The sequence below is a fragment of the Actinomadura sp. NPDC047616 genome (assembly GCF_040642915.1).
Lineage (GTDB): Bacteria > Actinomycetota > Actinomycetes > Streptosporangiales > Streptosporangiaceae > Spirillospora > Spirillospora miaoliensis.
Map to the genome: position 1 here is coordinate 115,096 of NZ_JBEYTB010000012.1, position 56,448 is coordinate 171,543.

Sequence of the window (56,448 nt, forward strand, 5' to 3'; positions counted from 1 at the left end):
CGCCTCCCGGAGTACACCCGGTACATGTAGTCGCCCAGCGGCCGGTAAACCAGCGCCAAGGCGAGCACGAGCGATCCCAGGAAAAGGATCCCCGCCGTCGTGGACCCCACTAGAAACGCTCCGGAAAAAGAAGGGCCGCCACCAGGAAGACGGTCAGCAGCACGGCCAGCACCAGACCGACCACGTTCTCCACGCTCACAGTCGCTCGACCGCCTTCACCACCAGCGCCAACAGCGCGAACACCGCCACCGTCAGCACAATGAACGCCAGATCAGACATCTCTCGATTCCTCGATCGCACATCCCGGGACCCTTTCCCGAGACACGCCCACAGGGAGGCGAGCATTTTCGGTGACACCTGCTTCCCGCGAGCGGGAGGTCCCATGTGCAACCCACGTCCGGAAGGGCCTTCCCGCCAGCGTCGAGACAACGCCGACACCGACCAGAATTGCGAGCCGCGGCGCGTCAGCCGCCCCGATATGCACCAGCTCGCCGTTCTTGTTGATGTCGAAGCCGAGATGGACCATCCACGCGATCACACCCAGGACGGCCCCGACGGCAGCGGGCGCGCGGAACGCCCACACCGCCACCGCACTCATCAGCACGACGAACGCGATCTGCCAGGACACCTGCTTCAACACGACCGCGACAACGAACACGCTGAAAGCACCGCGAGACAGCGCCCAAGCGGATGCTTCAAGGCGGTCCATCGTTATCTCCCAGGGGCTGTATCGCACCCCTACTTCCGGGGCACCCCAGGAGTAAAGCGCTACATCTGCGACAATGCGATGCACCTTGATGCGTTCTTAGCGCCCAACTCCGAAGCCTTAACACATCCTTAACACCGGCCGCCTGACCACGGGCCCACTCCGGCCCGCGGTTGCCACGGCACCACAGCCCCCTTGGAACAGGCGATCCCCGATGCCGGTTGCACACTCGGCCATGCGCGGATGGGCAGATGGGCAGGACCGTATCCCAGGCGGTGCCGCCCCGCACGGCCCGTGATCAAGCCGTTCCGCCCAGCCTGCCGAACGTGCGGCCGCGTCCTCAGTGAGTCAAGGTCCGCAAGGTGAGTGCGCTTCGTCGACCACCGGTCCGTCGCCGTACTCGCCCACCAGCTCCAGGCGTTCATCCCTGTGCTCCAGGAGGTCGGCTTCACCGTCCTCGGCCTGGCCGCCTGATGGCCCGCCGTTTCCATGATTCAGCAGGAACGGTGACTACTTCCGACAGTAGTTCGGCGATAGGACGTCAGGTCAGGTCGGGCAGCAGCAACCGTTATCGGGTGGTCACCCCCGACCTGCACAGGCTTCTCGGAGTCGCAGGAGCGGAGCGGCCGTCCTCCTGACGGCAGGAGGGGGTGGGCGCCAAGCGTGCCGGCGCCCACCTCTCTGCGATCTTCACGCGTCCGATCAGGGTTCATCGGAGGCTGTCGGAGAGATCGCGCTGGATGCGGCTGATGAACCTCAGTGCCACCTGATCGCGCTGAATCCCGGTGATAGGTGGGTGATAGATGATCAGTGGGGTGATCTACAGGCGCGCTCCGCAGGGCTCTGACCTGCGGGGACTTTGGAGCGGGCGACGGGAATCGAACCCGCGTAGCCAGTTTGGAAGACTGGGGCTCTACCATTGAGCTACGCCCGCGAGCGGACCGGTGAGGCAGGGCCTCGTGACCGCCATCCCGTAGCGTACAGGCTTTCCGGGGCGGTCGTGACCGGCGGCGGGCGGCCGGCGGCGGGGGGCCCATGGCTTTGGGACGAGCGCGCGAGGCTGATCGGCACTAGACTGCACGCGTCGCCGCCTGGAGCAGAGTCCTCCTCGGTGGTGGACGGGCTGTGGCGCAGTTTGGTAGCGCACCGGCTTTGGGTGCCGGGGGCCGTGGGTTCAAATCCCGCCAGCCCGACAAGTAGCGCGTCTGGGGCGAGCCTTCGCTCGCCCCGCAGGCCCCTGCGGCCTGAGCGCTTGTGCAGGGGCATTCGGGCAGAGCGATGCGAGGGACCGGGCGTCGACTGCTCGGTGGGAGTTGTGACGTGGGGATCCGGTCACGCCTGCAGAGTGATTCTGGTCATTTCGCGTTGCGATATGGCTTGTGAGATCAATCTGACCGGGGTCTCCAGCGCGCTGCACACTCGGCACGACTGCACGACCTGCGCTCCGGGCACATCGGCGGCTACAAGTCGGGCCAGAGGCTCTTGGGTCCTGTGGGTGCCGCTATAACTGCAGGGTGTTTTCCTGGGCTGGGCGTGTCGGGTTTCGGCTGTTTCCTTGCTGTGGTGGGGCGGTGAGGGGTTGGTCGATCGTTCTGCTGCTGCTGGTGGCGGTCCTTGCCGGGTGCTCGGCGTCGGAGGGGCCGGAGCGGGAGCGAGTGGCGCGGTGGGCGCCGTCACCGCGGACGGCGTGGGAGTGGCAGCTGAAGAGTCCCGTCGATACGAGCGTGGACGTGCCCGTTTACGACATCGACGGGTTTGAGAACAGCGCGGACGTTGTGCGGGGGCTGCACGACAAAGGGCGCCGGGTCATCTGCTACATCAACGTGGGGGCCGCCGAATCGTTTCGTCCCGACTACGGGCGCTTTCCGCGGGAGGTGCTGGGCAAGGGGAACGGCTGGGAAGGGGAACGCTGGCTGGACATCCGGCGTATCGACGTCCTCGGCCCCATCATGGCCCGGCGCTTCGACATGTGCCGCGCCAAGGGGTTCGACGCCGTGGAGCCCGACCTGGTGGACGGCTACGCGTCCGACACGGGGTTCCCGCTCACCGGTGCCGACCAGCTGCGTTACAACCGGTTCATCGCGAACCTGGCGCACGAGCGCAACCTGTCGGTCGGGCTGAAGAACGACCTGCCGCAGATCCCCGAACTGGTCGGCGACTTCGACTTCGCCGTGAACGAGCAGTGCGCGCAGTTCGAGGAATGCCATCGGCTGGCCCCGTTCGTCCGCGCGGGCAAGGCCGTCCTGCACGTCGAATATGAGCTGCCGCCGTCGGCGTTCTGCGAGCAGAGCCGCCGTCTCGGGCTCAGTTCGATGCGTAAGCGCCTCGATCTCGATCGGTGGCGTGCTCCCTGCGCCTAGCGGCATCCGGTGCCCGGCTCGCTGATCAGGTGAGGTGAAAGGCGGGCGTGAAACGGATGCGCATTGGCGGCGCGGCGTCCGACATGCGGGTATTGGCTTCATGGGTTTTCAGCCGGGGATGCGGGCTGCATAATCCTCTGATCGGCTGAGTGCTTTCGGCGAGGAGGGTTCATGGCTGGATCCCGCGGTGGGATGTCTCGCCGGAATGTGCTCGGGGCGGGGGCGGTCACGTCCGGGGGGCTGCTGGTGCCGGGCTCGCCGGCGCGGGCGGCGGCCGGGCGGGTCGTGCGGCCGCCGATGCTGCGGCCCGGGGATCGGGTGCGGGTGGTGTCGCCGGGGAGCACGCCCGATCCGGCGCAGGTCGAGCGGGGCGTGGAGATTCTGCGGGGCTGGGGGCTGACGGTCGAACTGGGGGGCCATGTGTTCGACCGGTACGGCTATCTGGCGGGGCGTGACGAACACCGGCTCGCCGACCTGCAGGAGGCGTTCGACGATCCGGGGGTGCGGGGGGTGTTCGCCGCGCGCGGCGGATACGGGACGCAGCGGATCGTCGACCGGCTCGATCTGCGGGCGGTGCGGCGTCACCCGAAGGTGGTGGTGGGGTTCAGCGACATCACCAGCCTGCAGGCGCGGCTGTGGCGGGCCGCCCGGCTGGTCACCTTCCAGGGGCCCATGGTGGCCTGGAACGACCGTCGCCTAGGGCCGGAGTCGGCGGAGTCGCTGCGGGCGGCGGTGATGACGACGCGGCCGGTGGTGCTCACCCGCGATCCGGCGGAGACGGCCGCGGCGGTCATGGTGCCGGGGCGGGCGCGGGGGCCGCTGCTCGGCGGGAACCTGTCGCTGGTCGACGCGGCGATCGGCGCGGGCGACCTGCCCGCGCTGCGCGGCGCGGTGTTCTTCTTCGAGGAGGTCGGCGAGGCGCCGTACCGGATCGACCGGATGCTGACGCATCTGCGCCGGGCGGGTGCGCTGAAGGGGGTGCGGGGCGTCGTGATCGGGCAGATCACCGACAGCGTCGCCGACCCGGGTGAGTGGGACGCCGTGGGCGTCCTGCGGGACCGGCTCGGCGACCTGGGCGTGCCGGTGCTGGGCGGGCTGCGGCTGGGGCACGGCCGCGGGCAGCTGACCGTGCCCCTGGGCGCGCGGGCGGCCGTCGACGCCGCGGCGGGCACGCTGACCGTGGAGCCCGGCGTCATCGATGACCGGTAGCGTCACTCCCCGGCATGCGCCCTGCGGACCGCGTCGATGTCGATCTTGGCCATGGTGTACATCGCCGCGGCGGCCCGCTGCGCCTTCTCCGGGTCCGGGTCGGCGAGCAGCTCGACGAGCCCGTCGGGGACGACCTGCCAGGACACGCCGAACCGGTCCTTCAGCCAGCCGCACTCCGACTCCTGGCCGCCGTCCTCGAGCAGGCGGTTCCAGTAGTGGTCCACCTCGGCCTGGTCGGCGCAGTGGATCTGGAACGAGACGGACTCGTTGAAGGTGAACTCCGGGCCGCCGTTCAGGCCGACGAAGCGCTGCCCGTTGATCTCGAACTCGACCGTCATCACGGATCCGGCCGGTCCCGGCCCGGCCTCGGTGAAGCGGCCGATCCGCCCGATCCGGCCGTCCTTGAAGATCGAGGTGTAGAAGTGGGCCGCCTCCTCGGCCTGCCCGTCGAACCACAGGCACGTGGTGAATCCCTCGGTGGCCATCGCGGTGCCTCCCTGCCGTCGTCGAGTGTCACAGGTACCGACCGGCCGCCGCCGGCGAACTCATCGCTCCCCACGCCGATTCCCGCGAACCGCACACAACTTCTCGACGAAACATCCCGATCACACCGTTTGGGTGGGATCAGATCGTCCGAGACGAGGAGCGTGCATGACCCCCATGGACGGCACGAAGGCTCAGGGCGCGGCGGGCCCGTTCGCGCGCTGGCGCGAGGGGTTCGAACAGGAGGCGCATCGGCGGCGACGGCGGCCCGACCCGCCCTGGGAGCGCGGGGCCCGGCTGCATCCGGCGGTGGTGCGCAGCGTCCAGCGGTTCCAGGTCGGCGAGGACGGTGACGGCGCCAACCTGATCGCCAAGGCGGGCGGCGGCGACTACGGCGCGGCGGTGCGGCTGTTCGTGGCGGAGGAGCGCGAGCACGCGCGGCTGCTGGCCGCGCTGCTGCGGGCGGCCGGTGCCACGACGATCTCCGGGCACTGGAGCGACACGGTGTTCGTGCGGGTGCGGCGCGCGTTCGGCCTGCGGCTGGAACTGCTGGTGCTGATGGTCGCCGAGGTCGTCGCGCTCGGCTACTACCGGGCGCTGCGTGACGGGACCACGGATCCGCTCACCACCGAGGTCGCCGGGCGGCTGCTGGACGACGAGCGCCGCCACGTCCCGTTCCACTGCGACCGGCTGCGCTCGGCCCTGCCGGTGACCGGGCGGCCGGCGCTGATCCTCGGCTGGCAGGCGGTCACCGCGGTGACCGCGGCGGTGGTGGCCGCCGACCACGGGCGGGCGCTGCGCGTCCTCGGCCTGACCCGCCGCCGCTTCGTCGGCGACGTGCTGGCCGAGGCCCGCGAGGCCGCCGCGACGCTCCGCCGTGGCTGACCTCCTGCCCGGCCGTCGGCGCGGAGCGGACGTCTCGTATGAGGTGAGCGGACAGTGGGGCGGACCGGCGCGGGGGACGTTCCCGGCGCCGGTCCGCCGCCGTTTCAGCGGTGGCCGCGGCTGGGGCGGGACGGGTCGGTGTCCTGCCGGCCGCGCGGTTCGGCGTCGTGGCCACGGCGGCGGGGGACGTGGGCGGGCGGACGGTCGGGCGCGTCCGCGGCGGTGCGGGACGGACGGTCGCCGGCGGCGCGTTCCGGCGGCCCCTCGACCAGGGCGGCGTCGGGCAGCAGGCCGGCGCTCTCCAGGTACTGGCGGCCGCGCGGGGTGAGGTCCCAGGCGTTGTGGCGCCACTCCTTGCGCCGCCACACCACGCCCGCCGACAGCAGGCGGCGGCCCACCCGGCTGATCTCGGTCTCGTCGGTGCCGAGCTCGGCGGCCAGCTGCTTGTTGGAGATGCCCTGGCGGCGGGCGACGGCGACCAGGAAGCGCGCCGCGTGCCCGTCGGGGTGTAGGCCCAACTGCAGCCCGGACGGCAGGCGGCGCAGCGCCCACTGCACACAGTCGATGAGGCCGAGGATGCGGCCGCGGCGTTCCCGCTGGTCGCCGTCCAGGTTGGGAACGTCCAGGTAGCCGCGGTGCAGCCACTGCAGGCCGTCCTGCACCTCGACAAGGGTCGCCTCGTCGGCGCTGAGCGACGCGTCGGTGATGATCATGCCGAGCGCGCTGAACTGGCCCTCGCTGATGATCTTGGCCTGCCCCATCGCGTCGAGCAGGTGCCTGGCCTGACTGCGGCGGTCACGCCCCGCTGCGGGGCCGCCGTCCGGAAAGTCCGCCATTGCTCCCCCAAGGTCGTCGACAGGACCGGACTCATTCCAGGGTGCGCCCATGCCAAGTGAATGTCAAGTGACACTTTTGACGCCTCCTCCTGCCCCCGCGTCACGGCGAACGCGCAGGTCGGACATGTTTCAACCGGAAGGGCCGACCACGGCGGCGAACATGGCGGCCACTTTCTGTATCAGATGCCACTGAAGGGCCGTGCACACTGGAGTTAGCATCGGGCGGACACCCGTAACCCTTCTTGTCAACCCCCGGGGGCGCGTATGACGGATCAGCCGGCGGCATCTGCCCAGCCGGCCCACCCCGCCGATCCTGCCGACCTCTTCGTCACGCTGTACGACGCGCTTCCCGACGGGCTGTTCGAGGGGTGGACGGTGACCGGATGGTCCAGCGATCCCGACGTCCTCCGCCAGGCCACCGAGCTCTCCGAGACCGTCCTGGAACTGGGCGAGCTGCCGCCCGAGACCACCGAGCGGTTCATCTCCCGGCACGGCCACCGCGGCCGGTTCACCCTGCTGCTCGGGCTCGACATCGCCCTGGCGCACGCCAACCCCTACGGCCCCTACCACGCCAGCCCCGCGATGACCGGGACGCTCGTCCGCTACCTGACCGAGGGGCGGTTCAACAGCGAGGCGACCGACGGGGCGCTGCTGCCGCGCTGCGCCTACCCGGGCAGGCCGCGCGGACGCCGCGCCAAGGACGAGTTCTTCGGCGTGCACCGCGTCCCGGCCGAGTACTGGGACGGCGTCGAGCACGAGGTGCTCCCGGCCGTCCACGACGCCCACTTCCCCAAGGACCGTCCGGTGACGGTCGGGTGCGCGCCGCTGCTGGAGACGTTCGACGACATCGAGCTGTCGTTCGAGAAGCGGTTCGGCATGACGGTCTACCGGCTGCGCCCGGCCGACTCCCCGGGGCTGCGCACCCGCATCAAGACGATCCTGCGGCGGCTGGACGAGGCGGGCGCGCAGATCGCGGTGCTGCCGGAGGCGTCCCTCAACGACGCGCTGCTGGAGCACTGGAAGGAGGCCGCGTTCGACACCGCCGGACGCGACCGCGACGCGCATCCGCTGCGTTACCTGCTGCTCGGCAGCGGCCCCCTGGGCTCGACCGAGCCGCCGCCCAACCGCGCCGTCCTGCTGGACCGCTGGACGGGGCGCGAACTGCTCGTCCAGGACAAGCTGTCGGGCTTCACCCTGGACGCGGGGCAGATGCGCGAGTGGCGGCTGCCGCACGCGCCCACCGAGGGCGTCGCCGACGAGTACATCACCCCCGGCTCCACGGTCCGGATGCTGGACTGCTCGCTGGGCAGGCTCGCCGTGCTGATCTGCGAGGACCTCAGCCGCTCCATCACCTGGGACCGCGAGCTGCGCGCCTGCGGCGTGTCCCACCTGTTCGTGCCGATCTTCTCCAAGCCGATCCTGCCGTACCGGTGGGAGCAGCAGGGCGCCGAACGCCAGATCACCCTGCTCGGCAGCTGGGTGACGGTGGCCAACAGCCTGGCGGTCGGCGCCGCCATCCCCGAGACCGAGATCCCCCGGCCGCGTTACACCTGCCTGGTGGCGGGGCCGCGCGGTCTGGCACGTGCCACCTACGGCATGGAGATCCAGTTCGGCAGCGCCGAGACGGGCGACGAGCTGGGCCTGGTGGCGCCCGACGACGGCGACGAGCCGGGCGAGGGCGTGCTGCCGAGGGTCTTCCCGGGCGCCGTCCACAACATGTGGCACGACCACTGGCCGCGCCGCAAACGCTGAGCCGGGGGCACCGCGCCCACGCCACGGTGACTCATTCGACGGTGAACTCGGCGGGGCTGACCGCCGACCCGCCCGGCGCGGTGACGACGAGCCGTCCGCTCGTCGCGCCGGGCGGGACGACGACGCGCAGCCCGGTGTCGGTCACGTCCGTCGCGGGGGCGTCCGCCGCGCCGAACCGCACCGACGAGGCCGCTCCCAGCCCGACGCCGCGGATGGTCACCAGGCGGCCGACCGCGCCCGAGGCCGGCTCGACCGCGTCGATCTGCGGGCGCAGCGCCTGGTCGCGGCCCGGTTGCGGGGGCGACAGCAGCGTGGCGAACACCGCGCGCAGCTTCTCGGCCGTCTCGCGGGAGAACAGGCCGACCAGCGCGGCCACGGCGGTGATGCCGTAGGGGTTGAGGTCGGCGGCGGTGCCCGCCGGGGCGGTCAGGCCGCCGCGCAGCACCAGGTACACCATCAGCCCGAACGCGGCGCCGATGAACGGCAGGAACAGGTACATCAGCAGCCAGCTGCGGCGCAGCGACCGGTTGCCGACGTACCAGTACAGCGAGCGCAGCGCGTGCACGGTGGCGCCGATCGCCCCGGCGGCCGCCACGATGACGAACAGGCTGGTCTCACGGGAGATCCGCGGGTCCCAGCCGAGCAGGTGGACGCGCACGGTCTCGGCGGGCGCCCGGGTGCCGCCGTCGGGCGCCGCCTCGGGCGCGGGCGGCCACGCCTGGACGAGCACCACGCCCAGCGCCGCCATCAGCAGCAGGAGGAACACCGCCATGACCGCGATGTCCCGCAGGCGCGCGTGCCCGGTTCCGACCGGCGACTGGCCACTCACCCCCGGCGCCCCCTTTCCGCGGACATATCGACACAGTGTGGCCGGGCGTTTCCGTGTGCGCACGGCATTTCGACGGGACGATCAACCCTCCGGCCGGCGGAATGGCGACGCGGCCCGAAACATGCGCTTCGCCCGAACGCTCCGCCAAACCACGATGAAGGGCACCGAACCTGGCGATCCATTACAAATTGGTAGAGGGTTCACACAGGGTTCTTCCGGGTCGTGACCTGCGTGCCTACGCTCGCGCGCATGCTCCGAACCCCCACAGCCCGCGTGGCCGCGGCGGCGGTGTCCGCCGCGCTCCTCGCCGGAGGCCTCGTCGCACTCGGTGCGACGAGCGCCCAGGCGGCCCCGGGCGACGTCGTGATCAGCACCGTCTACGGAGGCGGCGGCAACTCCGGCGCGCCCTTCACCCATGACTACGTGGAACTGTTCAACCGCGGTTCCGCGTCGGTCGAGCTGGGCGGATGGTCCGTCCAGTACGCCAGCGCCACCGGCACCGGCACCTTCGCCTCCAACAAGGTCGACGTCACCGGGACCCTGGCGCCGGGCCAGTACCTGCTGATCCGGATGTCCGGCGGCACCACCGGCTCGCCGCTGCCCGCGCCCGACGTCACCGGCTCGCCGGCGCTGTCGGCCACCGCCGGCAAGGTGGCGCTGGTGCGCTCCACCCAGGGCCTGGCCTGCAACGGCGGTTCGGCGCCGTGCGACGCGACCCAGCGGGCGCAGATCGCCGACCTGGTCGGGTACGGCAACGCCGGCTTCTACGAGGGCGGCGGCGCGGCCCCCGCGACCTCGAACACCACCGCGGCCGTCCGCGGGTCCGGCGGCTGCGCGGACACCGACGACAACGCCGCCGACTTCTCGGCCGCCGCTCCGACCCCGCGCAACAGCGCGACGCCCAAGGCGCCCTGCGGCTCCACGCCCGACCCGGACCCGGAGCCCCGGCCCGACTGCACGACCCCCGCCAGCCACAAGATCTCCCAGGTGCAGGGCTCCGGCGACAGCACCCCGCTGGCCGGTCGGACCGTGCGGGTGGAGGGCGTCGTCACCGGCGACTTCCAGCGCGGCGACCAGCTCGGCGGCTTCTACCTCCAGGACACGGCGCCCGACGGCGACCCCGCGACCTCCGAGGGCCTGTTCGCCTACGCGGGCACGTCCGTGACGGACGTGAAGGTCGGCGACCGGGTGTTCGTCACCGGCAGGGCCGTCGAGTTCAACGGGCTGACCGAGCTGTCGCCCGTGACCTCCGTGGACGTGTGCGGCACCGGGACCGTCGAGCCCACCGCCTACGACCTGGCGCGGGGCGACGGGACGAAGCTGGAGCACCTGGAGAACATGCTCGTCACGTTCCCCGAGAAGCTCACCGCCACCGAGCACTACCAGCTCGGACGCTATGGCGAGGTGACGGTCTCGGCGGGCGGGCGCCTGTACCAGCCGACCGACCGGCCGGGCGTGACACAGGCCGGCAACGACCGGCGGCGCCTGCTGATCGACGACGGCTCGAACGTCCAGAACCCCCCGGCGGTTCCGTTCACCTCGCCGGAGGCGCTGCGGCTCGGCGACACCGTCACCGGGCTGACCGGCGTGCTGACCTACGGTTTCAGCAAGTACCGGCTCCAGCCGACGCGGCCCGTGGCCTTCCGCCGCGACAACCCGCGCCCGGCCGCCCCGGCCCCGGTCGGCGCCGCCAACGTCAAGGTGGCCTCGTTCAACACCCTGAACTGGTTCACCACGCTCGACCAGCGCGGCGCCGACACCGCGCAGGAACAGGAGCGCCAGCTCACCAAGCTGGTCGCCGCGCTCAAGGGCCTGGACGCCGACGTGGTCGGGCTGATGGAGGTCGAGAACAACAGCGACACCGCCGTCAAGGCCCTGGTGGACCGGCTGAACGCGGCCGTCGGGGCGGGCACCTACGCCTGGGGCCGCAACCCCAACCCGGGCACCGACGCCATCCACGTGGCGCTGATCTACCGTCCGGCCAAGGTCCGGCCGGTGGGCCAGGCCGTCTCGTCCGAGGACGCGGTGTTCGAGCGGCCCCCGCTGGCGCAGACCTTCCGGCGCGTGGGGGGCGGCGAGCCGTTCACCGTGATCGTCAACCACTTCAAGTCCAAGAGCTGCGGTGACGCCACCGGGCCCGACGCCGACCAGGGCGACGGGCAGGGCTGCTGGAACGCCCGGCGCGTCCGGCAGGCGCAGGCGGTGGCCGCGCTGGCCGGATCCGTCCCGCACCCGCTGGTGATCGGCGACCTGAACTCCTACGGCGAAGAGGACCCGATCAAGACGCTGCGGGCCGCCGGGCTGGCGAGCCAGACCGAGCGCTTCGTCCCGGCGGCGGGCCGCTACAGCTACGTCTTCGACGGCCAGGCCGGCGAACTCGACCACGTGCTGGCGGCCAGGTCCCTGGCCAAGCGGGTCACCGGCGCCACGATCTGGCACATCAACTCCGACGAGCCGACCATCCTCGACTACAACACCGAGTACAACCCGCCGTCCCTCTACAGGCCGGACGCGTTCCGCGCGTCCGACCACGACCCCGTCCTGATCGGCCTGCGGATGCACTGATCGGCGTTCGCTCGGCCGGGGTCCCGTCGCCGCGACGGCGGGGCCTTGGCCGAGCGTTTGCTAGGGGCGTATGATCCCGGTCACATCCGCCTATGTGATCGGACGGTCGTCATGGCTACTGCCGCCTCCCCGCGGCTCGGGTTCGGAATCGGGCCGGACGGGACGTACACGCGCGGCGGGCAGGCCCTCGCGTTCGTGCTCGGCCTGTGGGCGATGCTGGCGTTCCTGCCGCTGCTGTTCGTCGGCGCCGTCCTCTACACGCGGGCCGAGGAGCGGTTCGCCGAGGACCCCGAGCGCGCACGCCACATGGTGACGTGGTCGTGGCTGAGCGTGTCGGTGCTGCCACTGGTGCCGGTCGTGATCGGGGCCGGGATCTACCTGGCGGTCGCCTGAGCGGACGCGGCGGGAAGAGGACGGGGCCCTCGTCGGTTAGCACCGATCATGAGTGTGCCTCCGTTCTCGGTCCTCGACCTGGCTCCCGTCGCCAGCGGCTCCACGTCCGCGCAGGCGCTGCGCAACACCCTCGACCTGGCCCGGCACGCCGAGGCGCTCGGCTACCGCCGGTACTGGCTGGCCGAGCACCACGCCATGCCCGGCATCGCCAGCTCGGCGACGGCGGTGCTGATCGGGCAGGTGGCGGCGGCGACCGAGCGGATGCGGGTCGGCTCGGGCGGGATCATGCTGCCCAACCACGCGCCGATGGTGGTCGCCGAGCAGTTCGGGACGCTCGAGGCCCTGTACCCGGGACGCATCGACCTGGGCCTCGGCCGGGCGCCCGGCACCGACCAGGCCACGGCCCGCGCGCTGCGCCGCTCCCCCGACGCCCTGTCGGTGGACGACTTCCCCGAGCAGGTCGCCGAGCTGCGCGGCTACTTCCACCCCGAGAGCACCGTCACCCCGGCGGCGGGCAACGAGCCGCCCGTGTGGCTGCTGGGTTCCAGCGGGTACAGCGCCCGGCTGGCGGGGCTGCTGGGGCTGCCGTTCGCGTTCGCCCACCACTTCAGCGCCGAGAACACGCTGCCCGCGCTGCACGTCTACCGCGAGTCGTTCCGCCCGTCGCCGGCGCTGGAGCGGCCGTACGCGATGATCGCGGTGTCGGTGACCGCCGCGGAGAGCGACGAGCGCGCCCGTGAGCTGGCCGCCCCGCAGGCGCTGTCGTTCCTGCGGCTGCGGCAGGGGCGTCCCGGGCCGCTGCCCACCCCGGCGGAGACGGCGGCGCACCCGTACACGCCGCTGGAGCGGGAGATCATCCAGGCGCGGATGGACTCGCAGGTCGTCGGCGGCCCGGACACGGTGCGCCGGCAGATGGACGCGCTGGTCGAGCAGACGGCGGCCGACGAGGTCATGGTCACCACGATGGTGTACGACCACGCCGACCGCCTGCGCTCCTACGAGCTGCTGGCCGGGCTGTACGGTCTGCGGCCGGAGGCCGTGGCGTCGGCGCGTTAGCCGCCGAACGCCCGCTCCAGGATGTCCAGGCCCTCCCGCAGCAGGTGCTCGGGGATCACCAGCGGGGGCAGGAACCGCAGCACGTTGCCGTAGGTGCCGCAGGTGAGGACGAGCAGCCCGGCGGCGTGGCAGCGGCGGGCGATCTCGGCGGTCAGCACGGGGTCGGGCTCGGTGGAGCCGCCGCCCTTCACCAGCTCGATCGCGATCATGGCGCCGCGTCCGCGCACGTCGCCGACGACGTCGTGCCGGGCGGCCAGCGCGCGCAGCCGGGGCAGCATGATCTCGCCGATCCGGCGGGCGCGGTCGACCAGGCCGCCGGTCCCGATCTCCTCCAGGACGGCCAGCGCCGCCTCGCACGCCAGCGGGTTGCCGCCGAAGGTGCCGCCGAGGCCGCCGCCGTGCACCCTGTCCATGATCTCGGCGCGTCCGGTGACGCCCGCCAGCGGCAACCCGCCCGCGATGCCCTTGGCCGTGGTGACCAGGTCGGGGACGACGCCTTCGTGCTCGCAGGCGAACATGGCGCCGGTGCGGGCGAACCCGGTCTGCACCTCGTCGGCGATCAGCAGGATGCCGTTGGCGCGGCAGAACTCGGCCAGCGCGGGCAGGAAACCGGGCGCGGGGACGATGAAGCCGCCCTCGCCCTGGATCGGCTCGATCACCACGGCCGCCACGTTGGACGCGCCGATCTGCGCGCTGATCTGGTCGGCGACCTGCGCCGCCGCCTCGGGCCCGCAGTTCTCCGGGCCGGTGGGCCAGCGGTAGGGGTAGGCCAGCGGCATCCGGTAGACCTCCGGCGCGTACGGCCCGAAGCCCTGCTTGTAGGGCATGTTCTTGGCCGTCAGCGTCATCGTCAGCAGGGTGCGGCCGTGGTAGCCGTGGTCGAACACCACCACCGCCTGCCGCCCGGTGGCGTACCGGGCGATCTTCACGGCGTTCTCCACGGCCTCGGCGCCGCTGTTGACCAGGAACGAGCGTTTGTCGTGGTCGCCGGGGGTCAGCCGGTTGAGGGCCTCGCACACCGCGACGTACGACTCGTACGGCGTGACCATGAAGCAGGTGTGGGTGAAGCGCTCCGCCTGGGCGCGCACCCGCTCGGCCACGCGCGGGTTGGCGTTGCCGACGCCGGTGACCGCGATGCCCGAGCCGAAGTCGATCAGCGAGTTGCCGTCGGCGTCGACCACGACCCCGCCGCCGGCGTCGGTGACGTACACCGGCAGGACGCTGCCGACGCCCGGCGGCACGGCGGCGGCGCGGCGCGCCTGCAGCTCCCGCGAGCGCGGGCCGGGGATCTCGGTGACGACACGGCGTTCCTGCGGCAGGCGGGCGGCGGCCACGTCCGGCAGGGCGACCGCCGGAGCGTCGGTGATGTGGCTGGTCATGGGGTGAACATAAGCCGCCCGGCCCCTACGCTGAACAGTACGCGGCGGCGAAAATGGCCCGCCCCGCTGGACATCTCGGAGCCGCCCATGCCACCCACGCTCGGCGCCGTGGCGGCGCTGCCGCACATCGGGCTGCGGCCGCTGACCGGCGGGCCGCTGGACGCGCGGGTCCGGTGGGTGGCGGTCAGCGAGCTGGAGGACCCGACGCCGTTCCTGGAGGGCGGCGAGCTGCTGCTGACCACGGGCATGCGCGTCACCGCCGAGAACGCCGCCCCGTACGTGGCGCGGCTGGTCGCGCGCGGTGTCGCGGGGCTGGGCTTCGGCGTCGGCGTCAGCCACCCGCGCACTCCGCCGGAGCTGGTCGACGCGGCCCGCGAGCAGGGGCTGACGTTGCTGGAGGTACCGCGCCCGGTGCCGTTCATCGCCGTCGGCAAGGCGGTGTCGCGGATGCTGGCCGCCGAGTGGTACGAGGACGTCACCCGCGCGTTCCAGGCCCAGCGCGAGCTGACGCGCGCCGCGCTCAGGGGGCCGGGGCCGCTGATCGCGACGCTGGCGCGCACGCTCGGCGGGTGGGCGCTGCTGCTGGACGCCGACGGCACCGTCCGGCACGCCGAACCGGCCCGCGCCCGGCGCCGCGCCGCCGGCCTCGTCCCCGACCTGGACCGCCTGCGGCACGCACGCGCCGCGCCCGCGGTCAGCGTCGCCTCGTCCGGGCAGGACGGGCACGTGGTCGTGCAGGGCGTCGGCGGGCTGGGACGGAGCAGGCCGCGCGCGTTCCTGGCCGTCGGCACGGAGGCGCCGCTGCCGCACGTCGCGCACACGATCGTCGGGGCGGCCGTGGCGCTGCTGACGCTGCAGTCGGAGACGCCGCGCGCCGGGCGCGAGCTGCGCGCCGCGCTGGGCGCGCTGCTGCTGGGCCTGCCGCCGCAGGGGCGGGCGGTGCCCGATCCGCCGCTGCGGGTGCTGGCCTGCGCGGGCGGCACGGCGGTGCTCGACGCGCTGGAGGCCGACCCGGCCGCCGGCCGCTGCCTGGCCGTCCCGCGTCCCGGCGGCGCCTGCGCGGTGATCGTCCCGGAGGCGCTGGCCGAGCAGGTCATGGTGCTGGCGCAGGCGGGCGGCCCGGTCGGCGCCAGCGACGCCGTCGGCGTGGACGACCTGCGGCGGGCGCTCCGGCAGGCCGAACGCGCCCTCGCCGCCGCCCGCCGCGCCGGTCCCTCGGCCGCGCTGCGGCACCGCGACCTGCCGGGGCAGGGCCTGCTCGGCCTGCTCGACCCGGACGTCGCGCGCGGCTTCGCGGAGGCGCTGCTGGCTCCCCTGCGCGAGGCCGACCCGGCGCTCGTCCCGTCGCTGCGCGCCTACCTGGAGGCGAACGGGCAGGGCGAGGCGGCGGCGCGCGCGCTCGGCGTCCACCGGCACACCCTGCGCAGCCGCATGCGCAGGGCGGCCGAGCTGATCGGCCGCGACCTGGACGACCCGGCCGTCCGCGCCGAGCTGTGGGTCGCCCTGGCCGTCACGGCCGACGCGTCGCGTCCCCCGGAGGACGTCTCGCCAGGACGGCCAGCGCGGCGGCCCTGATTGGACGCGCCGGAGACTGCCCGGCAGAGCCCGCGCGGATAGCGTGAGGACATGAACGTGACCCCATTCTGGCTGGCCGGTCGGCCCGCGACCGGTGACGACGAGCTGACCGTTACCCACCCCTATGACGGGCGCGTGGTGGGCACCGCCGCCGTCCCGACGCCGGCGCAGGTCGAGGAGGCGGTCGCCGCGGCCGACGCGGTGCGGGCGGCGGCCGCGGCGCTGCCGCTGCACGTGCGGGCCGAGGCCCTGGCGCACGTGTCGCGGCGGCTGGCCGAGCGTGCCGACGAGATCGCCCGGCTGATCACCGGCGAGAACGGCAAGCCGCTGATGTGGGCGCGGACCGAGGTGGCGCGGGCGGTGTCGACGTTCCGGTTCGCCGCCGAGGAGACCCGCCGCTGGAGCGGCACCGCCCAGCGGCTGGACACCGACCCCGCCGCGGCCGGCCGGATGGCCTACATCTCCCGGGTGCCGCGCGGGCCCGTGCTGGGCATCGCGCCGTTCAACTTCCCCCTCAACCTGACCGCGCACAAGATCGCCCCGGCGATCGCGGTGGGCGCGCCGATCGTGGTCAAGCCCGCCCCGGCCACCCCGCTGTCGGCGCTGCTGCTCGGCGAGCTGCTGGCCGAGACCGACCTGCCCGCCGGAATGTTCTCCGTACTGCCGGTGCCCAACGACCGCGCCGGCGACCTGGTCGACGACCCGCGGCTGCCGATCGTGTCGTTCACCGGGTCGGTTCCGGTCGGCTGGTCGATCCGCGACCGGGTGCCGCGCAAGCACGTCACGCTCGAACTCGGCGGCAACGGCGCCGCGGTGGTGCTGCCGGACGCCGACCTGGACTGGGCCGCGTCCCGCATCGCCCTGTTCTCCAACTACCAGGCGGGGCAGAGCTGCATAGCCGTCCAGCGCGTGTACGTCGACCGGTCGGTGGAGGAGGCGTTCCTGCCCAGGCTGGTGGCCGCCGTCGACGGCCTGGTCACCGGCGACCCGTGGGACGACGGAACCCAGGTCGGGCCGCTGGTCAGCGAGGACGCCGCGCGGCGCGTGGAGGGCTGGGTGGACGAGGCGGTCGCCGCGGGCGCCCGCGTGCTGGCCGGCGGTACCCGGGAGGGCGCCTCCTACGCCCCCACCGTGCTGGCCGACGTGCCCGCGGACGCCAAGGTGGCCCGCGAGGAGGTGTTCGGGCCGGTGCTGCTGGTGCAGGCCGTGGACGGGGTCGACGAGGCGTTCAAGCTGGTGAACGACTCGGCGTTCGGGCTGCAGGCGGGCGTGTTCACCCGCAACCTGGACATCGCCTTCCGCGCGCACCGCGAGCTGGAGGTCGGCGGCGTGGTCATCGGCGACGTGCCGTCCTACCGGGCCGACCAGATGCCGTACGGGGGCGTCAAGGACTCGGGGGTGGGCCGCGAGGGCCTGCGGTCGGCCATGGCCGACTACACCGAAGAGAAGGTCATGGTGCTGACCGGCCTGCCGCTGTGACCGTGCCCGGCGGGCGGCCCGCCGTCGGTGCCGCCCGCCGCGTCAGCGTGAGCCGGCGGCCTCGGCGTGGTCGGCGGGCGCGGCGCCCCGCCGGTAGGCGCTGGGGCTCGTTCCGTAGGTGCGTTTGAACGCCGAGCTGAAACCGAAGGCGTCGGAGTAGCCGACGCGCCGCGCCACGGACGCGACCGTCGCGGCGGGGTCGGCGAGCATGTCGGCGGCCAGCGCCATGCGCCACGACGTCAGGTACGCCAGCGGCGGCTCGGCCACCAGGTCGGTGAACCGGCGGGCCAGCGTGCTGCGCGAGACGCCCGCCACGGCGGCCAGCGACGCCAGCGTCCACGGCCGGGACGGCTCGTCGTGGATCGCGCGCAGCGCCGGGCCCACCGCGTCGTCGCCCAGTGCCGCGTACCAGCCCGGCAGCGTCACGCCGGGCTGGTCGAACCAGTCGCGCAGCGTGCACACCAGCAGCCAGTCGAGCAGGCGGTCCAGGACGATCTGGCGGCCCGGACGGCCGGGCGCGAGCTGTGCCGTCAGGTAGTCGCGCATGGGGGTGCAGTCCTCGGCGTCCGCCACCACCAGCAGCGGCGGCAGCAGCCGCACCAGGCGCCGCGCCACCTCGCCCTTGGCCTGGTAGGCCCCCACCATCAGCACGGTGTCGCCGGACAGGTCGCCCAGGGGGCCGCCGCAGGTGACGTCGCGGGTCGCGCGGGGCGTGGCGGTGTCGGCGAACACGAACGGCTCGGTGCCGCGCACGACTGCCGCCTCGCCGACCCGAAGGGGACGCGCCCGGTTGCCCTGCACCAGCCAGCCTTGGCCGCGCAGCGGAGCGCACAGGGTCAGCGACGGGCAGTCGGGAAAGCGCAGCCCCCACGGCGGTGTCAGCGCGGACGCGCCGAACACGACCCCTTCCCCGCGCACGCCTCGCAACAGGTCGTCGAACGGATCCACGCCGCCACGATAGCCAGCGCGGCGGCCGAGGCGGCGGGCGGCATCGGCGGGGCGGCCCTCGCCGAACCGGCCGCCCGCGAGCCCCGCGCCACCCGTGACCTTTCCGCAGACGATTCTTTGGGCGGAATTTGCCTCCGCAGCCCGAAAACGGAATGTGTCTAATTCTGTACGTGAAGTTGTTGTTTCGCCCTATATGTCGGGGGTAGTGCGGGCACAAGCCGGTGTTTAGGCGAGGTGCAGGACGCATGAAGTTTCGGACGGGACTGGTCGCGGGGGTCGCGGCCTACCTCGGCGCCCGCGCCGCCGCGGCGGCGATCCGCCGGGTGGAGCCGGGACGGCGGCTGACGCGGGCGCTGACCACGCGGCTGGACGCCCAGGTCGACCGCACCGTGCGGAAACTCACGGCGAGGGCCGAGCAGGGCGGCCCGGTGCTGAAGGGCGCGCTGGCCGGTGCGCGGGCGCTGGCCGAGGGCAAGTCACCGGCGCGCGCCGTGATGAGCGCGGTGTGGACCGTGTTCAAGGAGACGCTCAAGGGGATCTTCGGCGGCGGCCGAAAGGGGAAGACGATCAACATCGTCGAGCACATCGACATCGGTGCGCCCCGCCGGATGGTCTACGACCAGTGGACCCAGTTCCAGGACTTCCCCTCCTTCATGAAGAAGGTCATCAGCGTCAACCAGGAGACCGACGAGAAACTCAACTGGACCGCCCAGATCTTCTGGTCCACCCGAAGCTGGGAATCCACCATCACCCAGCAGATCCCCGACGAACAGATCGTCTGGCAGTCCAAAGGCGCCAAAGGCCACGTCGACGGCAGCGTCTCCTTCCACGAACTCACACCCGACATGACCCGCGTCCTGCTCTCCCTCGAATACCACCCCAAAGGATTCTTCGAGAAGACCGCCAACATCTGGCGCGCCCAGGGACGCCGCGTACGACTCGAACTCAAACACTTCCGGCGCCACCTCATGACCCACGTCATCACCCACCCCGAAGAACTCCACGGATGGCGCGGCGAGATCCGCGGCGGCCAGGTCGTCGGCGAGCGCCGGAGCGGCGCACAGAGAATCCCGCAGGCATCGAGTTAGGCGGAGGTCTACGCATCATGAAACTGCCCAAGGGGACGAGCCGGCTGGTGATGGGACGGCTCGCCAAACGGCTACCGGTCGGCGGCAAGCAGTCGCCGGTCGACCGGGTCACCGACATCCTGACCGCGGGCGGGAAAAAGATCCCGATCCCCATCAACCGCACCACGGGCGCGGCCGGCGGGGCGCTGCTCGGGGTCGGTGCCGCGATCGCGGCCGCGCGGGTGATCGGCCGCCTCAGCCAGCGCGAGAAGGAGGAGAGCCCGGCGGGCGCGGCCGGTTCCGTGGCGAAGTCGGCGGTGTCCGCGGCCAAGTCCGCGGTCTCCGGGGCCACGACCGAGGCCCCGGCCGAGACCGAGAAGGCGGCGGAGGGCGAGCCGGAGGCGGCCCGCGGCGAGAAGAAGGAGGGCAAGGGCCCCGGCCGGCTCAAGGGCCTGCTCGGCAAGGTCATGGGACGCGGCGGACGCGGCGGCGGCAAGAAGATCAAGGTCACCAACATCGTCGAGCACATCGACATCGGCGCGCCCCGCCGGATGGTCTACGACCAGTGGACCCAGTTCCAGGACTTCCCCTCCTTCATGAAGAAGGTCATCAGCGTCAACCAGGAGACCGACGAGAAACTCAACTGGACCGCCCAGATCTTCTGGTCCACCCGAAGCTGGGAATCCACCATCACCCAGCAGATCCCCGACGAACAGATCGTCTGGCAGTCCAAAGGCGCCAAAGGCCACGTCGACGGCAGCGTCTCCTTCCACGAACTCACACCCGACATGACCCGCGTCCTGCTCTCCCTCGAATACCACCCCAAAGGATTCTTCGAGAAGACCGCCAACATCTGGCGCGCCCAGGGACGCCGCGTACGACTCGAACTCAAACACTTCCGGCGCCACCTCATGACCCACGTCATCACCCACCCCGAAGAACTCCACGGATGGCGCGGCGAGATCCGCGACAGCGAGGTCGTCGTGAGTCACGAGGACGCGGTCGCCGAAGAGGGCGGCGAGGAGAAGCCGGCCCCCGAGGAGCCGCGCCGCGAGGGTGAGCGCGCCGAGGAGCGCGAGTACGAGGAGGTCTGAGCACCGCGACGCGGTCCGCGGCGGTCAGCCCGTCCGGCCGAGCCGGCGGTGACGGGCCGCGCGGGCGGAGTGGTCGACGGCGGGCAGGCTCGCCAGCTCGTGTTCGAGGACGACGGCGAGGCGGGCGCAGAACGCGCCGGGTTCGTCGGCGGCGTCGGGACGCTCGGCGATGACCGCGTCGACGACACCGTCGCGCAGCAGGTCGCCGGAACGCACGCCCTGGGCCGTGGCCATCTCGGCTGCCCGGGCGGTGGTGCGGTGCACGATCGCCGAGGCGCCCTCGGGCGGCAGCGGCGACAGCCAGGCGTGCCGGGCGCACAGCACCCGGTCGGCGGGCAGCAGCGCCAGCGCCGCTCCCCCGGTGCCCTCGCCGAGCAGCAGGCACAGCGTCGGCGCGGCGAGCGTGATCAGCTCGGCCAGGCAGCGGGCGATCTCCCCGGCCAGGCCGCGTTCCTCCGCCTCGGCCGACAGCACCGCGCCGGGCGTGTCCACCACGGTCAGCAGCGGCAGGCCCAGCTCGGCGGCCAGCCGCATGCCGCGCCGGGCGACGCGCAGCCCGGCGGGCCCGAGCGGATGGCCGGAGCGCTGGCTGAGCCGGTCCTGGCCCACGACCACGCACGGCGCCGAGCCGAAGCGGGCGAGCGCGAGCAGCAGCCCGGGATCGGCCTCGCCCGCGCCCGTCCCGGACAGCGGCGTCACGTCGGACGCGCCGTGGCGCAGCAGGTCGCGGACGCCGGGCCGCTCCGGACGCCGCGACCGGGAGATCGACTCCCAGGCGGGCACGTCCGGCGGTTCCTCGAAGAACGTCGCCAGGGACTCCGCGGCGGGCGGCGGTGTGCGCGGCGCGGGGGCGCCGCACAGCACGTTCAGCGCGCGGGAGGTGCTCTCGGCCAGCTCGTCGACGCCGACGACGGCGTCCACCACGCCCTTGGCGGCCAGGTTCTCGGCGACCTGCACGCCGTCCGGGAACGGCTCGCCGCGCAGCGCCTCGTGGACGCGCGGCCCGAGGAAGCCGATCAGCGCCCCCGGCTCGGCCGCGGTGACGTGCCCGAGCGACCCCCAGGACGCCAGCACCCCGCCGGTGGTGGGATGCCGCAGGTAGACCAGGTAGGGCAGCCCGGCCGCGCGGTGCGCCATGACGGCGGCGGCGATCCGGGCCATCTGCACGAACGCGACCGTGCCCTCCTGCATGCGGGTGCCGCCGGACGACGGCGCGGCCAGCAGCGGCAGCCGTTCGCGGGTCGCGCGTTCCACGGCGGCGACGATCCGGTCGGCGGTGGCCACGCCGATCGACCCGGCGAGGAAGGCGAACTCCGACACCACGAACGCCACGCGCCGTCCGCGCAGCCGTCCCTCGCCGGTGATGACGGCCTCGTCGCAGCCGCTGCGCTCGCGGGCCGCCGCCAGCTCCCGCGCGTAGGGCGAGCCGGGTTCGGCGACGGCGGCCGGCGGCCGGTCCCAGGAGACCCAGCTGCCGGGATCGAGGACGTGGGCGACCAGCGCCGCGGCCCGCACGCCGCGCCGAGCGCCGCCGAAGGACCGCTCGGCCGGGGCCGCGCCGGAGGAACGGGACGGTCGTGATCGCGGCCCGCCGTTCATGTCCCGAAGCGTAGCGGGACGGTCAACCCCCGCCCCCACCCGGCCACCCGTCATGCGCCGCAGGGATCGGTGTGTCCAGCGAATGATCAGCGTGTGAGGCGAGGGGGTGGCGTGTGCCGTGGGGGCGTCCGCGCAGGGGCGGGATGGGACGGGTCAGCGGTCGGGGGGACGGGCCAGGGGAAGGCGGAGGAGGAGGCGGGCGCCCTGCTCGCTGTCGACCACGTGCAGGCTGCCGCCGTGCACGATGGCGATGTCGCGTGAGATCGGCAGGCCGAGGCCGGTGCCGCCGTGCTCGCGCCGCCGGGTCCCGCCGAGCCGCTGGAAGCGCAGGAACACCCGCTCGCGGTCCTCGGGGGCGATGCCGGGGCCGTCGTCGAGGACCTCCAGCTCGGCGGCCCGCGGCTCGGGGGCGCGGACCCGCACCCACACCCGGGAGCGGGCGTAGTGCTCGGCGTTGTCCAGCAGGTTGACCAGCAGCCGGCGCAGGTGGTCGGGGCTGCCCAGCACCACCACGCCCGGCTCCGCCGACAGCTCGATGGGCACCTCGCCGCGCCGCCGCGCCAGCTCCTCGCGGGCCAGCTCGCCCAGGTCCACCGGGCGCCGCTCGATCTGCACGCCCGCCTCCAGGCGGGCCATGAGCAGCAGGTCGGCGACGATGCGCTGCAGCCGGTCGGCGTCGTCCAGGGCGGCGCGCGCCACCACGGGCCACTGCTCGTCCTCGGGATGCTCCAGGGCGTCCTCCAGCTGTGCCCGCAGGCCGGTCAGCGGGCTGCGCAGCTCGTGCGAGACGTCGGCGGTGAACGCGCGCTGCCGCTCCACCGTCCGCTGCAGCCGCATCAGCGCCAGGTTGATCTCCTCGCCCAGCTGGGCGATCTCGTCGTGCCCGCCCGGCACCGACACCCGCCCGTACGGCTCGCCCCCGCTGATCGCGGCGAGCTCGGAGCTCATCGTCCGCATCGGCGCCAGCGCCCGCCGCACCGCGGTCCACACGAGCCAGGCCATCACCAGCATGGACAGCGGGACGCCCGCGCCCAGGGACGCCGCGAGCAGCCGCTGGACGGGGGTGTAGCTGTACTCGGGCGCCCCGGCGTAGACGGTGCGCCATCCGGCGCGCGCCCGCACCCGCGTGGCCGAGACGTAGATCTTGTTGCGGACCCCGCGGACGGTCAGGTGCTCGCTCACGATCTCCCCGGGGCGGGACGGACGGAGCTGGGAGATCGGCGGGTACCCGGCCAGCGGCGCGCTGGCGGCCAGCACCCGGTCCTGGTCGTCCACCGACTGCAGCAGGATGAACCCGTCCACCTGCGTCCGCAGCACGTCCTCGCCCCGGGGGTCGTGCAGGCGGACGATGGCGGCCAGGTCGTAGAGGGCCTCGCGCCCGCGCTGGCTCACCTGGTCCTGCAGGGTCCAGTGCAGGACCAGGTAGAAGCCGACCAGGCCGAGCGACAGCAGGCAGCCCATGATGACGGTCGCCGCGACCGTCACCCGCATCCGCAGCGACCACTCCGACGGGGGCGGGCAGCGCAGTCGGCGACGTGGCATGCGCGGCGCCCTCCCGTCCCCGACCGCCTACGACTGGATGCGTCGACGGGTTCCCGAGGGCCGGGGGCCTGCCGAAACGGGAAAACCGAACGATCAGCAGGTCCGGTTATAACCGAGGGACAGCGGGGCGAAACCTGACCGCACGGCATCCTCTGCGCGGCCTGCGGATGCGCCGTGACCTGCGGGGACGTCGCCGGTGACCGGGACGGGCCGTGCCAACACCGCCCCGGTCACCGGACAGTCCCCGCCGCTGGAGCGCCCCGGACGGCGGGGACGACCTGCCCGGCCCACTCCGCCAGCACGGCGTCGGGAGCGACGAGCCGTTCCTCCGGCAGCGCCAGCCCCGGTGTCGGGACCGTCGCGCCCAGCTCGACGAGCAGGGGTCGAAGGTGGACCTCCACGGCCAGCGCGTGCTGCGGCGCGCCGACCACCAGCAGCGGCAGCGCCACCTTGCCGGACAGCGCCCGGTGCGGCAGCAGGTCGAGGAAGACCTTGAGCAGCCCGGTGTAGGTGCCCTTGTAGGTGGGGCTGGCGACCAGCAGCAGGTCGGACGCGCGGACGCGGTCGAGCGCGTCGGTCACGGCCGGCGGCGCGGGATGGTCCAGCAGCGCGGGCCCGAGCGCCGACAGGTCGACGACGTCGGGGGCGTCGGGGAGCCCGGCCGCCTCGGCCACGGCGCGGGCGGCGGCGGCCGCCGCGGTCGCGGTCCGGGAGGCGGGACGGGGGTTGCCGACGATGACCGTGAAGCTCACGTCCGTCATCCTGGCGCCGATTTCCTACAAAGTCAATGGGTATTGCATGATTTGCGCCCCGGCGTTCCCCGTCCGGCATCTGAGCTGGGAGAACACGGGAGAAACGGATCGATGTCCGCGCGAACGATACCTCCCACCCCTGGGGTGCCGTCCGCGCGGACATCGCCTTCGGTGCCGCCAACCGGCGCCTCGCGCGCCGAGGAGGATCCGGCGAGGCCGGCCGGTTGCCGATCCACGAACCACTGTGCCCGATGTTCATGCACTCAGTGCTACATCGAGGTGACGATCACGTTTCCTCCCACGTTTGCGCGTACGTCCCCCCTCGATCGGGGATGCGGCACCATACTTGGACGCGATCGGGGAAGGCCGGAATGCAGGTGTCGAAAGGGGTCACGAGGTACGGCATGGAAGCGCACGCAACCGGCTCCCCGCACGCGACCGGCTCCCCGCCCGACGACGTACGCCCCCTGGAGCCCGCCGACCCCCGAGCGGTGGGCGGCTATCCGCTGCTCGGCCGGATCGGCGCGGGCGGCATGGGGACCGTCTACCTGGGCTGCGATCCGGACTCCAACCGGCGGGTAGCGGTCAAGACCATCCATCCCCATCTGTCCGCGCAGCCGTCCTACCGGCGCCGGTTCCGCGACGAGGCCGTCCTGGCCGGACGGGTCGCCTCGTTCTGCACCGCGCGGGTGCTGGCGCACGGCGAGGAGGAGGGCCGCCCGTACATCGTCAGCGAGTACGTCGGCGGCATGTCGCTGCAGCACCGCATCACCACCGGCGGCCCGCTGCCGCCCGACGACCTGCACGGCGTGGCCGTGGGCGTGGCGTCGGCGCTGGCCGCCATCCACTCGGCGGGCCTGGTGCACCGCGATCTCAAGCCCGCCAACGTGATGCTCACCCTGTCCGGCTGCCGGGTCATCGACTTCGGCATCGCCCGCGCGCAGGACTCCCCGTCCACGGTCACCACCGGCGGCACCGTGCTCGGCACGCCCGGCTGGATGGCGCCCGAGGTGCTGTCCGGCGGCGCCGCCACGCCGGCCGCCGACGTGTTCGCCTGGGGCTGCCTGATCGTTTACGCGGGGACGGGCCGGCTGCCGTTCGGCGAGGGCCAGCCGACCGAGGTCGCCCTGCGCGTGATGCGCGAGGAGCCCGACCTGTCGGAACTGCCCCCGGCCCTGGAGCCGGTGGTGCGCGCCGCGCTGGCCAAGGACCCGGCCGTGCGGCCGCCAACGGCCGACCTGATGCTCACGCTCGTCCGCCAGCCCGGCACGCCCGTCTCCCCCGTCGCCGACAAACCGGGTCCGGGCAGGGCGTCCTCCCCGGTGCCGCCGCCGCGTCGCGCGGTGAACGGGGCGGCCGTGGCAGCGCCGCGGCCGCGTCCGGCCCAGGACGACGAGGGCCCCGACACCGAGGCGTTCGGCCTGATCCGGCACGTCGGCGCGCGGTCGACCGCCCGCGTCCGCGTCCTCGCCGGGGCGGGGGCCGCCGTCGCGGCGGTGCTGGTCGGCGGGCTGATCATGGGCCTGGGCGGCCAGGACCGCGACGTCACCCCCGCCCGCGCCCCCGGCGCGCCGTTGACCGGCAGGCCCGCGCCCGCCGACCCGCCCGCGACCGGACGGCAGGTCGCGCGGACGCCCACGCAGCGCCCGCACAAAGCGCTCAGGACCGCCCGGCCGGCGAAGCCGCCCCGAAAGATCGCCGAGCGCGACCAGGACACGCGCGTCACGGACACGGACGTCACGGACGGGAACGTCAAGGGCAAGGGCCTCAAGGCCAAGGGCACCGGCGCGGGCCGGGGTGCGGCCGAACGCGACCAGCGCCGCCCCTGACCAGCGGGAACGCCGGGAACGGCTTGGGGGAACGGAGGCGTGAAAGGCTCGGACGCCCGCGACTCGAGGGTCGCCTGGGACCCGCGTGCGCGGACGCGGACGCCTCGGGGCTCAGTTGCGCCAGATGAGGACGAGCGCGCAGTCGTCGTCCCGCGCGGCGGCCATCGTCTGCACCAGCTCTCTGGCCCCCTTGCGGAAGCCCTGCGGGACCAGGCGCTCGGCCTCGCCCAGCAGCCGGTCGATGCCCGCGTCGAGATCGCGACCCGGCGACTCGACCAGGCCGTCGGTGTAGAGCAGCAGCGCGTCGCCGGGGCGCAGCGTGCCCTGCTCCGGCTCGCAGCGCAGGTCCGGGACGACGCCCAGCACCACGCCCTTGGCGGCGTTGACCTGCCAGGTGCCGGTGCCGGAGTCGAACTGGACGGCCGGGGGATGCCCGGCCGACTCCACGGTGTACTCGCCGGTGGACAGGTCGAGGACCAGATGGACGGCCGTGACGAACCCCTCGTCCCAGCGCTGGCGGTGCAGGTAGTCGTTGCACGCGGGCAGGAACCGGTCCGGCTGGACCGATCCAAGAAGTCCCCCGAAGGCCCCGGACAGCATCAGCGCCCGTGTGCCCGCGTCGGTGCCCTTGCCCGACACGTCCACCAACGCCACCTCCAGGGTGTCGCCGGTGCGGGCGGACACCACGAAGTCGCCGCCGAAGGAAGAGCCGCCGGCCTGCAGCATCACGACCTGCGCCTCCCAGCCGCCCGGAAGCTCGGGCAGCTCGCCCTGGCGGCGCAGCCGGTCGCGCAGCTCCAGCAGCATCGAGTCGCCGCGCAGCCCCTGCACGCCGAGCTGCTGGCGGGTGCGGGCCAGGGTGAGCGCCAGCACCGCCGTGATCAGCAGGGTGGCGATCGTGCCGGGACCGACCTCCGCCGGGTCGTCCACGGCGTTGTAGGCGGTCATGGCCACGACCACCGCGAGCAGCGCGACCAGGGTGCGCACCTTGAGCAGCAGCCCGCCGGCGACCACGGTCAGGACCAGGGCGGCGGGCGGTGCCCAGGCCCTTGACTCGGTGGCCGCGAGGCCGAGCCCGACCGCCAGCACGGCCAGGGCCGTGAACACGTAGCGTTCACGGACGGCCTTGCCCCGCCGCAGCCACCCGTAGATCCGCACGAGCAGCGGAATCCGCCGCAGGAAGGCGCGGACTCCCGGCGGAAGCAGGTGGACCAGACGTTGAAGCATCTCCGGCACTGTATCTGGCATCAGGCGGTGCCGACGGACATCCGCGCCATGGACGACCTGTTACAACGGTCCAGACTGGCACTTGACAGCCCCGACATGTCGGCCTGTAACGCTCGGTGATCATCAGGCCCGGAGTCTTGCCGAGCGCCCCGCCGCATGGTGTCCAATGGTGTCCACCTCGAACCGCTTTGTGTGGGGGACGCCCCCCACGCCCCCCGCGGCGCGGAAGAGACGGCTCCGCCGCGTCGCGCGACCCCCAGGAGGTGGACGTGGGCCAGCCCAGCATGCGGATCACGGTCGACGCGGCGATGCGGGCACGCGACGTGTCCCGGTCCGTGCCGGACGACGAGGACCCGCCCAACCCGCCGAACCAGGCGTCGCCCCCGGGGGGCGCGGCCGACGCCGCGGACGCCTCCAAGCGGTCGCGAGCGTCGAAGAACGAACGCCGCCGCCTCGGTAAACGCGGCGGCGGCGTGCGCAGGCCCCAATGAGCGCCCTGGCCGTGCGGGGCGGCGATGCCGCCCGCTGGCCGGGTCAGCTCTCCACGGAGATCGGCGGCAGCTCGCCGGTGCGCTCGTAGTCGCTCATCATCCGGATCCGGCGGGTGTGCCGCTCCTCCTGCGAGTACGGCGTCTCCAGGAACAGGCGCACGAACCGGGTGGCCGTTTCCGGGTCGTGCTGGCGGGCGCCGATGCTGATCACGTTGGCGTCGTTGTGCTCGCGGGCGAGCCGGGCGGTGTCGTCGTTCCAGACCAGGGCCGCCCGCACGCCCTTGACCTTGTTGGCGGCCATCTGCTCGCCGTTGCCCGAGCCGCCGATGACGATGCCCAGCGTCCCCGGCTCCGCCGCGGTGCGCTCGGCGGCCCTCAGCACGAACGGCGGATAGTCGTCGACGGCGTCGTAGACGAACGCCCCGCAGTCGACGGGCTCGTGACCGTTGGCCGAAAGCCAGGCGACCAGGTGCTCCTTCAGCTCGAAGCCGGCGTGGTCGCATCCAAGAAACACGCGCATGGGCCCGATTCTCGCAGGCCCGCGCGGCACCGCGGACCCCGCCCCCGAGCAAGGTCGGCCGCCCCGGAGGGGACGACGGCGGGCTAGCGGGCGGGCGCCAGGCGGAAGCCCGGGTCGACCTGGGCCTCCAGGTCCTCGCCCACGGCGCGGTTGGCCCAGCTGCGGGCGTTCTTGACGTGGAACTCGACGGCCTGGCGCTGGTACTTGTCCCAGTCCTTGTCCCGGGCGTCGACGGCGGCGAGCATGCGGGCGAGGGCCCGCTCGTTGCCGACCTCCAGCGGCACGCCGTGGCGGCCCTGCTCCAGCGCGCGCACGGCGGCGGACTGGCCGAGCCAGGTGAGCAGGTCGTCGCCGACGTGCTCGCGCAGGTAGGCGACGTCGTCGTCGCCCTGCACCTTGTTGCCGACGACCGCGATGGCGACGTCATAGTCGCGGGCGTACTCGGTGTACTGGCGGTAGACGCCCACGCCCTTGCGGGTGGGCTCGGCGACCAGGAACATCAGGTCGAAGCGGGTGAACAGCCCGGAGGCGAAGGTGTCGGCGCCCGCGGTCATGTCGACGACCACGTACTCGCCGGGCCCGTCGACCAGGTGGTTGAGGTAGAGCTCGACCGCCCCGGTCTTGGAGTGGTAGCACGCCACGCCGAGATCGTCGTCGTTGAACGGCCCGGTGGCCAGCAGCGTGACGCCGTCGACGTCCTCGCCCAGCGCGTGGATCGGGTCGTCGCCGCGCAGCCGCAGCAGCCGTGAGCCGGCGCCGGGCGGGGTCGTCTTGACCATCGCCGCCGCCGAGGAGATCCGCGGGTTGGCGCCCCGCAGGTACTCCTTGATCCGCGGCAGGTGGTCGCCCATCGCCGGGATCTTGGCCGCCCGGCCCTCGTCCAGGCCCAGCGCCACGCCCAGGTGCTGGTTGATGTCGGCGTCGACGGCCACCACGGGCAGTCCGCGGTCGGCCAGGAACCGCACGAACAGCGAGGACAGGGTGGTCTTGCCGCTGCCGCCCTTGCCGACGAAGGCTACCTTCACGAAAACCCCCGAATCGGAATGAAAACCGTTGCCACTTTCAGGTGACACCGAGTCTACGACGCGTCGCCGTGCGTTCAAGCGGAAAACGCCGAAATGGACCGCCGGCGCGCGGCGGCGGTCCGTGGGGCGGGCGTCCCGGGGGGGGCGTCAGCGGGGAATGGCGGCGGGATCGAACCCGAACGGCAGTTCCAGGCGGTGGGCGGCCAGCAGGCCCGCGTCGGACAGCAGGTCCGGGGTGGGGCCGTCGGCGGCGATGATCCCGCCGGACAGGATCAGCGAACGCGGGCACAGCTCGGCCGCGTACGGAAGGTCGTGGGTGACCATCAGCACCGTCACGTCCAGCGACAGCAGGATCTCCGCCAGCTCGCGGCGGCTCGCCGGGTCGAGGTTGGAGGACGGCTCGTCCAGCACCAGGATCTCCGGCTCCATCGCCAGGACGGTCGCCACCGCGACCCGGCGGCGCTGCCCGAACGACAGGTGCTGCGGCGGCCGGTCGGCGGCCGCCAGCATGCCGACGCGTTCCAGCGCGTCCCGGACGCGGCGGTCCAGCTCGTCGCCGCGCAGGCCCATGTTGGCGGGGCCGAACGCCACGTCCTCGCGGACGGTCGGCATGAACAGCTGGTCGTCGGGGTCCTGGAAGACGATGCCGACCCGGCGGCGGACCTCCCGCAGCGTCCGTTTGTCCTTGGCGTCCACCTCCAGGCCCGCGACGCGCACCGACCCCAGGCCGCCGTGCAGGATCCCGTTGAGGTGCAGGACGAGCGTGGTCTTGCCCGCGCCGTTGGGGCCCAGCAGGGCCACGCGTTCGCCGCGCCGGATGGTGACGTCGACGCCGTAGAGGGCCTGCGTGCCGTCGGGGTAGGCGTACGCCAGGCCCCGTACCTCCAGCGAGGGGGGCGCCGCGTCGTCCTGCTCAGCGGCGGGATCCGTCGCCGCCGTCCGCTCGTCCGAGGTGGTCATGGAACGCTCCGAGGTCATGGGGTGATCCAGGCGGCCGTGGCGATCAGGGCGGCGGCGACCGGCAGCGCGGCGGCGGCCGTCCACTGGACGGCGGTGGCGCCGACGTCCTGCGGCGCCGGCATGCGGCCGTCGTAGCCGCGGCTGACCATGGCCAGGTGGACGCGTTCCCCGCGCTCGTACGACCGCAGGAACAGCGCCCCCAGGGACCGCGCCAGCACGCCCGCGTCCCGCAGGTCGCGCGCCTCGAATCCGCGGGAGGCCCGCGCGATCCGCATCCGGCGCAGCTCCCCCGTGACCACGTCGGCGTACCGCAGCATGAACGCGGCGATCTGGACGATCAGTTGCGGCATGCGCAGCCGCTCGACGCCGAGCAGCAGCAGGCGCGGTTCGGTGGTGGCGGCCAGCAGGATGGACGCGACCACCCCGAGGGTGCCCTTGGCGAGGATGTTCCAGGCGCCCCACAGCCCCGCCTCGCTCACCGAGAGCCCGAGCCAGGAGATCCGCTCCCCGCTCGCCACGAACGGCATGAGCAGGGCGAACGCCACGAACGGCAACTCGATCAGGGTCCGCCGCAGCACCAGCCCGTACGGCACCCGCGCCACCGCCGCGACCGCCGCCAGCAGCAGCGCGTACCCGGCGAACGCCCAGATCCGCTCGCGCGGCGTGGCGACCACGGCCAGCACGAAGACCAGCACCGCCACGAGCTTGCACTGCGGCGGCAGCCGGTGCACGGGCGAGGCCCCGGGCAGGTAGAGGCGGTGCGCGTGGCCGGCGCCCATCTAGGCGTCCGCGTCCGCGTGGGCCCGGCGGCGCCGCACCGCCCAGAACAGCCCGCCGGACACGACCAGCACGGCGCCCACGCCGATCACCCCGGCCAGCCCGCCCGACAGCCGGGCGTTGTCCACGCCCTTGACGCCGTAGTCGCCCAGCGGGGAGTCCTTGAGCGCGTGGTCCTTCTCCCCCGCGTCGAAGCCCTTGTCGGCGGCGACCTTCTCCAGGCCGTCGGGCTGGCTGCTGGCGTAGTAGCTGACACCCCCGGCCAGCACGAGCGACACCAGCAGGGCGACGACGAAGAAACGCTTGGTGGTCATGATCTCCCCGCCTCTCAGGCTCCGGCGCCCGACGCGGCGCGCGTGCGCAGTTCCGGCCTGCGCAGCAGGCCGCGCGCCCCGTACACCAGGTCCGGACGGACCGCCAGCACGCTGGACACGGTCAGCGAGGTGATCAGCGCCTCGCCGATGCCGATGAGCACGTGCACGCCGACCATGGCGCCCGCGACCGTGCCGAGCGGCACCTCGGTGGTGCCGCCGAGCGCGTAGACCAGGGTGAACGCGGCGGCCGAGGCGGGCACCGAGACCAGCGCGGACCCGAACGCGGCGCCGGTCACCGCCGGACGGGTGGCGGGCAGCACCCGCAGCAGCAGCCGGAACGTGCCGTACCCGACGACGACCGTGACCAGCCCCATGATCGTGATGTTGACGCCGAGCGCGCTGAGCCCGCCGTCGGCGAACAGCAGCGCCTGCATCCCCAGCACCACCGCCATGCACAGCACCGCCGTGTAGGGGCCGGCCAGTATCGCCGCCAGCGTCCCGCCGAGCAGATGCCCGCTGGTGCCCGAGGCGACCGGGAAGTTGAGCATCTGCGCGGCGAACACGAAGGCGGCCGTCAGCCCGGCCAGCGGCGCGGTGCGGTCGTCCAGCTCACGCCGGGCGCCGCGCAGCGCCACCGCCACCCCGCCGACGGCCACCACTCCCGCCGCCACGGACACCGGGGCGTTGATGAACCCGTCCGGTACGTGCATGTCACCACCTACCTGTACGAATCAGCAGGAACAGTGTGATGCACGTTCCTGGTAGCTGCAAGATGCTTGCAATTACCTGGGCGCCGCCGGTGAGTGACGGGTGACGGCGGCCGCGGCGTGCGCTCAGTCGAAGATCGGGTCCCGGGTCCGGGTGCGCTTCAACTCGAAGAAGCCGTCGACGGAGGCGGCGAGGCGCACCCCGTCCCACAGCCTGACGGCGTCCTCCCCGCGCGGAATCGGCGTGACGACCGGGCCGAAGAAGGCCGAGCCCTCGACCTCGATCACCGGTGTGCCGACCTCCTGGCCGACGCGGTCGATGCCGTCCTTGTGGGAGGCGCGCAGGGCCTCGTCGTACTCGGTGGACTCGGCCGCGGCCGCCAGGGCGGGGTCGAGGCCGGCCGCGGCCAGGGCCTCCTCCATCATCTCCCGGTCGAACTTGCGCCGATCGTGGTGGCGGCGCGTGCCCATCTCGGTGTAGAGACGGCCGAGGACCTCGCCGCCGTACTTCTGCTCGGCGGCGATGCACACGCGCACCGGGCCCCAGGCGTCCTTCAGCATCCGCCGGTAGTCGTCGGGGATGTCCTTGTCCTCGTTGAGCACGGACAGGCTCATCACGTGCCAGCGCGGCTCGATCGGGCGGTGCTTCGCCACCTCCAGCACCCAGCGGGACGTGATCCACGCCCACGGGCACAGCGGGTCGAACCAGAAGTCGACCGGGGTACGGGCGGATTCCGACAAAGCGGGCCTCCTCTGCCTGCGAGGTTCAGGGGTCATTCGGGCCAACCCGGCGGCCCGTGCGGCCATTCCCCGGCGAACCCGGGGAAACCGATGACCGTGCTGCGGGGACCCGGGACCCGGCCGGTTGGTAGACATGGACTAACCACATACAAAGACGTCCAAGGAGTGCACGTGGCAGGCAACCTCACGCGCGATGAGGCGCGGGAACGGGCCCGGCTGCTCAGCGTCGACTCGTACACGGTCGAGCTGGACCTCACCAGGGATGAGCAGCGGTTCGGGTCCACCACCGTCATATCGTTCGGGTGCGCCGAGCCGGGCGCCTCGACCTTCGTCGACCTGCACGGCGCCGTCGTGCGGGAGGCGACGCTCAACGGACGGTCTCTCGACCCCGCGACGTACGACGCCGACAAGGGCCGGCTGCCGCTGCCGTCGCTGGCCGAGCGCAACGAGCTGCGCGTGGTGGCCGACTGCGCCTACTCGCGCTCGGGCGAGGGCCTGCACCGGTTCGTCGACCCGGTCGACCAGAGCGTGTACCTGTACACGCAGTTCGAGACGGCCGACGCGCACCGCATGTACACCTGCTTCGACCAGCCGGACCTGAAGGCGACCTTCGAGCTGACGGTGATCGCTCCGGAGGGCTGGCAGGTCATCACCAACGAGGCCCCCGACGGCCAGGAGGGCGGCCGCTGGCACTTCCCGCCGACGCCGCGCGTGTCGACCTACATCACCGCGCTGGTGGCGGGGCCGTACCACGTGGTGCGCGACGAGTACCGGCGCGAGGACGGCAGCGTGATCCCGCTGGGGGTGTTCTGCCGGGCGTCGCTGGCCGAGCACCTGGACGCGGACGCGATCATCGACGTCACCCGGCAGGGCTTCGCCTTCTTCGAGAAGGTGTTCGACCAGCGGTACCCGTTCGCCAAGTACGACCAGCTGTTCGTGCCCGAGTTCAACGCCGGCGCCATGGAGAACGCGGGCTGCGTGACCTTCCTGGAGGACTACGTCTTCCGGTCGCGGGTGACCGACGCGGCCTACGAGCGGCGCGCCGAGACGATCCTGCACGAGATGGCCCACATGTGGTTCGGCGACCTGGTCACCATGCGCTGGTGGGACGACCTGTGGCTGAACGAGTCGTTCGCCACGTACATGAGCGTCCTGTGCCAGGCCGAGGCCACCAAGTGGACGGGGTCCTGGACGACGTTCGCCAACCTGATGAAGGCGTGGGCGTACCGGCAGGACCAGCTCCCGTCCACCCACCCGATCTCCGCCGACATCCCCGACATCCGCGCGGTGGAGGTCAACTTCGACGGGATCACCTACGCCAAGGGCGCCAGCGTCCTCAAGCAGCTCGTGGCGTACGTGGGGCGCGACAACTTCCTGGAGGGCGTGCGGCGCTACTTCCAGCGGCACGCGTGGGGCAACACCGTCCTGGGCGACCTGCTGGACGCCCTGGAGGAGACCTCGGGCCGCGACCTGAAGTCGTGGTCGAAGGAGTGGCTGGAGACGGCGGGGGTCAACACGCTGCGTCCGGTCTACGAGGTGGACGGCGAGGGCGACTTCACCGCGTTCAGCGTCCGGCAGGAGGCCAAGGCCGAGTACCCGACCCTGCGGTCGCACCGCGTGGCGATCGGCCTGTACGACCGCACACCCGACGGGATCGTCCGGCGCAGGCGGGTGGAGCTGGACGTGGTCGGCGACCGCACCGACGTGCCGGAGCTGGTCGGCGAGCGGCGGCCCGATCTGGTGCTGGTCAACGACGACGACCTCACCTACGCCAAGATCCGGCTGGACGAGACCTCGCAGCGCACGCTGATCGAGGCCATCGGGGAGATCAGGGACGGCCTGCCGCGGGCGCTGTGCTGGTCGGCGGCCTGGGACATGACCCGGGACGCCGAGATGGCCACCCGCGACTACGTCCGACTCGTCCTGTCGGGGATCCGCGGCGTGACGGACATCTCGGTGACGCAGACGCTGCTGCGGCAGGCGCGCACGGCGCTGCAGCAGTACGCCGGCCCGGCGTGGCGGCCGGAGGGGCGGCGGCTGATGGCCGACGCGCTGTACGACCTGGCCCGCGAGGCCGAGGCGGGCTCGGACTTCCAGCTCGCCTACATCCAGGCGTTCAGCGGCGTCGCCGAGACCGACGAGCACCTGGCGTTCGTCACCGGCCTGCTGGACGGCTCGCAGTCGCTGGAGGGCCTGACGGTCGACACCGACCTGCGCTGGGCGCTGCTGCGCCGCCTGGTGGTCACGGGCCGGGCGGGCGAGGCCGAGATCGACGCCGAGCTGAAGCGGGACCCGACCGCGGCGGGCGAGCGGAACGCCGCCGCCTGCCGGGCCGCGCTGCCGACCGCCGAGGCCAAGGCCGCCGCCTGGGAGCGGATCATCTCCGGGAAGCTGCCGAACGCGGTGTACCGGGCCACGCTGGGCGGTTTCGTCGAGCCGGACCAGGCCGAGCTGCTGCGCCCGTACGTGGACCGGTACTTCGCCGAGGTCGGCCGGATCTGGCAGGAGTGGAGCAGCGACATGGCGCAGACGTTCGCCGAGGTCGCCTACCCGTTCCTGATCATCGAGCAGGCGACGATCGACCGCACCGAGTCCTACATCGCCGAGCACCGGCCGCCCGCGGCGCTGGTGCGGCTGCTGTCGGAGGGCCGTGACGGCGTGGCCCGGGCCCTGCGCGCCCAGGCCAGGGACGCCGCCGCGTCCTGATCCTCAGGTGGACGCGGGCGTGGTCACGGCGGTGGTCACGCCCGCGTCCGCGTCGCGGCCCTGACCGGGGCCACGGCGGCGGCGACGCGCGGGTCGGCGGGCAGGTCGTCGAGCGGGACGGGACGGCCGTCGGCGCCGGCGAGGGGGACGCGCCAGTTGGGGTACTCGTCGCTGGTGCCGGGCTGGTTCTGGGTGCGGCGCTCGCCCACCGCGTCGGCGAGGGACACGCCGATGAGACGGGCCGGGGTGCGGGCCAGCAGGGCGTGCAGGGCGGCCGCCGCGGCCTCGTCGTGGTCGTGCGCGCCCCGGGCCACGGCGCTCAGCAGGGCGTCGGGCGGGTCGGCCAGCAGGCCCTCGGCGTGCAGGAGGGCCAGCCAGCCGGCCAGCAGCCGCCGGTGGTCGGCGGCCTCGTCGGCGGCGGGGCGGGTGAGCAGCCCGAGGCGGTCGCGCAGGGCGACGTGGTCGCCGTGCAGGAACCCGGTGATCGGCGGCATGTCGTGGGTGCCGACGGTGGCCAGCGACAGTTCCCGCCACTGCCCGGGGGGTTTGGGCCTGCCGGCGCGGTCGCGTTCGAACCACAGCAGGGACGTGCCCAGGACGCCGCGTTCGGCGAGGTCCTCGCGTACCTGGGGTTCGACGGTGCCCAGGTCCTCGCCGACGATGACGGCGTCGGCGCGGGCGGCCTCCCAGGTGAGGCAGGACAGCAGCGCGTTGCGGTCGTAACCGACGTACGTGCCGTCCGCGGGTGAGCCGCCTTCGGGCACCCACCACAGGCGCGACACCTGCATGGCGTGGTCGATGCGCAGCCCTCCCCCACGCCGCAGGGAGGCCGCCAGCATGTCCCTGTAGCGGGCGTACTCGGCCTGGGCGAGGCGCTGGGGGTGCCATGGGGGCTGGCCCCAGTCCTGGCCGCGCTGGTTGAACTCGTCGGGGGGCGCCCCCACGCTCATGCCCTCCGCGAAGACGTCCCGGTACACCCAGGCGTCCGCGCTGGAGTGGGTCACGCCCACCGCCAGGTCATGCATGATGCCGATGGGCATCCCTGAGGCGGTCGCGGTTCGCTGGACGGCGGTGAGCTGTTCGTCGAGCTGCCATTGGAGCCATGCGTGGAAGTCGACGCAGGGTGCCAGGCGTTCGGCTTCGCGTGCCACGGCGGGACTGTCGGCGTCCCGCAGGGCGGACGGCCAGCGGCGCCAGTCGTTGCCGTGCTCCTCGGCCAGGGCGCACCAGGTGGCGAACGCGGTCAGCGCCGTGCCCTCACGTTGGCGGAACGACTCGTAGGCCTGCTGCCTGGCCGGGGTGCGAGGGACGCGGTACAGGGTTTCCAGGGCTTGGCGTTTGGCCGTCCAGACCGCGTCGCGGTCGATGAGGCGTTCGTCTTGGCGCAGGGGGGCGGCCAGGGCGGCGATGCGCTCCCGGTCGTCCGCGGACAGTTCCCGATACTCGGGCACGTCCTCCACTCGCAGGTAGAGGGGGCTGGCGAAGCGGCGGCTCATCGGCGAATAGGGGGACGGGTTGATCGGCGGCGTGGGTTCGGTCGCGTGCAGGGGGTTGACCAGGACGAAGCCCGCGTCCAGCTCCCGGCCGCTCCAGGCCGCCAGTTGCGCCAGGTCGTGCAGGTCGCCCATCCCCCAGGACGCCCGGGACCGTACGGAGTAGAGCTGGGCGGTGAACCCCCACACCCGTTCGGGGGTCCGCAGCCGGTCTGGGGCGACGAGCAACGCGGCGTCCTGCTCATGCGAACCCCTGCGTGCGCGCACACGATGCCACCCCAGCGGCGTCTCAGACGGCAGTGCGTAGGCGAGGTGGCCTTCGGCCGTTGGGGACGCCGAGGGCGGCGTCAGGGTCGTGCCGTCGGCCAGTTCCACCGACACCTCGGTCTGCGAGGGCACGCGGATCTGGTCGGCGCCGGGTACGCGACGGCACGCCACGACGGGAGGCAGCAGCCGTTGACGCCGCTGTTCCTCCAGCCGTGCCAGCTCATCGCGTACCGCGCCGGGGGTGGAGGCGTCCACGCCCAAGGCGGCCAGCACCGCCACGAGGGTCTCCCGGGGAACGGGGGTTTCCCGTTCTCGCCAGTCCTTGTAGCTGCTGGCGACGCAGTGGGCCTGGGCCAGCCTGTGCAGTTGCTCGTCGACCGCGCGCTCGTTCACCTGCTCGTTCACCACAGGGGGGAACATGCCCCCTGGGCCGGGACGCAGTCAGGCGTTCCAGATGGGCGGCTTGCGGTCGATCCAGGGGCGGGCCTCCTCCAGCTGCGCCGACAGCGAGATGAGGGTGCCCTCGCCGCCCAGGCGCCCGGCGAGCATCACCCCGATGGGCAGGCCGTCGGCGTTCCAGTGCAGCGGCACGTTGACGGCGGGCTGCCCCGACACGTTGTACACGGCGCAGAACGGGGTGAACGCCTTCTGCCGCGCGAAGTTCTCCTCGGGCTCCTGGTCGTGGAAGTAACCCAGGGGACGGGGCGGCTGGGCCAGGGTCGGATGCAGGATCGCGTCGAACTCGTTCATCACGGGGAACGCCTGGCGCAGCGCCGACTGCAGCATGGCGTGCGCGTGGAACAGCTGGGGCGCGCCGGTGGCGTTGCCGCGTTCGCGCAGCCAGCGGGTCAGCGGCTGCAGCAGGTGCTCCTTGTCGGGCTCGACGGGCGTGAGGGTGGCCATGACGCTCCACAGCGTCTCGAAGATCGGCACCAGGTCGGCGCCGAGCACCCGGGGCAGCTCGACCACCTCGTGCCCCAGCTCCTCCAGCAGCGCCGACGCCTCCTCGTAGGCGGCCAGGCAGTCGGGGTGCACCTCGGTGCCGGGGACGGCCGGCTCGGCGCTGCGCGCGATGCGCAGCCGGCCCGGCGGGCGGCCGGCGTAGCCGAGGAAGGTCTCCCCCGCCGGCAGCGGCGGCGCCATGTACAGGTCGCCGGGCATGTGCCGGGCCATCGCGTCCAGCAGCGCGGCCGCGTCGCGGACGCTCCGGGCGATCGGCCCGTTGGTCGACAGCCCGAACAGGTCGGGGACGACCGGGCCCTGGGAGACGCGGCCCCGGGTCGGCTTGATGCCGAACAGGCCGCACACGCTGCTGGGGATGCGGATCGAGCCGCCGCCGTCGCTGCCCTGCGCGGCGGGGGCGAGGCCGGCGGCGACCGCCGCGGCGGCGCCGCCGCTGGAGCCGCCCGCGGACCGTTCCAGGTCCCACGGGGTGCGGGCGGGGGGCGCGACGGCACTTTCCGTATAGCAGGGCAGGCCGAATTCGGGTGTTGTGGTCTTGCCGAGAAGGACACATCCGGCCTGCCTCAGGAGTGTCACGACACTGTCGTCGGCAAACCCCACCAGATCGGAAAAAACCTGCGATCCCAGGGTGACCCGGACATCCTTCACCATGTTCAGGTCCTTGATCGGGATCGGCACCCCGTGCAGCGGCGGCAGCTCCTCGGGGCCCGCGACCTCCAGCACCTGCTTCTCGGCCGCCCGCGCCTGCTCGCGCACGTACTCGGCGTCCACCGTCACATAGGCGCCCACCTGGGCGTTCAGCCGCTCGATACGGTCCAGATAGTGGTCGGCCAGCTCCAGCGGGGACAGCTCGCGGGTCCGGATCGCCGCCGCCTGGCGCAGCACGGTGAGGTCATGGGGAAGTGTCACACCGTCGAACGGTAGACGGCGTGGCCGCCGGCATCAAAGATGACAAGGACGGCACGCCGCGAAGAGGGGGTGAAAGTTGTCCTACCCGAGTGACGCACCGGCGAATCGCCCTGAAGCGGCGACAAAAGTATTAACCCGGCATGACTAGTCGCGGAACGGCGACAATGATTACTCTGCGCACGGAGGATCATGCTTCCGACGCGAAGGGAATACGGAGCGTCACCTATGGCGATCATGGAGCGGGGCGACGACGGCCAGGAGGCGCGCGGCCGGCCCTCCCCGGAGCCCGACAAGAAGCCGGGCCGGCTGCCGCCGAGGCCCGAGACCTACGGTGAGCTGCTGAACGACCCCACGATCCGGCGCTGGGCGGTGCGCGCGGGCGTGGCGGTCGTGGTGGGCATCGTCTTCACGGTGGTGTTCGACCTGCGCATCGGGCTCACCGCCGCGATCCTGGCGGTCATCGCCGACGTCGTCCGCCGGGCCCGCACCTCGTCCAGCGTGGCGGCCTGGCAGAAGTCGTCGGCGGCCGAGCGCCGCACCGAGCGGCAGCTGCGCGCCCTGGAGAAGAAGGGCTACCTGGTGCTGCACGCCCGGGCGGTGCCGCGCGACACCGACGGCGTCAGCGACGGCCGCATCGACCACCTGGTCATCGGCCCGAGCGGCGTCTACGCCATCGACTCGGAGAAGTGGGACAAGCGGCTGCCCGTCCGGACCATGTCGCACCTCAAGCTGTTCCACGGCCCCTTCAACAAGAAGGACCGCCTGGACGAGGCGCGCTGGGAGGCCGAGCAGGCCAGCCGGATGCTGTCCGAACGGGTGGGCTTCGAGGTGCCCGTGCAGCCCTCGGTGGCCATCTACGGGCCGTCGATCCCGTGGAAGGTCATGCGGGTGCGCGACGTCGACGTCTACGCGGGCAACCAGGCGCGCGGCTACCTGCGCCGCCGCCCCAAGATCCTCACCGAGACCGACGTGCGGCGCATCTACAAGGTCGCCAGCGAGACGCTGCCGCCGATCTACCGCGAGGAGGAGGACGAGCGGCAGGAGACGGCCTGACCGGACACGTCCGGCCGGACGGCTCGGCCGCGGGCCCGCCGCCGGGCTCCGGCTCCGAGGGCGCCCCGATTCCAGGGGCGCCCTCGCCGTGTTCTCGTCCGTCCTCCTCGGCGCCCCTGGGCAGGCCCGCACACCAGCGGCGTTGATAGCATCGAGAGGCCGACCCCCCAGGGGACCTCTGCCGGGCCGGCGGGCCGCCTCCCCGAAGGGACGGGAGGCACGGACCCCCAGGCAGGGCGCGATCCGCCGCTGCGACGTAAGATCACCACCACAGAACGTCAGCACGCCGAGGAGCATCATGCCCCCGCTCAGGTCACGAACGGTCACCCACGGACGCAACATGGCGGGCGCCCGCGCGCTCCTGCGCGCCACCGGCGTGGCCAGGGAGGACTTCGGCAAACCGATCGTCGCGGTGGCCAACAGCTTCACCCAGTTCGTGCCCGGCCACGTCCATCTGCGCGAGGTCGGCGACATCGTCGCCGGCGCCGTCCGCGAGGCCGGGGGCGTGCCGCGCGAGTTCAACACGATCGCGGTGGACGACGGCATCGCCATGGGCCACGGCGGCATGCTGTACTCGCTGCCGTCCCGCGAGCTGATCGCCGACGCGGTCGAGTACATGGTCAACGCGCACTGCGCCGACGCGCTGATCTGCGTCTCCAACTGCGACAAGATCACCCCGGGGATGCTGATCGCGGCGATGCGGCTGAACATCCCCACCGTGTTCGTCTCCGGCGGGCCGATGGAGGCGGGCAAGCCGGTCGAGGGCGTCATGGGCGGCCACAAGCTCGACCTGATCGACCCGATGATCGCCTCCGCCGACTCCTCGGTCTCCGACGACGCGCTGGCCCGCATGGAGGAGAGCGCCTGCCCGACCTGCGGGTCGTGCTCGGGCATGTTCACCGCCAACTCCATGAACTGCCTCACCGAGGCGATCGGCCTGGCGCTGCCCGGCAACGGCACCGTCCTGGCCACCCACACCGAGCGCCGCCGCCTGTACGAGGACGCCGGGCGCACCGTCGTGGAGATCGCCCGCCGCTACTACGACGGCGACGACGACTCCGTCCTGCCCCGCAACATCGCCACGCGCGACGCGTTCGAGAACGCCATGGCCCTCGACATCGCCATGGGCGGGTCGACCAACACGATCCTGCACCTGCTGGCCGCCGCCCGCGAGGGGCGGGTCGACTTCGGCCTCAAGGAGATCGACGAGCTGTCGCGCCGGGTGCCGTGCCTGTGCAAGCTGGCCCCCGCGACCGCCAGGTACCACGTCGAGGACTGCCACCGCGCGGGCGGCATCCCCGCGCTGCTGGGCGAGCTCGACCGCGCCGGGCTGCTCAACCGCACCGTCCACAGCGTCCACTCGGCGTCGCTGACCGAGTTCCTGGCCCAGTGGGACATCCGCTCCCCCGACGTGCTGCCCGAGGCCGTGGAGATGTACCACGCCGCGCCCGGCGGCGAGCGCACCACCCGGGCCTCCGGCCAGAGCGCGCGCTGGGAGTCCCTCGACCTGGACCGCGCCGAGGGCTGCATCCGCGACGCCGAGCACCCCTACACCACCGACGGCGGACTGGCCGTCCTGTACGGCAACATCGCCCCCGACGGCGCGATCGTGAAGACCGCCGGGGTCGAGGAGGAGCTGTGGACCTTCTCCGGCCCGGCCGTGGTGTTCGAGAGCCAGGAGGACGCCGTCGAGGGCATCCTCGGCGACAAGGTCAAGCCCGGGGACGTGGTCGTCATCCGCTACGAGGGCCCCAAGGGCGGTCCCGGCATGCAGGAGATGCTCTACCCGACCAGCTTCCTCAAGGGACGCGGCCTCGGCAAGGCGTGCGCGCTGATCACCGACGGCCGGTTCTCCGGCGGCACCAGCGGCCTGTCCATCGGCCACGCCTCCCCCGAGGCCGCCGCGGGCGGCGACATCGCGCTGATCGAGGACGGCGACCGCGTCGTCATCGACATCCCGCGCCGCACGCTGGAGCTGGACGTCCCCGCCGAGGTGCTGGCCGCCCGCCGCGAGAAGCTGCTGGCCGACCTCGGCGGCTTCCGGCCCCGCGACCGCCGGCGCCCGGTCAGCGCCGCCCTCCAGGCGTACGCCGCCATGACCACCTCCGCCTCCACCGGCGCTGCCCGCGACATCACCCAGCTGGGCGGCAACTGACCGCTTCACCGCGCGGCGGCCCCGGGGCTCGGCCCCGGGGCCGCCGCGCGTCTTTCCCGCCCCCCGGTGCAGGGGCGCCGGACGGCAGTGCGGCGGCGATGCGTCGTGCCCGTCCGCGACAAAGTCCTGCCAGCGTCTCCCCGCGTCACGTGTGGCGAGGTGAACGCGCAGGTGATCTTCGGTAGAAGGGACTCGTTGACCAGCTGGTCTTCCACACAGGGGGGTGGGGCATGAACATGGTCATCGGGGGAGGCCGCGCGCCGACGCGCGCGGCTCTGGGCACCGTCGGAGCCGCCATGGCCGGCGCGTGGCTGACGGCGGGCCTGCCCGCGCGCGCCGAGGTGCGGTCGGTGCCGACGCGCCCGGCCGTCGCCGAGAGCAAGGTCGAGATCACCTACTCCGTGCCGCGGATCTCCACGGACGGGAACAAGGTCACCTGGCGGTGGCGGCTGCACAACCGCACCGGCCGCCCGGCGTACAGGGTCGTCGTCACGCACACCGTCAGGCCGGCGGTGCCGGTCAACTCGCCCGACCGGGCGTGCCGGAGGGGCGACGAGGGGACGGTGCGCTGCGCCTATCCGTCGCTGCGGGCGAAGCAGTCGCGTTCCGGCACGCTGGTGGCCCGGCTGCCGGAGGACCTGGAGGGCGGGGTGAACCTCGCCGGCCATGTCGACTGGCGCCGCACCACGCGGCCGAAGGACGATCCCGGCCAGCCCGCCGGACGGCCCACCCTGCCGACGGACGGCCAGTCCCAGCCGGAGACGCGGCCCGCATCGGCCCCGCAGGACGACCAGACGACGCCGCCTGGCCCGAGCACGCCGCGAGAGCACAAGCCGCCGAGGGACGAGACGTCCCCCCGAGGCAAGAAGCCCCCCCGAGGCAAGAAGCCCCCACGCGGCAAGGCCTCACCACGGGGCAAGGCGTCCGCGCACGGCAAGACGCCTCGGGGCAAGGCGAAGCCCCGCCACAAGGGCCGGCATGGCAAGCCCGCTCCGCACGCCCCGCGCGACAAGGCGGTCCCGCGCGACAAGGCCGCCGTGAGCAGCAAGGCGCCTCGCAGCAAGGCGGTTCCGCGCGGCAAGACCCAGCACGGCAAGCCCCAGCACGGCAAGAGGCCGCACGGCAAGGTGCCGCCCCGCCACAAGGGGCCGCGTGAGAAGGCGGATCCGCCCGCCAAGGTGCCGCCGCGCGACGCGGACAAGGGCAAGCCGCGCGCCCAGGTGGGCAGCATGCACTATCTGACCGTGCCGTACCGCGGCGACGTCCCCGCCGAGGACGCCTGAGACCGGGGGGCGGGGACCGGGACGTCCAGGAGCGGAGCGGCACGTTCCGCCCCGCCCTCCCGGACGCGCCGCCCCGTCCACGGGCGCGCGTCCATGGCGGCCCCCGGGGTCATCGCGATGATCCCGGGGGCCGCCGCGCGTTCAGTACGGCCAGTTTGCGGGGTATTAATGGGGTAGCGGACGACCTTCTCAGGCGCCACACTGATTTCGGGTCGGCCGTGGCGGTCGGCGAGCGCTGGTTCGGCCAGCTATGCCCCTGGGGAGGTCCTCATGGTGGGTGCGCAGGTGCCGGAGACAATACTCGGGCCTCGGTGCGAGGCGCGCGCGGGCGCGTCCACCGAGGCGGAAGAGATCTATGACCCTGCGAGGGCCGTCTGATGAGACAGGTCCTTCTCCTGAACGCGACGTACGAACCACTCACCACGCTTCCCCTCCGGCGGGCGGTCTGCCTCGTGCTCAGGGAGAAGGCCGTGGTCGTGCACAACGACTCCTCGGGGGCGGTGCTGCACTCGGCGACCATGTCGATCGAGGTCCCGTCGGTGATAAGGCTCCGCCGGTACGTGCGCATCCCGTTCCGCACCCGGGTTCCCCTGACCCGCGCCGCGCTGATGCGGCGCGACAACTACCGCTGCGCCTACTGCGGCCGCCGCGCCGAGACCATCGACCACGTCCTGCCGCGCAGCCGGGGCGGCAAGCACGTGTGGGAGAACTGCGTGGCCTCCTGCATGGCGTGCAACCATCGCAAGGCCGATCGGCTTCTGGAGGAACTCGGGTGGACGCTCAACGTCACGCCCGGTGTGCCACGCGGCGCCCACTGGAGGCTCATCGGCGTCATCCACGACGGCGACCCGCAGTGGGCGCCCTACGTCCCCGAATCGGCGGCCTGACCCTCCGGCCGGAGCGCCGTATCCTTGGGGGCGTGCCACGTTATGACTACCGCTGCCGCGCCTGCGGATCGACGTTCGAGGTGTCCCGGCCGATGAGCGAGGCGTCCGCGCCCGCCTCCTGCCCGTCCGGGCACGACGACACGGTGAAGCTGCTGTCCACGGTGGCCGTCACCGGGACGGGCCGCGCCGCCGCTCCCGCCCCGCGTCCGGCGGGCGGCGGAGGCGGCTGCTGCGGCGGAGGCTGCTGCTCCTGAGGCCGTCCTTGCCGCCCCCGCCGGGGCGCAGCCGATGATCTTCGCGGGCGGGGGCGCGATCGCCGTCCGCGGGCGCATACAGTGCGAACCATGAGCCGACCGCCGTACCCGTTCGCGCAGCGCCAGGACATCGTCGACATCCTCCACGGCCACCGGGTCGCCGACCCCTACCGCTGGCTGGAGGAGCGGGACGACGACACCGAACGGTGGATGGCGGCCCAGGAGGAGCTGTTCCACAAGGCCGTGGACGGGCTGCCCGGCCGTGACCGGCTGCGCCGGAGGCTCGGCGAGCTGCTGGGCGCCGGGAGCGTCGGCTCCCCGGTGTGGCGGGGCGAACGCCGCTTCTTCACCCGCCGGGACGGCGGGCAGGAGCACCCCGTCCTCTACACGGTGGACCCGGACGGCACCGAGCGCGCGCTCGTCGACCCCATGGCGATCGACCCCGAGGGCACCACGACGCTCGACTCCTGGATCCCCGACAAGGAGGGCCGGCGCCTGGCGTACAAGGTGTCGCAGGGCGGCGACGAGGAGTCCAGGCTGTACGTCATCGACGTCGCGACCGGCGAGCGCGTCGAGGGCCCGATCGACCGCACCCGGCACGCGTCGCTGACCTGGCTGCCCGGCGGCGAGGCGTACTACTACGTGCGGCGCCTGCCCGCCGACGCCGTCCCCGCCGGGGAGGACCAGTACCACCGCCGCGTCTACCTGCACCGCGTCGGCACCGACCCGGAGGCCGACGACGTGCTGATCTTCGGGGACGGCCTGGACAAGACCAACTACTACGGCGTCGGGCTCAGCCGGGACGGCCGGTGGCTGACCGTCACCGCGTCGCAGGGCACCGCCCCGCGCAACGACCTGTGGCTCGCCGACCTGGCCTCCTCCCCCGCCGAGCGGCCCGAGCTGAAGCCCGTGCAGGTCGGGGTGGACGCCTCGACCTGGCTGCACGTCGGCCGCGACGGGCGCGCCTACGTGTTCACCGACCGCGACGCGCCCCGGTCCCGGCTGTGCGTCACCGACCCGGCCGATCCCGCGTACGGGACCTGGCGGGACCTGGTTCCGCAGGACGACGAGGCGGTGCTGACCGACTACGCCATCCTCGACGGGCCCGAGCTCGGCGACCGGGCGGTCCTGCTGGCGGGCTGGACCCGCCACGCGATCAGCGAGATCACCGTGCACGACCTGGCCACCGGCGAGCGGATCGGCCGGGTCCCCGCCCCCGGGCTCGGCTCGATCGGCGCCATCATGGAGCGGCCGGACGGCGGCCACGAGGCGTGGTTCGGCTACACCGACAACGTCACGCCGTCGACGGTGCTGCGCTACGACGCCCGCACCGGCGAGACCACGACGTGGGCGACGGCGCCCGGCGCGGTGGACGTCCCGCCGATCGAAGCGCGGCAGGTGACCTACGAGTCCTACGACGGCACGCCGGTGCGGATGCTGGTGCTGGCCCGTCCCGGCGGCGGCGACCGGCCGCGGCCGACGATCCTTTACGGCTACGGCGGCTTCAACATCTCGCTCACCCCCGCCTACTCGGCGAGCATCCTGGCCTGGGTGGAGGCGGGCGGCGTGTACGCGATCGCCAACCTGCGCGGCGGCTCGGAGGAGGGCGAGCAGTGGCACCGCGCGGGCATGCGGGACCGCAAGCAGAACGTGTTCGACGACTTCCACGCCGCCGCCGAACGCCTGATCGCCGACGGCGTGACCGCCCCGGACCGGCTGGCGATCTCCGGCGGCTCCAACGGCGGGCTGCTGGTGGGCGCGGCGCTCACCCAGCGTCCCGACCTGTACCGGGCCGTGGTGTGCTCGGCGCCGCTGCTGGACATGGTGCGGTACGAGCGGTTCGGCCTGGGCGAGACCTGGAACGACGAGTACGGCTCGGCCTCGGTCCCCGAGGAGCTGGAGTGGCTGCTGTCGTACTCGCCGTACCACCACGTGCGCGAGGGCGTGGCGTACCCGGCGGTGCTGTTCACGGTGTTCGACGGCGACTCCCGCGTGGACCCGCTGCACGCCCGCAAGATGTGCGCGGCGCTGCAGCACGCCACGTCCCGTGACTTCGCCGACGCGCCGATCGTGCTGCGCAACGAGACGCAGGTCGGGCACGCGGCCCGCTCGGTCAGCCGGTCCGTGGAGCTGATGACCGACAACCTGTCGTTCCTGGCCGCCCACACCGGCCTGCCGCTGGACGGCGGGGCCTGAGCCGGGCGGTGCCCTGGGTCGCGTCGGGAGGCCCCGGGGTGACGACAGACGTTGACGAGTGATCCAATAAGAGGATGAGTTCGTTGACGGCGCACGGCCGGGACGCCCACGGGCGGCGGCCGGCCCCCCTGGAACGGATCGCGGGGCTGCTCAGGGAGCCCGCCGACGTGCCCGCCGAGCCGTCCGCGGGCTACCTCGACCTTCTCGGTCCGCAGGCCGGGCCGACCCCGACGCTCGCCCAGCGCGTGATGCAGTCGACGTTCCTGCCGCGGATCTACGAGCGGGTGTGGCGGCCGGTCGGCTTCAACATCGCCAAGGGCTGGCCGTTCGGCCCCGACACCGCCGAGGAGCACGCCCTGGCCCGCGACTGGCTGGGGCTCGGGCAGCCCGGCGACGCCGGGCCCGGGGCGACGGTGCTGGACGTGGCGTGCGGGCCGGGCAACGTGACCCGCGCGCTGGCCGCCGGCGTCGCCGAGGACGGCCTGGTGGTGGGGCTGGACGCGTCCCGCACCATGCTGGAGGAGGCCGTCGCGCACGCCGTCCCGGCCCCCGGCCGCGCCGCCATCGGCTACGTGCGCGGCAACGCCGTCGACCTGCCGTTCCGGGACGGCTGCTTCGACGCCGTCTGCTGCTTCGGCGCCCTGTACCTGTTCGACGACCCGTGGGCGGCCCTGGACGCCATGACGCGCGTCCTCAAACCGGGCGGGCGCCTGGTCGTCCTCACCTCACGCCGTCCGGACCTGCCGCTGGCCCAGACGGGCGGCGGGCTCGTCAGGGCGCTGGTGGGAGTGCGGATGTTCGGCGACCGGGAGATCACGCGGGCGCTGACCGACCGGGGCCTCACCGGTGTCAGGCAGCGCCGCTATCCGCTGATGCAGATGGTCGGGGCGCGCCTGGACGGTCCGGGAACCGGATGACCGGGCCGGGGCGTCCCGGCCCATGGCGGCTCAGCGCAGGCGTTTCTCCAGGTAGATGTTGACGATCCCGCCGATCACCTCGCGCCGGGTCTCCGTCCAGCCGAAGCGCCGGTACAGGCGCAGCGCCGGATCCTGCAGCTCGGTGGTGTCGGCGCGCAGCAACCGGTAGCCGTACTCGGCGGCCCGCTGCTCCAGCGCCCGGACGACGGCCGATCCGTATCCGCACCGCTGGACGTCCGGCCGCACCCGCAGCCGCACCATCTCGGCCACGCCCTGGGCCGCGCCCCGGGGCTCGGCGGTGGGCGGCAGGCCCACGCCGGACGCCCGCGCGTGGCCGTCCGGCACCAGGTCGGCGCGGCGCAGGCCGCCCATGGCGACGGTCTCCCCGTCCAGTTCCCCGACGAGGAACTCGCCGCCGTCGCGCAGGTAGATCTCCTCCATGCGGAAGAAGTCGTGGTCGTAGTAGACGCCGTCGCCGGGCCGCAGCCCCACCTGGGCCAGCCCTTCGCGGTGCAGGGCGAGCACCGTGGCGTGGTCGGTGCCACGGTAGCGCCGCAGCCGCAGCCGGCCGAGGCTCCATTCCGGCGGTTCGCCCCGGAGCCGCACCAGACTCCGCGGCGAACCGGCCCCCGATGCCTCGCCGGCTCGAATACGCGCCGTCGCCCCCTGCCCGTCGACGCCCGTGCCGGGCGCGCCGGCGCCGGGTGTCGGGGCGGTGCCTCCGTGTGCCACCGCCATGGCGCGGTCACACCTGCTCGGCCGGGGGGACGGCCGACGGGGCGTCCCCCGTGGTGGGGCTCTTGACCCACGGCGTCGTCAGGGCCTCGTAGAAGTCCTTCAGCTGCGGAATCTCGCCGTGCTTGTCGCGCACGGCGGCGCCGAGCTGGCGCGCGCGGTGCACCAGGATGTCGGAGCGGTGCTCGCCCGGCAGGTCGATGATGGCGGCCTGCCCCTCCTGCAGCGCCGCGTCCGGATGGCCCGCGTGCAACTTGCAGGTGGCCCGGTCGAGGCGGACCAGGGTCAGGTCCACGCGGTCGTTGGGCGAGTACAGGGTCAGCGCGCGGCTGAGCACCTCGTCGCCGTGCTTGTGGTCGCCCAGGTTGGTGAACGTGTCGCCCTCGTAGAAGGTCAGCTGCCGCTCGGTGAAGCCGAACACCAGGTCGCCGGTGCTGTCCTTGGACAGCTGGTCGAACACGGCGCGGCCGCGCACCAGGGCGCGGCGGGCGCTGGGGGCGGCGTCGCCGCGTCCGCGCAGGGCCAGCATGCCGAGGGCGCGCGCCTCCACGGCGGGCGCCATCGCGCCCGCCACGCTGGGCGTGCGTCCCGCCAGGTCCTGCGCCTTGCGCGCCAGGTGCAGGGCCTCGCGCGGGTCGCCGTAGTACATCGGCACCAGCGACTCGCGCACCGTCACCCAGGCCCGCAGCGCGCGGTCGCCGGTCTCGTCGGCGGCGGTGCGGGCGGTGCGGAAGAACGACCGCGCCAGCCGGTGGTCCCCCAGGTTGATCATGATGAGCCCGGACAGCCCGGACAGCTGGGCGGCGATCCGGCACAGCCGTTCCTGCAGTTCCACCGGCTGCCGCCGGTCGCACATGCGGCGCACCTCGCTGAAGTCCAGCAGCACGTCGCACAGCATCCGCAGCGACGGCGTGGCCTGGTACTGGCGGCCGTAGGCGAGCGTGGTCTCCTCCCACTGGTCGAGCATCGTCGGCGAGACCGTCGCGTTGACCAGGGTGTCGTCCATCTTGCGCCGGATGCCGTCCACCGCCCCGAGGAACTGGCCGTCCAGCGTCACGCCCGCCCCGGCCAGCAGCTGCAGAAGGGTTCTACGAAGCACGATGTCCTCCTCTCCCACATCGATGGGCGCGGGCCCGTCGGCGCGGTCCGGCCCCCGCGGATCGTTGACCGTTATCCAATGACGGTCGTCCAGTCGCGGAACGACCGCTCCTACGAGGGCGTCGGCCTCCCCGTCCGGCGCCGGCCCGGCCGCGGGAGCGGGACACCCGTCCGCGGAGGCGACGGCGGGGCGGACGGCGTGACCGCGACCGCAGATGCAGGGGCTCTGGTAGCCGAGGTCGTCGGGTTCCACCCGGTAGACGGCGCACAGGTAGTGCAGGTACTCGGGCCCGGGCCGCTTGTAGCCGCTCTCATAGGCCGACAGCAGCGTCTCCCCGAGCCGGGGCGGCGCCTTGCCGTCCAGTTCGTACAGGGCCCTGACCTGGGCGACGATGTCGGACAGCGAGACCCCGTGGGACAGCCGGTGCGCCTTGATCCGGCTGGTGCCGAACAGCGGCCCGCACTGGTCGTGGATTTCCCGCGCGATCTGTGCGGGCAAACGGCCGTGCGCGAGACCACGCGCGCGGATTTTGCGCGCTATGTCGGTTTCCTTGCGTGGGGGGTCCGACACGTTTCCCGCCTCCTCACGCGCAGCCCCAGGTGATCCGTAAGGACCGCCCCAAAGCCATGGCGACCGGCGTTGAAATGACCACGGGACATCACTTGTTGCGCACGCAGCGTAACCCCCGCACCGGGGCAGGCCAAGCCATTTCCCGGAAACGCGGGCGGAAGGGGTGTGGGGGGAGATCTGGAGGTAGAGATTCTTCCTCCGCCGGGGGATGTCCCTCGCCCTGAGGTAGGGCAATCCAGAACTTCGCGGGACAGCCGCCTCTTGACCGGCCACCGTGAGAGTTGCAATTCTCACGGCGGGCGACAGAACAGATCCGCAGAGTTCGATCACTTCGAGCACACGGGAATCGTTCGGACGGTCCTCGCAGCACGATCGACGGAGGGGGTGCCCGGGTGGTCAGCGACGAACGCGTCGGCTACCTCAGGGAGCTTGAACAGGAACTCGACACGCGCGGGCTGGTCGCCCGGGTGGTGCGCACCCGCTCGGGCCCGGTCTTCCTGCGGGTGGTCAACCCCGAGGCGGCCAGCCTGGCGGAGGACGTCACCTGCGCCCCCGCCCCCGAGTCGCCGGACCACTACTACTGGTGGTCCTGGGGCGAGCGCATGCACCGGGTGGACGACCCCTGCGGCGCCGCCGTCAAGCTGGAGCGCGTGCTGCAGCCGCTCACCGACGAGACGCGCGGCGAAACGCACGCCAAAACCGGCGACGAAACTTGCGCCCAGACCCGCGGCCAGGAGGGGCAGGGCCTCCGGGGTCGCGGTCCGGACCCGGCCGGGGAGTGGCCCAACCGCCACGCCTAGCCGGGCACGGCCTCGTGGGGCCGCGACCTGGCGCGGCGGCCGCGGACCCCACGAGGTTCCGGACATCCTTCCCTGAGCCTCTTACGGATCTTCACGTGCCCCTTCCGGTGCGCTCGCGACGCGCCCGGCGAGGCGCCCGGTGTGGCGCCTGGCGGGGCGCCCGGCGGGGGCACGGCGCCCGCTGACCCGCCGGTGAGGGCATGGTCGTCGAAGTATGAACGCCGGGCCGCGTCGCTTACGATCGTCGCGGACGCCTCGGGTCCGCAGTGCCGGCCCCCGGCGTCCACGGTGGTGACGCCGCGGATCCGCGGCGATGTCGACAACCGGCCGGGAGGGTCCGACACCTATGCCGCTCAGCCTCCACGCGTCCGTGCCCTGGGCTCAGGACGGCACGCCCGAGCAGGCGTGCCAGAGCCAGGACCCCAGCGTCGCCTGCCGGCTGGTATGGGGCGTCTCCCACAACGAGGGTTTCACCCGGTTCTTCAAGACGTGGCTGGACCGGCCCCTCTACCTGGTCCTCACGATCGTCCTCACGCTGGCGGTGGCGCTGCTGCTGCGCTCGATGGCGCACCGCATGATCACCCGCATCACGCTGCGGATGGCCGAGAGCACCATGTCGGAGAAGGTGCGCGAGCGGACCCGCACGGTGTTCGACGGGTCGCCGGTGCTGCTCAACCAGCGGCGGGCCCAGCGCGCCAAGACCGTCGGATCGGTGCTGCGCAGCATCGCCTCGATCGTGATCCTGGGCACCGCGCTGTTCAGCATCCTCGGGCAGATCGGCCTGAACCTCACCCCGGTGCTGGCCAGCGCCACCGTGATCGGCGCCGCGGTGGGCTTCGGCGCGCAGAACATCGTCAAGGACGTGCTGGCCGGGCTGTTCATGCTGCTGGAGGACCAGTTCGGCGTCGGCGACGTGATCGACGTGGGCAGCGCCAAGGGCACCGTCGAGGCCGTCACCCTGCGGGTCACCCGGATGCGGGACGTCAACGGGGTGGTGTGGTACGTCCCCAACGGCGAGATCAAGAAGGTCGGCAACGAGTCCCAGAACTGGGGCCGCGCCGTGCTGGACATCCCGGTCGACATCCACGAGAACACCGAGAAGGTCAGCGAGATCCTCAAGAACACCGCCGACGCGCTGGCCACCGACCCGGCCTGGGAGGACCTCGTCCTGGAGGAGCCGTCGGTGTGGGGCGTGCAGGCGCTCGCGGGCGACGCCATGGTCATCCGCGTGGTGCTCAAGACCGCCCCGGGGCGGCAGGGCGACGTCGCCCGTGAGCTGCGCGAACGCGTCAAGAAGGCGTTCGACGAGGCAGGCGTGTCCGTCGCCACCCCCGCCGCCCCCGCCTGATCGGGCGGCCGGTCCGGCTGCTGATCGGGCGGCCGGAGGGTGCCGCGTGAAATAGGCTGGACGCGCTATGGCTGCTCAACAGGTGACCTTTTACGAAGCGGTCGGCGGCGAGGAGACTTTCCGGCGCCTGGTCCACCGCTTCTACCAGGGCGTCGCGGAGGACCCCCTGCTCCGTCCCCTCTACCCGGAGGAGGACCTCGGCCCGGCCGAGGAGAGGCTGCGGCTGTTCCTCATCCAGTACTGGGGCGGCCCGAACACCTACAGCCAGCGGCGCGGGCATCCGCGGCTGCGCATGCGGCACGTCCCGTTCGTGATCGGCGAGGCCGAGCGCGACGCGTGGCTGAAGCACATGCGCGACGCCGTCGACGAACTCGACCTGCCCGAGCACCTCGACGAGACCCTGTGGAAGTACCTGACCATGGCCGCGCACAGCCTGGTCAACGCGCCCATCACCGGCCAGTAGGACGACGGCGTCCCTCCCTGGGCGGCGTCCGTCCCGGATAAGACGGCGGGACCGCCCCGGGGTGGGGACGGTCCCGCGTTTTGGGCCGGGGCCGGGATTACAGCGGCGGGCGCCGGTCCAGCATCGGGTCGGTGGCGTCCGACGGCGTGCTCACCGCGATCTTGGCCTGGGGCGCGGTGACGTCCGCCCAGCGCAGCAGGTCGGCGACGGCCTTGGCGCGCTGCTCGGCGGGCAGCCGGTCGATGAGGCGGCCGCTGTGGTTCATGCCGGACGCCACGTACACCGCCGAGTCACGGCTGCCGCGGCCCAGGCGGAACGGCTTGGAACCCCACGGGTCGTTCTCCCCGTAGACGAACATCATGTGCTCGGCGTTGCCGCGCACCCAGCGGTCGATGTCCCGCATGGCCCGGCCGCCGTCGTAACGCATGCGGATGTCACGCGGCACGTACGTGCGCGGCTGGTAGCTGTCCTCGTACCGCAGCAGGGGGCGCAGGTGCCGGAACTGCGGCGTGGGCCAGCCGAGCTGGGTGCCCGCCTGGTAGTAGTACGGGACGTACGGGGCGAGGCCCTGGTCGGTGTAGAACGAGATGCCCGCGATGGCGTCCAGGCTCTGGTAGAGGGCGTCGTCGGAGGCGTCCAGCGCGGGCAGGCTCGCGCAGTCGGACTGCAGGTGGTACTGCCAGAAGCCCCACTCGTAGTCCATGACGGAGTTCTCGAACGCCCGGTCCGGGCTCCGGAGGATGTCGAACGTCCAGCCGTTCTTCGCCGCGTCGGCCTTGAAGCGCTCGAGCATCGCCGGGCGGCGCTTGAGGATCTCCCGGGCCAGGTTCTTCACGTGCGTCCGGCACTGGGCGTCGGTGCCGACCGTGGCGAAGAAGCGGTCGTAGGCCGAGTCGTCGTCGTTGTCGTGGTCGTTGGGCGCCACGTAGACGACGCTGCCGTCGACGTCCTTGGGGTAGAAGCGCTTGTGGTAGACGGCGGTCATGCCGCCCTTGCTGCCGCCGGTGGAGATCCACCGTCCCGTGTAGATCTTCTTGAGGGCGGTGATCAGGCGGTGCTCGTCGGTGGCGGCCTGCCAGATGGTGTCCTTGCTCCAGTCGGCGGGCTCGGGACGGGACGGGGTGAAGTAGCGGTGCTCCAGCGAGATCTGGTTGCCGTCCACCAGCGCGGTCGGCTCGGACCGGAACATCGTCTCGGGCGTGTTGTAGCCGCTGGTGTAGAGCACCATCGGCCGATCCTCGGACTTGTGCTGCAGCAGGACGCGCTGCTCGAACCACTGGCCGTGCGGGCGCCGGTGGTCGACGGGCTGCCGGTAGGTCAGCCAGAACCAGCGGTAGCCGGGGAGGGTCGAGGCCCTCTCCTCCACCTTCATCCCGGGGATGGCGCGCAGCCGCTCCCCGATGTCGGCCGTCGCCGTGCGGGCCTGGGCCGCCAGAGCCGTCGCCCCGCCGGTCGTCGCCGCCGTCGCCGTGCCGGCCGCGGCGGTGAGGCCGCCCGCGGCCAGCAGCAGGGCCACCGCCCCGCGTGAGAAGCGCCGCATCTCTCCCCTTCCCGTCGATCACCACAATTCGCGGGGCGACAGTAGACGGAAAAGGCAGGCGAAAAGCGACTCCTGCGCCGCTTGTTACGCATCCGTGACGGGCGCATTGTTGGCGTCCTCAACGGGCATACCGTCGGACATCGGACCGGCCCGCCGTGACCGGCGCCGGGCCCGGCCGGTCGTCGCCGACGGGGGTGCGCGATGTTCGTACAGGTCGTCCAGGGCAGCGGCGTCACCGAACCCGCCCGGCTGAGGGAGAGCCTGGAGCGCTGGGTGCGCGACCTCGCCCCGGGCGCGCCGGGCTGGCTGGGCGGCACCGCGGGGGTCACCGACGACGGGACGTTCGTCAACCTGGTGCGGTTCGCGTCGCCGGACGCCGCCCGCCGCAGCGGCGACCGGCCCGAGCAGGACCGGTGGTGGGCCGAGACGTCGGCGTGCTTCGGCGGCGAGGTCACCTTCCGGCACTGCGCCGAGAGCGAGACGTGGCTGGGCGGCGGATCGGACGACGCCGGATTCGTCCAGGTGATCCAGTCCATGGTCACCGACCTGCCGGATCTGCGCGCCCGGTTGCGGGCGATGGACGAGGACGCCCTGCGCGCCTTCCGTCCCGACGTGATCGGCGGCCTGCTGGCCGTGGACCCCGGCGGCGTGTCCACCGAGGCCGTCTACTTCACCTCCGAGGCCGCGGCCCGCGCGGGCGAACGCCGGCAGCCGCCGCCCGATCTGCTGGAGACGATGGACGGGCTGATGCGCTGCTACGAAGGCGACCTCGCCTATTACGACCTGCGCGACCCCTGGCTGTATTCGCCGTAGCCTCCGGCGCCGCTCAGACGCGGCCGCCGGTGAGGAAATGCGCGACCAGCCATCCGAGGCCCAGCACCAGCACCAGCCGGCGCAACTGCCATCCGACCGGCTTGCCGCGCACGGCGAACACGCCCCAGACCAGTTCGGAGAGGGTGTCACCGGACTGCCGGTTGAAAACCGCGGGCAGTTCGATGGCGAAGAACATCAGGATCCAGAAGATCCAGGCGGCGAGATAGGGGGACATGGACGACACCTTGGGGGGAGATTTTCTCTCCCGCTTTACTACCCGTAAAGGGAGATCGTTACCCCAGGTCGACGGGGCGATAGCGGGCGATGAACTCCCGCTCGCGGGGCGTGAAACGGCGCAGCCGGCCCGCCTCCACGTCGAACGCCACCATCACCGAGACGGCCCGCGCGTACACGTGCTCGTCGTCGCGCACCTCGTAGGCCAGCGTGAACGACGCGGCCCGCGCCTCGGTGATCCACGTCTCCACGCGCACCGGATACACCGACGGCAGCAGCGGCCGCACATAGTCGATCTCGTGCCGGGCGACGACCATTCCGCGCACCGGCTCCTCGCCCTTGCGCACCGGGTCGCCGTGGAACATCTCCAGCCGCGCGTCCTCCAGATACCCCAGGAATTTGACGTTGTTGACATGCCCCTGCGAGTCGATGTCGCCGAACCTGATGTGGAATTCGTAAACATGCCGGAAGCCGGCTTCGGCGGAATTCTCGCGCTGCATGTCCTCACCCGGGAGTCGCGAACAGACGGGGCCGATCGTATCCGCGCCCCGCGACGGCCGTGACGCCGCCCTCCGGCTACTCCGCCACGGCGAACGGATCGGCCACGTTGCCCACCGGGGTCGCCGCGGCCGCCGCCTTGACCAGCAGCACGAACTCCGCCAG

52 protein-coding genes and 2 tRNA genes (2 of these 54 cut by a window edge) are annotated in these 56,448 nt (G+C 72.9%); 26 read left to right on the forward strand and 28 right to left on the reverse strand.

Going from position 1 to position 56,448, the window contains the following annotated elements:
• The 4 genes from kdpA to ABZ801_RS27095 form a co-directional block, all read right to left on the reverse strand.
• Positions 1–110, reverse strand: partial view of a potassium-transporting ATPase subunit KdpA gene (gene kdpA / locus ABZ801_RS27080; RefSeq protein WP_360702772.1) — the start only. Its footprint begins 1,558 nt before the window's first position; the window shows 110 of its 1,668 coding nt (coding positions 1–110); its start codon is at positions 108–110; its stop codon lies beyond the left edge, outside the window.
• On the reverse strand, positions 110–199 hold the full coding sequence (kdpF, locus tag ABZ801_RS27085) for a K(+)-transporting ATPase subunit F (protein ID WP_360702774.1): 90 nt from the start codon (positions 197–199) through the stop codon (positions 110–112). Before kdpF ends, kdpA begins: the two co-directional genes overlap by 1 nt.
• Positions 200–271: 72 nt before the next feature.
• Entirely contained in the window at positions 272–709 is a 438-nt protein-coding gene (locus ABZ801_RS27090) for a hypothetical protein (protein ID WP_360702777.1), read from the reverse strand.
• A gap of 857 nt (positions 710–1,566) precedes the next feature.
• Positions 1,567–1,640 (reverse strand) — tRNA-Gly (locus ABZ801_RS27095).
• Positions 1,641–1,825: 185 nt separating this feature from the next.
• On the opposite strand from ABZ801_RS27095, the gene ABZ801_RS27100 reads away from it, so the two are divergent.
• From ABZ801_RS27100 to ABZ801_RS27110, 3 genes are all read left to right on the forward strand, one after another.
• Positions 1,826–1,899 (forward strand) — tRNA-Pro (locus ABZ801_RS27100).
• 378 nt (positions 1,900–2,277) lie between these two features.
• Positions 2,278–3,066: an endo alpha-1,4 polygalactosaminidase gene (locus ABZ801_RS27105; protein ID WP_360702779.1), complete on the forward strand. Its 789-nt coding sequence runs from the start codon at positions 2,278–2,280 to the stop codon at positions 3,064–3,066.
• A 192-nt stretch (positions 3,067–3,258) separates the two neighbouring features.
• Entirely contained in the window at positions 3,259–4,275 is a 1,017-nt protein-coding gene (locus ABZ801_RS27110; protein ID WP_360702782.1) for an LD-carboxypeptidase, read from the forward strand.
• 2 nt (positions 4,276–4,277) lie between these two features.
• On the opposite strand, the gene ABZ801_RS27115 is transcribed toward ABZ801_RS27110, so the two are convergent.
• Entirely contained in the window at positions 4,278–4,760 is a 483-nt protein-coding gene (locus ABZ801_RS27115; RefSeq protein WP_344952602.1) for a VOC family protein, read from the reverse strand.
• 166 nt (positions 4,761–4,926) lie between these two features.
• Here ABZ801_RS27115 and ABZ801_RS27120 point away from each other — a divergent pair, with 166 nt between their 5' ends.
• Positions 4,927–5,643 (forward strand): ferritin-like domain-containing protein, encoded by a 717-nt coding sequence (locus ABZ801_RS27120; RefSeq protein ID WP_360702785.1) that lies wholly within the window; start codon positions 4,927–4,929, stop codon positions 5,641–5,643.
• Between the two features lie 104 nt (positions 5,644–5,747).
• On the opposite strand, the gene ABZ801_RS27125 is transcribed toward ABZ801_RS27120, so the two are convergent.
• A complete protein-coding gene (locus ABZ801_RS27125) occupies positions 5,748–6,479 on the reverse strand; it encodes a hypothetical protein (RefSeq protein ID WP_360702789.1) in 732 nt (243 codons plus the stop codon).
• 264 nt (positions 6,480–6,743) lie between these two features.
• Between ABZ801_RS27125 and ABZ801_RS27130 the strand changes: the two genes are divergently transcribed.
• A complete protein-coding gene (locus tag ABZ801_RS27130) occupies positions 6,744–8,231 on the forward strand; it encodes a hypothetical protein (protein WP_360702792.1) in 1,488 nt (495 codons plus the stop codon).
• A gap of 31 nt (positions 8,232–8,262) precedes the next feature.
• Here the strand turns inward: ABZ801_RS27130 and ABZ801_RS27135 are convergent, their stop codons facing one another.
• Positions 8,263–9,060: an IPT/TIG domain-containing protein gene (locus ABZ801_RS27135; RefSeq protein ID WP_360702795.1), complete on the reverse strand. Its 798-nt coding sequence runs from the start codon at positions 9,058–9,060 to the stop codon at positions 8,263–8,265.
• A gap of 249 nt (positions 9,061–9,309) precedes the next feature.
• Here ABZ801_RS27135 and ABZ801_RS27140 point away from each other — a divergent pair, with 249 nt between their 5' ends.
• The 3 genes from ABZ801_RS27140 to ABZ801_RS27150 all read left to right on the forward strand — a co-directional run bounded on the left by ABZ801_RS27140 (position 9,310) and on the right by ABZ801_RS27150 (position 13,074).
• Positions 9,310–11,625, forward strand: a complete 2,316-nt coding sequence (locus tag ABZ801_RS27140; protein ID WP_360702797.1) for an ExeM/NucH family extracellular endonuclease — start codon at positions 9,310–9,312, stop codon at positions 11,623–11,625.
• Positions 11,626–11,736: 111 nt separating this feature from the next.
• A complete protein-coding gene (locus ABZ801_RS27145) occupies positions 11,737–12,018 on the forward strand; it encodes a hypothetical protein (protein ID WP_360702799.1) in 282 nt (93 codons plus the stop codon).
• A 48-nt stretch (positions 12,019–12,066) separates the two neighbouring features.
• On the forward strand, positions 12,067–13,074 hold the full coding sequence (locus ABZ801_RS27150; protein ID WP_360702801.1) for an LLM class flavin-dependent oxidoreductase: 1,008 nt from the start codon (positions 12,067–12,069) through the stop codon (positions 13,072–13,074).
• Here ABZ801_RS27150 and gabT read toward each other — a convergent pair.
• On the reverse strand, positions 13,071–14,408 hold the full coding sequence (gene gabT / locus ABZ801_RS27155) for a 4-aminobutyrate--2-oxoglutarate transaminase (protein WP_360703119.1): 1,338 nt from the start codon (positions 14,406–14,408) through the stop codon (positions 13,071–13,073). The genes ABZ801_RS27150 and gabT overlap by 4 nt on opposite strands.
• A 132-nt stretch (positions 14,409–14,540) precedes the next feature.
• Between gabT and ABZ801_RS27160 the strand changes: the two genes are divergently transcribed.
• Together ABZ801_RS27160 and ABZ801_RS27165 are read left to right on the forward strand one after the other, a co-directional pair.
• Entirely contained in the window at positions 14,541–16,028 is a 1,488-nt protein-coding gene (locus ABZ801_RS27160; protein ID WP_360702803.1) for a PucR family transcriptional regulator, read from the forward strand.
• Positions 16,029–16,079: 51 nt separating this feature from the next.
• Positions 16,080–17,507 (forward strand): aldehyde dehydrogenase family protein, encoded by a 1,428-nt coding sequence (locus tag ABZ801_RS27165; protein ID WP_360702806.1) that lies wholly within the window; start codon positions 16,080–16,082, stop codon positions 17,505–17,507.
• A gap of 42 nt (positions 17,508–17,549) precedes the next feature.
• Here the strand turns inward: ABZ801_RS27165 and ABZ801_RS27170 are convergent, their stop codons facing one another.
• A complete protein-coding gene (locus ABZ801_RS27170; protein WP_360702809.1) occupies positions 17,550–18,455 on the reverse strand; it encodes an AraC family transcriptional regulator in 906 nt (301 codons plus the stop codon).
• A gap of 245 nt (positions 18,456–18,700) precedes the next feature.
• Here ABZ801_RS27170 and ABZ801_RS27175 point away from each other — a divergent pair, with 245 nt between their 5' ends.
• Positions 18,701–19,543 (forward strand): SRPBCC family protein, encoded by an 843-nt coding sequence (locus tag ABZ801_RS27175; protein ID WP_360702811.1) that lies wholly within the window; start codon positions 18,701–18,703, stop codon positions 19,541–19,543.
• Between the two features lie 17 nt (positions 19,544–19,560).
• Positions 19,561–20,616 (forward strand): SRPBCC family protein, encoded by a 1,056-nt coding sequence (locus ABZ801_RS27180; protein WP_360702814.1) that lies wholly within the window; start codon positions 19,561–19,563, stop codon positions 20,614–20,616.
• A 24-nt stretch (positions 20,617–20,640) separates the two neighbouring features.
• Here ABZ801_RS27180 and ABZ801_RS27185 read toward each other — a convergent pair whose 3' ends face one another.
• The 3 genes from ABZ801_RS27185 to ABZ801_RS27195 form a co-directional block, all read right to left on the reverse strand.
• Positions 20,641–22,215 carry a carboxyl transferase domain-containing protein gene (locus tag ABZ801_RS27185; protein WP_344952623.1) on the reverse strand — a complete coding sequence of 525 codons (1,575 nt, stop codon included), beginning with the start codon at positions 22,213–22,215 and terminating at the stop codon, positions 20,641–20,643.
• Between the two features lie 153 nt (positions 22,216–22,368).
• Positions 22,369–23,757, reverse strand: coding sequence for a HAMP domain-containing sensor histidine kinase (locus ABZ801_RS27190; protein WP_360702817.1), 1,389 nt, complete (start codon positions 23,755–23,757; stop codon positions 22,369–22,371).
• Between the two features lie 230 nt (positions 23,758–23,987).
• Positions 23,988–24,518 carry an NAD(P)H-dependent oxidoreductase gene (locus tag ABZ801_RS27195; protein WP_360702820.1) on the reverse strand — a complete coding sequence of 177 codons (531 nt, stop codon included), beginning with the start codon at positions 24,516–24,518 and terminating at the stop codon, positions 23,988–23,990.
• 395 nt (positions 24,519–24,913) lie between these two features.
• Here ABZ801_RS27195 and ABZ801_RS27200 point away from each other — a divergent pair, with 395 nt between their 5' ends.
• On the forward strand, positions 24,914–26,338 hold the full coding sequence (locus ABZ801_RS27200; RefSeq protein WP_360702823.1) for a protein kinase: 1,425 nt from the start codon (positions 24,914–24,916) through the stop codon (positions 26,336–26,338).
• Positions 26,339–26,449: 111 nt separating this feature from the next.
• Here ABZ801_RS27200 and ABZ801_RS27205 read toward each other — a convergent pair whose 3' ends face one another.
• Complete coding sequence (locus tag ABZ801_RS27205) at positions 26,450–27,565, reverse strand: PP2C family protein-serine/threonine phosphatase (RefSeq protein WP_344952631.1); 1,116 nt, start codon at positions 27,563–27,565, stop codon at positions 26,450–26,452.
• 269 nt (positions 27,566–27,834) lie between these two features.
• Here ABZ801_RS27205 and ABZ801_RS27210 point away from each other — a divergent pair, with 269 nt between their 5' ends.
• On the forward strand, positions 27,835–28,056 hold the full coding sequence (locus ABZ801_RS27210) for a hypothetical protein (protein WP_360702827.1): 222 nt from the start codon (positions 27,835–27,837) through the stop codon (positions 28,054–28,056).
• 43 nt (positions 28,057–28,099) lie between these two features.
• Here ABZ801_RS27210 and ABZ801_RS27215 read toward each other — a convergent pair whose 3' ends face one another.
• From ABZ801_RS27215 to ABZ801_RS27245, 7 genes are all read right to left on the reverse strand, one after another.
• Positions 28,100–28,576, reverse strand: a complete 477-nt coding sequence (locus tag ABZ801_RS27215) for a ribose-5-phosphate isomerase (RefSeq protein WP_344952634.1) — start codon at positions 28,574–28,576, stop codon at positions 28,100–28,102.
• Between the two features lie 83 nt (positions 28,577–28,659).
• Complete coding sequence (locus tag ABZ801_RS27220; RefSeq protein WP_360702831.1) at positions 28,660–29,601, reverse strand: ATP-binding protein; 942 nt, start codon at positions 29,599–29,601, stop codon at positions 28,660–28,662.
• A gap of 147 nt (positions 29,602–29,748) precedes the next feature.
• On the reverse strand, positions 29,749–30,561 hold the full coding sequence (locus ABZ801_RS27225) for an ABC transporter ATP-binding protein (RefSeq protein ID WP_360702834.1): 813 nt from the start codon (positions 30,559–30,561) through the stop codon (positions 29,749–29,751).
• Positions 30,562–30,575: 14 nt separating this feature from the next.
• On the reverse strand, positions 30,576–31,340 hold the full coding sequence (gene cbiQ / locus ABZ801_RS27230) for a cobalt ECF transporter T component CbiQ (protein WP_360702837.1): 765 nt from the start codon (positions 31,338–31,340) through the stop codon (positions 30,576–30,578).
• Entirely contained in the window at positions 31,341–31,652 is a 312-nt protein-coding gene (locus ABZ801_RS27235; RefSeq protein WP_360702840.1) for a PDGLE domain-containing protein, read from the reverse strand.
• A gap of 14 nt (positions 31,653–31,666) precedes the next feature.
• A complete protein-coding gene (locus ABZ801_RS27240) occupies positions 31,667–32,362 on the reverse strand; it encodes an energy-coupling factor ABC transporter permease (RefSeq protein WP_360702843.1) in 696 nt (231 codons plus the stop codon).
• A gap of 123 nt (positions 32,363–32,485) precedes the next feature.
• Entirely contained in the window at positions 32,486–33,100 is a 615-nt protein-coding gene (locus tag ABZ801_RS27245; RefSeq protein ID WP_360702846.1) for a disulfide bond formation protein DsbA, read from the reverse strand.
• A gap of 171 nt (positions 33,101–33,271) precedes the next feature.
• On the opposite strand from ABZ801_RS27245, the gene pepN reads away from it, so the two are divergent.
• Complete coding sequence (gene pepN / locus ABZ801_RS27250) at positions 33,272–35,806, forward strand: aminopeptidase N (RefSeq protein WP_360702849.1); 2,535 nt, start codon at positions 33,272–33,274, stop codon at positions 35,804–35,806.
• Between the two features lie 35 nt (positions 35,807–35,841).
• Here pepN and malQ read toward each other — a convergent pair whose 3' ends face one another.
• Both malQ and ABZ801_RS27260 read right to left on the reverse strand, forming a co-directional pair.
• Complete coding sequence (gene malQ, locus ABZ801_RS27255) at positions 35,842–37,971, reverse strand: 4-alpha-glucanotransferase (RefSeq protein ID WP_360702852.1); 2,130 nt, start codon at positions 37,969–37,971, stop codon at positions 35,842–35,844.
• Between the two features lie 36 nt (positions 37,972–38,007).
• Positions 38,008–39,438, reverse strand: coding sequence for an amidase (locus ABZ801_RS27260; RefSeq protein ID WP_360702855.1), 1,431 nt, complete (start codon positions 39,436–39,438; stop codon positions 38,008–38,010).
• Positions 39,439–39,663: 225 nt separating this feature from the next.
• Here ABZ801_RS27260 and ABZ801_RS27265 point away from each other — a divergent pair, with 225 nt between their 5' ends.
• The 7 genes from ABZ801_RS27265 to ABZ801_RS27295 all read left to right on the forward strand — a co-directional run bounded on the left by ABZ801_RS27265 (position 39,664) and on the right by ABZ801_RS27295 (position 48,183).
• Entirely contained in the window at positions 39,664–40,491 is an 828-nt protein-coding gene (locus tag ABZ801_RS27265) for a nuclease-related domain-containing protein (RefSeq protein WP_360702858.1), read from the forward strand.
• A gap of 298 nt (positions 40,492–40,789) precedes the next feature.
• Complete coding sequence (gene ilvD, locus ABZ801_RS27270; protein ID WP_344952655.1) at positions 40,790–42,646, forward strand: dihydroxy-acid dehydratase; 1,857 nt, start codon at positions 40,790–40,792, stop codon at positions 42,644–42,646.
• 230 nt (positions 42,647–42,876) lie between these two features.
• On the forward strand, positions 42,877–43,929 hold the full coding sequence (locus ABZ801_RS27275; RefSeq protein WP_360702861.1) for a hypothetical protein: 1,053 nt from the start codon (positions 42,877–42,879) through the stop codon (positions 43,927–43,929).
• A 377-nt stretch (positions 43,930–44,306) separates the two neighbouring features.
• The gene (locus ABZ801_RS27280) at positions 44,307–44,816 is read left to right on the forward strand and encodes an HNH endonuclease (RefSeq protein ID WP_344952659.1); all 510 of its coding nucleotides are present in this window, start codon (positions 44,307–44,309) and stop codon (positions 44,814–44,816) included.
• A 32-nt stretch (positions 44,817–44,848) separates the two neighbouring features.
• The gene (locus ABZ801_RS27285; protein WP_344952661.1) at positions 44,849–45,070 is read left to right on the forward strand and encodes a zinc ribbon domain-containing protein; all 222 of its coding nucleotides are present in this window, start codon (positions 44,849–44,851) and stop codon (positions 45,068–45,070) included.
• A 90-nt stretch (positions 45,071–45,160) separates the two neighbouring features.
• Positions 45,161–47,266 (forward strand): prolyl oligopeptidase family serine peptidase, encoded by a 2,106-nt coding sequence (locus tag ABZ801_RS27290; protein WP_360702865.1) that lies wholly within the window; start codon positions 45,161–45,163, stop codon positions 47,264–47,266.
• 74 nt (positions 47,267–47,340) lie between these two features.
• Positions 47,341–48,183, forward strand: coding sequence for a methyltransferase domain-containing protein (locus ABZ801_RS27295; protein ID WP_360702868.1), 843 nt, complete (start codon positions 47,341–47,343; stop codon positions 48,181–48,183).
• A gap of 30 nt (positions 48,184–48,213) precedes the next feature.
• On the opposite strand, the gene ABZ801_RS27300 is transcribed toward ABZ801_RS27295, so the two are convergent.
• Positions 48,214–48,789, reverse strand: coding sequence for a GNAT family N-acetyltransferase (locus tag ABZ801_RS27300; protein ID WP_360702871.1), 576 nt, complete (start codon positions 48,787–48,789; stop codon positions 48,214–48,216).
• A 139-nt stretch (positions 48,790–48,928) separates the two neighbouring features.
• A complete protein-coding gene (locus ABZ801_RS27305; protein WP_360702874.1) occupies positions 48,929–50,515 on the reverse strand; it encodes a helix-turn-helix transcriptional regulator in 1,587 nt (528 codons plus the stop codon).
• A gap of 464 nt (positions 50,516–50,979) precedes the next feature.
• Between ABZ801_RS27305 and ABZ801_RS27310 the strand changes: the two genes are divergently transcribed.
• The 3 genes from ABZ801_RS27310 to ABZ801_RS27320 all read left to right on the forward strand — a co-directional run bounded on the left by ABZ801_RS27310 (position 50,980) and on the right by ABZ801_RS27320 (position 53,198).
• Entirely contained in the window at positions 50,980–51,387 is a 408-nt protein-coding gene (locus tag ABZ801_RS27310) for a hypothetical protein (RefSeq protein ID WP_344952670.1), read from the forward strand.
• A gap of 370 nt (positions 51,388–51,757) precedes the next feature.
• Positions 51,758–52,735, forward strand: a complete 978-nt coding sequence (locus tag ABZ801_RS27315; protein ID WP_344952672.1) for a mechanosensitive ion channel family protein — start codon at positions 51,758–51,760, stop codon at positions 52,733–52,735.
• Positions 52,736–52,817: 82 nt separating this feature from the next.
• Positions 52,818–53,198: a globin gene (locus tag ABZ801_RS27320; protein WP_344952674.1), complete on the forward strand. Its 381-nt coding sequence runs from the start codon at positions 52,818–52,820 to the stop codon at positions 53,196–53,198.
• Between the two features lie 97 nt (positions 53,199–53,295).
• Here ABZ801_RS27320 and ABZ801_RS27325 read toward each other — a convergent pair whose 3' ends face one another.
• On the reverse strand, positions 53,296–54,738 hold the full coding sequence (locus ABZ801_RS27325; protein WP_360702878.1) for a S28 family serine protease: 1,443 nt from the start codon (positions 54,736–54,738) through the stop codon (positions 53,296–53,298).
• A gap of 201 nt (positions 54,739–54,939) precedes the next feature.
• Between ABZ801_RS27325 and ABZ801_RS27330 the strand changes: the two genes are divergently transcribed.
• Positions 54,940–55,551 carry a hypothetical protein gene (locus ABZ801_RS27330; RefSeq protein WP_360702882.1) on the forward strand — a complete coding sequence of 204 codons (612 nt, stop codon included), beginning with the start codon at positions 54,940–54,942 and terminating at the stop codon, positions 55,549–55,551.
• 13 nt (positions 55,552–55,564) lie between these two features.
• On the opposite strand, the gene ABZ801_RS27335 is transcribed toward ABZ801_RS27330, so the two are convergent.
• The 3 genes from ABZ801_RS27335 to ABZ801_RS27345 form a co-directional block, all read right to left on the reverse strand.
• A complete protein-coding gene (locus tag ABZ801_RS27335) occupies positions 55,565–55,786 on the reverse strand; it encodes a hypothetical protein (RefSeq protein ID WP_344952680.1) in 222 nt (73 codons plus the stop codon).
• Between the two features lie 58 nt (positions 55,787–55,844).
• Positions 55,845–56,285, reverse strand: coding sequence for a thioesterase family protein (locus tag ABZ801_RS27340; protein WP_360702885.1), 441 nt, complete (start codon positions 56,283–56,285; stop codon positions 55,845–55,847).
• Positions 56,286–56,361: 76 nt separating this feature from the next.
• Positions 56,362–56,448, reverse strand: partial view of a hypothetical protein gene (locus ABZ801_RS27345; RefSeq protein WP_344952684.1) — the final stretch only. The gene runs 624 nt beyond the window's last position; the window shows 87 of its 711 coding nt (coding positions 625–711); its start codon lies beyond the right edge, outside the window — the gene reads right to left on this strand; its stop codon occupies positions 56,362–56,364.

Coding starts and splice junctions, on each gene's coding strand:
- ABZ801_RS27090 (WP_360702777.1), bottom strand. CDS start 709: ATGGACCGCCTTGAAGCATCCGCTTGGGCGCTGTCTCGCGGTGCTTTC.
- ABZ801_RS27110 (WP_360702782.1), top strand. CDS start 3,259: ATGTCTCGCCGGAATGTGCTCGGGGCGGGGGCGGTCACGTCCGGGGGG.
- ABZ801_RS27115 (WP_344952602.1), bottom strand. CDS start 4,760: ATGGCCACCGAGGGATTCACCACGTGCCTGTGGTTCGACGGGCAGGCC.
- ABZ801_RS27120 (WP_360702785.1), top strand. CDS start 4,927: ATGACCCCCATGGACGGCACGAAGGCTCAGGGCGCGGCGGGCCCGTTC.
- ABZ801_RS27125 (WP_360702789.1), bottom strand. CDS start 6,479: ATGGCGGACTTTCCGGACGGCGGCCCCGCAGCGGGGCGTGACCGCCGC.
- ABZ801_RS27130 (WP_360702792.1), top strand. CDS start 6,744: ATGACGGATCAGCCGGCGGCATCTGCCCAGCCGGCCCACCCCGCCGAT.
- ABZ801_RS27140 (WP_360702797.1), top strand. CDS start 9,310: ATGCTCCGAACCCCCACAGCCCGCGTGGCCGCGGCGGCGGTGTCCGCC.
- ABZ801_RS27145 (WP_360702799.1), top strand. CDS start 11,737: ATGGCTACTGCCGCCTCCCCGCGGCTCGGGTTCGGAATCGGGCCGGAC.
- ABZ801_RS27150 (WP_360702801.1), top strand. CDS start 12,067: ATGAGTGTGCCTCCGTTCTCGGTCCTCGACCTGGCTCCCGTCGCCAGC.
- ABZ801_RS27160 (WP_360702803.1), top strand. CDS start 14,541: ATGCCACCCACGCTCGGCGCCGTGGCGGCGCTGCCGCACATCGGGCTG.
- ABZ801_RS27165 (WP_360702806.1), top strand. CDS start 16,080: ATGAACGTGACCCCATTCTGGCTGGCCGGTCGGCCCGCGACCGGTGAC.
- ABZ801_RS27175 (WP_360702811.1), top strand. CDS start 18,701: ATGAAGTTTCGGACGGGACTGGTCGCGGGGGTCGCGGCCTACCTCGGC.
- ABZ801_RS27180 (WP_360702814.1), top strand. CDS start 19,561: ATGAAACTGCCCAAGGGGACGAGCCGGCTGGTGATGGGACGGCTCGCC.
- ABZ801_RS27185 (WP_344952623.1), bottom strand. CDS start 22,215: ATGAACGGCGGGCCGCGATCACGACCGTCCCGTTCCTCCGGCGCGGCC.
- ABZ801_RS27190 (WP_360702817.1), bottom strand. CDS start 23,757: ATGCCACGTCGCCGACTGCGCTGCCCGCCCCCGTCGGAGTGGTCGCTG.
- ABZ801_RS27195 (WP_360702820.1), bottom strand. CDS start 24,518: ATGACGGACGTGAGCTTCACGGTCATCGTCGGCAACCCCCGTCCCGCC.
- ABZ801_RS27200 (WP_360702823.1), top strand. CDS start 24,914: ATGGAAGCGCACGCAACCGGCTCCCCGCACGCGACCGGCTCCCCGCCC.
- ABZ801_RS27205 (WP_344952631.1), bottom strand. CDS start 27,565: ATGCTTCAACGTCTGGTCCACCTGCTTCCGCCGGGAGTCCGCGCCTTC.
- ABZ801_RS27215 (WP_344952634.1), bottom strand. CDS start 28,576: ATGCGCGTGTTTCTTGGATGCGACCACGCCGGCTTCGAGCTGAAGGAG.
- ABZ801_RS27225 (WP_360702834.1), bottom strand. CDS start 30,561: ATGACCACCTCGGACGAGCGGACGGCGGCGACGGATCCCGCCGCTGAG.
- cbiQ (WP_360702837.1), bottom strand. CDS start 31,340: ATGGGCGCCGGCCACGCGCACCGCCTCTACCTGCCCGGGGCCTCGCCC.
- ABZ801_RS27235 (WP_360702840.1), bottom strand. CDS start 31,652: ATGACCACCAAGCGTTTCTTCGTCGTCGCCCTGCTGGTGTCGCTCGTG.
- ABZ801_RS27240 (WP_360702843.1), bottom strand. CDS start 32,362: ATGCACGTACCGGACGGGTTCATCAACGCCCCGGTGTCCGTGGCGGCG.
- ABZ801_RS27265 (WP_360702858.1), top strand. CDS start 39,664: ATGGCGATCATGGAGCGGGGCGACGACGGCCAGGAGGCGCGCGGCCGG.
- ilvD (WP_344952655.1), top strand. CDS start 40,790: ATGCCCCCGCTCAGGTCACGAACGGTCACCCACGGACGCAACATGGCG.
- ABZ801_RS27275 (WP_360702861.1), top strand. CDS start 42,877: ATGAACATGGTCATCGGGGGAGGCCGCGCGCCGACGCGCGCGGCTCTG.
- ABZ801_RS27280 (WP_344952659.1), top strand. CDS start 44,307: ATGAGACAGGTCCTTCTCCTGAACGCGACGTACGAACCACTCACCACG.
- ABZ801_RS27290 (WP_360702865.1), top strand. CDS start 45,161: ATGAGCCGACCGCCGTACCCGTTCGCGCAGCGCCAGGACATCGTCGAC.
- ABZ801_RS27295 (WP_360702868.1), top strand. CDS start 47,341: ATGAGTTCGTTGACGGCGCACGGCCGGGACGCCCACGGGCGGCGGCCG.
- ABZ801_RS27325 (WP_360702878.1), bottom strand. CDS start 54,738: ATGCGGCGCTTCTCACGCGGGGCGGTGGCCCTGCTGCTGGCCGCGGGC.
- ABZ801_RS27330 (WP_360702882.1), top strand. CDS start 54,940: ATGTTCGTACAGGTCGTCCAGGGCAGCGGCGTCACCGAACCCGCCCGG.
- ABZ801_RS27335 (WP_344952680.1), bottom strand. CDS start 55,786: ATGTCCCCCTATCTCGCCGCCTGGATCTTCTGGATCCTGATGTTCTTC.
- ABZ801_RS27340 (WP_360702885.1), bottom strand. CDS start 56,285: ATGCAGCGCGAGAATTCCGCCGAAGCCGGCTTCCGGCATGTTTACGAA.